41 protein-coding genes (2 of these 41 only partly in view) are annotated in these 57671 nt (G+C 44.0%); 24 read left to right on the top strand and 17 right to left on the bottom strand.

All coding sequences use genetic code 11. The annotated features are described in order from the left end of the window. The 3 genes from BN8899_RS10870 to BN8899_RS10860 all read right to left on the bottom strand — a co-directional run. Nucleotides 1-3220, bottom strand: partial view of a SusC/RagA family TonB-linked outer membrane protein gene (locus tag BN8899_RS10870; RefSeq protein ID WP_065219385.1) — the 5' portion only. The gene continues 278 nt to the left of window position 1, outside the view; 3220 of the gene's 3498 nt are visible here — the first part of the coding sequence; its start codon is at nucleotides 3218-3220; its stop codon lies beyond the left edge, outside the window. Between the two features lie 63 nt (nucleotides 3221-3283). Further along, nucleotides 3284-4444 carry a FecR family protein gene (locus BN8899_RS10865; RefSeq protein ID WP_187376859.1) on the bottom strand — a complete coding sequence of 387 codons (1161 nt, stop codon included), beginning with the start codon at nucleotides 4442-4444 and terminating at the stop codon, nucleotides 3284-3286. 11 nt (nucleotides 4445-4455) lie between these two features. Beyond that, complete coding sequence (locus tag BN8899_RS10860) at nucleotides 4456-5037, bottom strand: sigma-70 family RNA polymerase sigma factor (RefSeq protein WP_065219383.1); 582 nt, start codon at nucleotides 5035-5037, stop codon at nucleotides 4456-4458. A gap of 333 nt (nucleotides 5038-5370) precedes the next feature. On the opposite strand from BN8899_RS10860, the gene BN8899_RS10855 reads away from it, so the two are divergent. Further along, on the top strand, nucleotides 5371-6162 hold the full coding sequence (locus tag BN8899_RS10855) for a 4Fe-4S binding protein (RefSeq protein WP_065219382.1): 792 nt from the start codon (nucleotides 5371-5373) through the stop codon (nucleotides 6160-6162). A 111-nt stretch (nucleotides 6163-6273) separates the two neighbouring features. On the opposite strand, the gene BN8899_RS10850 is transcribed toward BN8899_RS10855, so the two are convergent. From BN8899_RS10850 to BN8899_RS10830, 5 genes are all read right to left on the bottom strand, one after another. Continuing rightward, complete coding sequence (locus BN8899_RS10850; protein WP_065219381.1) at nucleotides 6274-6891, bottom strand: cytidylate kinase-like family protein; 618 nt, start codon at nucleotides 6889-6891, stop codon at nucleotides 6274-6276. Between the two features lie 79 nt (nucleotides 6892-6970). Beyond that, the gene (locus BN8899_RS10845) at nucleotides 6971-8320 is read right to left on the bottom strand and encodes an MATE family efflux transporter (RefSeq protein ID WP_065219380.1); all 1350 of its coding nucleotides are present in this window, start codon (nucleotides 8318-8320) and stop codon (nucleotides 6971-6973) included. Further along, nucleotides 8313-10169 (bottom strand): (E)-4-hydroxy-3-methylbut-2-enyl-diphosphate synthase, encoded by a 1857-nt coding sequence (ispG, locus tag BN8899_RS10840; RefSeq protein WP_065219379.1) that lies wholly within the window; start codon nucleotides 10167-10169, stop codon nucleotides 8313-8315. The genes BN8899_RS10845 and ispG overlap by 8 nt, the downstream gene beginning before the upstream one ends. A gap of 57 nt (nucleotides 10170-10226) precedes the next feature. Then, on the bottom strand, nucleotides 10227-12143 hold the full coding sequence (locus BN8899_RS10835) for an AMP-dependent synthetase/ligase (protein ID WP_369800410.1): 1917 nt from the start codon (nucleotides 12141-12143) through the stop codon (nucleotides 10227-10229). 278 nt (nucleotides 12144-12421) lie between these two features. Further along, the gene (locus tag BN8899_RS10830) at nucleotides 12422-13810 is read right to left on the bottom strand and encodes an MFS transporter (protein WP_065219378.1); all 1389 of its coding nucleotides are present in this window, start codon (nucleotides 13808-13810) and stop codon (nucleotides 12422-12424) included. A 114-nt stretch (nucleotides 13811-13924) separates the two neighbouring features. Between BN8899_RS10830 and BN8899_RS10825 the strand changes: the two genes are divergently transcribed. Further along, nucleotides 13925-14461 carry a TlpA family protein disulfide reductase gene (locus BN8899_RS10825; RefSeq protein ID WP_065219377.1) on the top strand — a complete coding sequence of 179 codons (537 nt, stop codon included), beginning with the start codon at nucleotides 13925-13927 and terminating at the stop codon, nucleotides 14459-14461. Between the two features lie 72 nt (nucleotides 14462-14533). Here BN8899_RS10825 and BN8899_RS10820 read toward each other — a convergent pair whose 3' ends face one another. Beyond that, a complete protein-coding gene (locus tag BN8899_RS10820; RefSeq protein WP_065219376.1) occupies nucleotides 14534-16885 on the bottom strand; it encodes a S9 family peptidase in 2352 nt (783 codons plus the stop codon). A 245-nt stretch (nucleotides 16886-17130) separates the two neighbouring features. Between BN8899_RS10820 and BN8899_RS10815 the strand changes: the two genes are divergently transcribed. After that, entirely contained in the window at nucleotides 17131-17703 is a 573-nt protein-coding gene (locus tag BN8899_RS10815; protein ID WP_065219375.1) for a DNA alkylation repair protein, read from the top strand. A gap of 134 nt (nucleotides 17704-17837) precedes the next feature. Then, on the top strand, nucleotides 17838-19445 hold the full coding sequence (gene pckA, locus BN8899_RS10810) for a phosphoenolpyruvate carboxykinase (ATP) (RefSeq protein ID WP_065219374.1): 1608 nt from the start codon (nucleotides 17838-17840) through the stop codon (nucleotides 19443-19445). Between the two features lie 58 nt (nucleotides 19446-19503). On the opposite strand, the gene BN8899_RS10805 is transcribed toward pckA, so the two are convergent. The 4 genes from BN8899_RS10805 to lpxD all read right to left on the bottom strand — a co-directional run bounded on the left by BN8899_RS10805 (nucleotide 19504) and on the right by lpxD (nucleotide 23723). Further along, the gene (locus BN8899_RS10805; RefSeq protein WP_065219373.1) at nucleotides 19504-20334 is read right to left on the bottom strand and encodes a class I SAM-dependent methyltransferase; all 831 of its coding nucleotides are present in this window, start codon (nucleotides 20332-20334) and stop codon (nucleotides 19504-19506) included. Nucleotides 20335-20453: 119 nt separating this feature from the next. Then, nucleotides 20454-21233, bottom strand: a complete 780-nt coding sequence (gene lpxA, locus BN8899_RS10800) for an acyl-ACP--UDP-N-acetylglucosamine O-acyltransferase (RefSeq protein WP_018337507.1) — start codon at nucleotides 21231-21233, stop codon at nucleotides 20454-20456. A 53-nt stretch (nucleotides 21234-21286) separates the two neighbouring features. Continuing rightward, nucleotides 21287-22690, bottom strand: coding sequence for a bifunctional UDP-3-O-[3-hydroxymyristoyl] N-acetylglucosamine deacetylase/3-hydroxyacyl-ACP dehydratase (locus BN8899_RS10795; protein ID WP_065219372.1), 1404 nt, complete (start codon nucleotides 22688-22690; stop codon nucleotides 21287-21289). Nucleotide 22691: 1 nt separating this feature from the next. Then, on the bottom strand, nucleotides 22692-23723 hold the full coding sequence (lpxD, locus tag BN8899_RS10790; RefSeq protein WP_018337509.1) for a UDP-3-O-(3-hydroxymyristoyl)glucosamine N-acyltransferase: 1032 nt from the start codon (nucleotides 23721-23723) through the stop codon (nucleotides 22692-22694). Between the two features lie 520 nt (nucleotides 23724-24243). Here lpxD and rimP point away from each other — a divergent pair. The 13 genes from rimP (at nucleotide 24244) to BN8899_RS10725 (ending at nucleotide 41783) form a co-directional block, all read left to right on the top strand. Beyond that, nucleotides 24244-24708 carry a ribosome assembly cofactor RimP gene (gene rimP, locus BN8899_RS10785; protein ID WP_018337510.1) on the top strand — a complete coding sequence of 155 codons (465 nt, stop codon included), beginning with the start codon at nucleotides 24244-24246 and terminating at the stop codon, nucleotides 24706-24708. A gap of 14 nt (nucleotides 24709-24722) precedes the next feature. Then, the gene (nusA, locus tag BN8899_RS10780; RefSeq protein ID WP_018337511.1) at nucleotides 24723-25961 is read left to right on the top strand and encodes a transcription termination factor NusA; all 1239 of its coding nucleotides are present in this window, start codon (nucleotides 24723-24725) and stop codon (nucleotides 25959-25961) included. 42 nt (nucleotides 25962-26003) lie between these two features. Beyond that, nucleotides 26004-28895 (top strand): translation initiation factor IF-2, encoded by a 2892-nt coding sequence (infB, locus tag BN8899_RS10775; protein WP_018337512.1) that lies wholly within the window; start codon nucleotides 26004-26006, stop codon nucleotides 28893-28895. A gap of 101 nt (nucleotides 28896-28996) precedes the next feature. Further along, the gene (locus tag BN8899_RS10770) at nucleotides 28997-29458 is read left to right on the top strand and encodes a protein-disulfide reductase DsbD domain-containing protein (protein WP_026207463.1); all 462 of its coding nucleotides are present in this window, start codon (nucleotides 28997-28999) and stop codon (nucleotides 29456-29458) included. A 40-nt stretch (nucleotides 29459-29498) separates the two neighbouring features. After that, on the top strand, nucleotides 29499-30638 hold the full coding sequence (locus tag BN8899_RS10765) for a CapA family protein (RefSeq protein WP_065219371.1): 1140 nt from the start codon (nucleotides 29499-29501) through the stop codon (nucleotides 30636-30638). A 165-nt stretch (nucleotides 30639-30803) separates the two neighbouring features. Further along, nucleotides 30804-31430 (top strand): carboxypeptidase regulatory-like domain-containing protein, encoded by a 627-nt coding sequence (locus BN8899_RS10760; RefSeq protein ID WP_148375373.1) that lies wholly within the window; start codon nucleotides 30804-30806, stop codon nucleotides 31428-31430. A 46-nt stretch (nucleotides 31431-31476) separates the two neighbouring features. Next, a complete protein-coding gene (locus BN8899_RS10755; RefSeq protein WP_065219369.1) occupies nucleotides 31477-31815 on the top strand; it encodes a carboxypeptidase-like regulatory domain-containing protein in 339 nt (112 codons plus the stop codon). 19 nt (nucleotides 31816-31834) lie between these two features. Continuing rightward, nucleotides 31835-35092, top strand: coding sequence for a hypothetical protein (locus tag BN8899_RS10750; RefSeq protein ID WP_065219368.1), 3258 nt, complete (start codon nucleotides 31835-31837; stop codon nucleotides 35090-35092). A gap of 58 nt (nucleotides 35093-35150) precedes the next feature. Continuing rightward, on the top strand, nucleotides 35151-35528 hold the full coding sequence (locus BN8899_RS10745; protein WP_018337518.1) for a methylglyoxal synthase: 378 nt from the start codon (nucleotides 35151-35153) through the stop codon (nucleotides 35526-35528). Between the two features lie 86 nt (nucleotides 35529-35614). After that, nucleotides 35615-36043: a DUF6769 family protein gene (locus BN8899_RS10740; protein ID WP_065219367.1), complete on the top strand. Its 429-nt coding sequence runs from the start codon at nucleotides 35615-35617 to the stop codon at nucleotides 36041-36043. 98 nt (nucleotides 36044-36141) lie between these two features. Further along, nucleotides 36142-37371, top strand: a complete 1230-nt coding sequence (locus BN8899_RS10735; RefSeq protein ID WP_065219366.1) for an efflux RND transporter periplasmic adaptor subunit — start codon at nucleotides 36142-36144, stop codon at nucleotides 37369-37371. 102 nt (nucleotides 37372-37473) lie between these two features. Further along, the gene (locus BN8899_RS10730) at nucleotides 37474-40578 is read left to right on the top strand and encodes an efflux RND transporter permease subunit (protein WP_065219365.1); all 3105 of its coding nucleotides are present in this window, start codon (nucleotides 37474-37476) and stop codon (nucleotides 40576-40578) included. A 17-nt stretch (nucleotides 40579-40595) separates the two neighbouring features. Next, on the top strand, nucleotides 40596-41783 hold the full coding sequence (locus tag BN8899_RS10725) for a TolC family protein (RefSeq protein ID WP_065219364.1): 1188 nt from the start codon (nucleotides 40596-40598) through the stop codon (nucleotides 41781-41783). Between the two features lie 566 nt (nucleotides 41784-42349). Here the strand turns inward: BN8899_RS10725 and BN8899_RS10720 are convergent. From BN8899_RS10720 to BN8899_RS10710, 3 genes are all read right to left on the bottom strand, one after another. Further along, nucleotides 42350-42913, bottom strand: a complete 564-nt coding sequence (locus tag BN8899_RS10720; protein WP_065219363.1) for a hypothetical protein — start codon at nucleotides 42911-42913, stop codon at nucleotides 42350-42352. A gap of 21 nt (nucleotides 42914-42934) precedes the next feature. Continuing rightward, nucleotides 42935-44602 carry a hypothetical protein gene (locus BN8899_RS10715; RefSeq protein ID WP_065219362.1) on the bottom strand — a complete coding sequence of 556 codons (1668 nt, stop codon included), beginning with the start codon at nucleotides 44600-44602 and terminating at the stop codon, nucleotides 42935-42937. 284 nt (nucleotides 44603-44886) lie between these two features. Next, complete coding sequence (locus BN8899_RS10710) at nucleotides 44887-45201, bottom strand: hypothetical protein (RefSeq protein WP_065219361.1); 315 nt, start codon at nucleotides 45199-45201, stop codon at nucleotides 44887-44889. A gap of 442 nt (nucleotides 45202-45643) precedes the next feature. Between BN8899_RS10710 and BN8899_RS10705 the strand changes: the two genes are divergently transcribed. From BN8899_RS10705 to BN8899_RS10675, 7 genes are all read left to right on the top strand, one after another. After that, nucleotides 45644-46204, top strand: coding sequence for an RNA polymerase sigma-70 factor (locus BN8899_RS10705; RefSeq protein WP_065219360.1), 561 nt, complete (start codon nucleotides 45644-45646; stop codon nucleotides 46202-46204). Between the two features lie 161 nt (nucleotides 46205-46365). Next, nucleotides 46366-47508 (top strand): FecR family protein, encoded by a 1143-nt coding sequence (locus BN8899_RS10700; protein ID WP_187376857.1) that lies wholly within the window; start codon nucleotides 46366-46368, stop codon nucleotides 47506-47508. Between the two features lie 95 nt (nucleotides 47509-47603). After that, entirely contained in the window at nucleotides 47604-51194 is a 3591-nt protein-coding gene (locus BN8899_RS10695) for a SusC/RagA family TonB-linked outer membrane protein (protein ID WP_082986993.1), read from the top strand. Nucleotides 51195-51224: 30 nt separating this feature from the next. Further along, nucleotides 51225-52610 carry a RagB/SusD family nutrient uptake outer membrane protein gene (locus tag BN8899_RS10690; RefSeq protein ID WP_018337533.1) on the top strand — a complete coding sequence of 462 codons (1386 nt, stop codon included), beginning with the start codon at nucleotides 51225-51227 and terminating at the stop codon, nucleotides 52608-52610. Between the two features lie 24 nt (nucleotides 52611-52634). Next, complete coding sequence (locus BN8899_RS10685; RefSeq protein WP_026207466.1) at nucleotides 52635-52829, top strand: hypothetical protein; 195 nt, start codon at nucleotides 52635-52637, stop codon at nucleotides 52827-52829. Nucleotides 52830-52858: 29 nt separating this feature from the next. Next, on the top strand, nucleotides 52859-54112 hold the full coding sequence (locus BN8899_RS10680; protein ID WP_065219358.1) for a Calx-beta domain-containing protein: 1254 nt from the start codon (nucleotides 52859-52861) through the stop codon (nucleotides 54110-54112). 65 nt (nucleotides 54113-54177) lie between these two features. After that, the gene (locus BN8899_RS10675; RefSeq protein WP_065219357.1) at nucleotides 54178-56787 is read left to right on the top strand and encodes a zinc-dependent metalloprotease; all 2610 of its coding nucleotides are present in this window, start codon (nucleotides 54178-54180) and stop codon (nucleotides 56785-56787) included. A 346-nt stretch (nucleotides 56788-57133) separates the two neighbouring features. On the opposite strand, the gene BN8899_RS10670 is transcribed toward BN8899_RS10675, so the two are convergent. Further along, nucleotides 57134-57671, bottom strand: the 3' portion of a protein-coding gene (locus tag BN8899_RS10670; RefSeq protein WP_231932328.1) for an HAD family hydrolase. 29 nt of this gene lie beyond the right edge of the window; 538 of the gene's 567 nt are visible here — the last part of the coding sequence; the start codon falls outside the window, past its right edge; the stop codon is at nucleotides 57134-57136.

Below are 57671 nucleotides of genomic sequence, written 5' to 3'. Positions count from 1 at the left end.
TGTTGTACTCGGTGATGTTCACCACGGAAAGGCGGGGCCAGAAGGGGCGGTTCTCCACGTTCTTCTCCGTCCAGTGGCTCTCGTAAATCTCCTTCAGCATGGCACGGTCGTTCACGAAGGGCGAAATGGCACTCGGGTTGATGAAGAAGCCCCGCTTGCCGGAACCCTGGAAGGCAAAACTGAACTCCCAATTTTTGTAATTGATGAAGCCGCTGAACCCATACACCATCCGCGGCGTTTCCGGGAAACCGATATGTACTGCGTCGTTCACGTCGATCACGCCATTGCCGTCGACGTCGCGGTAGCGGATATCCCCCGGCATGATCCCGGTGTTCGCCTGCGGCGAGTTGTCGATTTCCGCCTGGTCGCGGAACAACCCCTCGGCGATGTATCCCACCCGCTGCGAAAGCTCGTAGCCCGTCTTCAACTGCCAATAGGGACGATCCTTTGCCTCCTCCAACTCTTTATAAATAGCCTTATTATAGGTAAACGTACCGTTCAGTATCACCCAAAAGTCCTTGTTGAAAGCATGTTGCACTTTTGCGGAAAGATCCATCCCGCGTGCCCGGACTTTCCCCATGTTATCCAAGGGATTCACCTCCACCCCAATTTGCGCGGGAATCGTGACCCGTTGCTCGATGATGTTGTGGCGCACCTCCTGGTAGAAGTCGGCATTGATTTCCAAAATATCCTTGAAGAAACGGGTTTCGATACCGAGGTTCACCTGCTCGGAGACCTCCCATTTCACGTCAGGGTCGCCATAATTCTTGACCTCTTTACGACTAAAAGTATTCTCGCTTCCCGGTTCGGGATCTTTATAGTTCGGACCTCCCACGATTTCCGGCATATAGACGAAACGGGGATCTTTGATGATACCATCGTTACCCACTTTACCCCACGAACCTCTCAATTTCAGGAAGGAAACCCACCGGCTAACCGCACCTTGCATAAAGTTCTCCTTGGAAGCGAGCCACGCACCGCTGACTGCCGGGAAAAAACCCATCCGGTTGTTCTTCGTGAAACGCTCGGAACCGTTGTACCCGAAACTTGCCTCCACGAAGTAACGGTCCATGAACCCGTAGCTGCCGCGCATGGAAAAACTCAGGTTGCGTTGTTCGAAACTGCTGAACAAATCACTCACCGGGGCGGAATTTGCCTGCAACGCCTGGAACACGGCAGTCAGCGAGGTCTGGTGCAAGGTGGCATCGTCCCCGCCCCAAGCAGCGGTGTGGATCAAACTACCTTCATACACCAGTTGCGTGGAAGAGGTCGATGCCGAGCCTCCTTGGATAGGCTTCTCCAACGTCCGGCGTCCATTCTGCAACAGCGTCAACTTATGCTCGCCCGTCTCGAAATCATACCCACCGTTTTCCGCGTCCATGGTATAATAGAACGGCGAGGTTTCAAAAGCATTCATCTCGTAGCCTGTCTTTGACAAGGAGGCACTCGCCCGCAATTCCAAGCCTTTCAAGAGTCGTGCCAGATTGTAGATACACTCGACCCGAGTAGTAGCGCTATATCGGCTCCGGTCCTGGTAAGCCCTCTGCATGACGGCATACGGGTTCAGGGCAACACTCTGACCTTGCGGAACGCTCCCGAACCGCAGGTGCGGCCAGCCGTGCTCGAAATCACCCGGGTAAGTTGGGGCAAAATTCACCGGCGAAGCGTTGTACGCGTAATAATAGGCCTCTTGTACATCCGCTACCGCCCCCTGACCAAAGAAAGGCCCGTGGTATTTATCGTAATTCACACTCGCATTGACCAACATACGGAGCCCCGTACTCAAATTCACGTTCAAATTGATACGTGATGAAAGCGTGGAGTTGTCAATGTTCACTTTGTATTGATTCAAGCGGTCGCTCTTCAACATTCCCTTATCGTTCACGTAGTTGACGGAGGCGTAATATTGCACAGTCTCGGAACCGCCCCGCACGTTCACTCCCACGCGCTGGTTCACGGAATGATCCTTGAACAAGATTTTAAACCAATCGTTGGCAGGATAGACCCAAGAGGGATAGTTCTTGCTGCCCGTGCGCTCGATGCGGGTGAGGGAATAGCGGGGAGAGGCTTCCGGGTTACGGGTCATCAATGCCTCGTTGTACATCCGCATATAGGTCTGGGGATCGACCACGTCGATCTTGTCCGTCGGCATGGAAGCCACCGCCTCGTAGCGCACGGAGGTATAGACACTTCCCGCCTCGCCCTTCTTCGTGGTCACGATAATCACCCCGTTCGCCCCGCGGGCACCGTACATCGCCGTGGCAGCGGCATCCTTCAACACGGAGAAACTCTCCATATCCTCCGGTGCCATACGCGCCAAATCCAAACGGGAAGATTCCACCCCGTCGATCAGCACCAACGGCTCTGAAGCCCCGTTGGAGGAACTGATGCCCCGGATATAGAACTTTGTATTCATCTCGTCCTCGGTCAACGCCCCGGGGGCTCCCCCCGTCTGCCAACCGACAATACCGGCTATTTTCCCGGTAAGGCTCGCCGTCAGGTCACTATTGGATGATTTTAAATCCATGGGACGGATGGTGGTAATGGAGCCCGTGACGCTCTCTTTCTTCTGCGTACCGAAAGCCACGACCTGCACCTCCTCCAGGTTTTCCGCCGTGGGCGTCAGACGGATGTTCACCCTTTCCTTTCCCTTGACCTCCACGGTCTTCGTTTCGTAACCGATGAAAGAAGCCCGCAACACGTCATCCGCCTTGGCGGCGATGGTGTAATGCCCATCCGCATCAGAAGCCACCCCTTGCGTCGTCCCCACGATCACGATGGTCGCCCCGGCAACGGGATTCCCTTTCTCGTCAACAATACGACCACTAACCTTGATCAGATTTACCTCCGGCTTTTTCCTCGGCGCAATCATCACATGTTTATCCACGATGTTGAAATCGAAACGAGTCTTTTCCAGACATTTGGTAAGAACCTGTTCCAAGGTTGCGTCTTTAAAAGATTCGGTAATCTTTGCAGTTTCGTTTTTCACGTTCTCACTGTTGTACGTGAAGGTGTAGTCGCTGTTTTTTCCTAAATAATCCAACACTTCCATCAGCGAAACGTCTTTAAAATTCACCGTGAACTTCGGGACGGCTTGCGCCATGGTTATTCCCACATTTCCAATGACAAGCAAAGACAATATCCCAAGAAATCGTCTTAAAAAACTGCCATTCCTAAAAATCCGCTCTCCGGGAGAGCGATGAATTGGTTTTTTTTCCATAGATTTGTGTTTTAAACTTGAAATTTAAGTATGAAATAGGCAAAGAGATGCGAGGCTCTTTGTCTATTTTCCTTTTATGATAATGATATCATTTATCTTTATATACCGGAAATCACCCGTTCCCTCCAGTACTCGTAACACGCTATCCACATCCGAATATCTCTTCACCATAGTCGTGTACAAAACATTTCCAACTTTCGGATCCTCGAAACGGAACGTGTAGCCGTACCACTCGCCCAGCACATCCACGATTTCCCGTAACGGTGTTTCTTTAAAGGCAAACTGGTTATTCATCCAACCCGTCGAATATCTCACATCAACCTCACGCACCCCGATGCTCCCGTACTTCGTCAAGAAAGCCTGTTCTCCCGGGCGAAGTTCCACGCTATCCCGTTTCCCGTTCTTCATCCGCACGTGTCCCTCGACTAATGTCGTCACGCATGATACATCATAAGCGTTCACGTTAAAACTCGTTCCCAACACGTTAATCACGGCAGAGGCTGTATTCACGATAAATGGATGAACGGCATCTTTTGCGACCTCGAAGAAAGCCTCCCCTTTCAGGTACACGACTCGTCTATCCCCGACAAATGTATTCGGGTACCTCAATTCACTCCCGGCATTCAACCACACGTGACTTCCATCATACAACGTTACTTTTATATTCCCTTGTTTAGAAGTCGTCAGCACGTTATATTCGATTTCCTTTACAGGATCAGGCAGAGTCACATTTGAATTTTCCTCCGTCAGGAGATCGACTTTATTACTATTTGTATTTACAGCCAACTGTTTCACGGAATCTTCCGGGTAAACAACTTTCCCCCCGGTTGTCACCAAAGTAGCCAAAGGCTCCATTTGTCCTTTAGGAATAAAAGAAAGCGGGGTTACCCTTGCCGGCTCTTTCTTTTCCACGTTCAAAAGAATCAGTACGACTCCCACTAATATTGCTGCAGCAATTCCTGAAATATACTTTATCGCCCGTACACGTTTCCTTCTCTTGATCCTGTCATTCACTCTTTTAAAAGGAATCTCCGTGTCCACGTTACTCATTTCCGCGATACCTTCATAAAGAACATCCGCCTCCTTCAATTTCATAAACAACTCCCGGTTCTTTGGCTCTAAACACCAAGCTTCCAAAAACTTTTCCTCATCGACCGAGATCTCTCCCTGCAAAGATTTGTAAATCAAATCACTTATCTCTATATCCTTTCTTATCCTTTTCATAAACATCTCTTTTAACAAAAACATAGGGCCAACAATACAATTAACATAAAAACGCATTGCCTGTAATCCGACAAATGAATTTTTAAATCCTTATATGCCTGTTTCTTGTGAGTTTTAACCGTGTTTATGCTCAATCCCAACTCTTCCGAAATCTCGTCATAACTATATCCTTCCAGCCGCAACAAAATAACCTCCCGCTTCACTCCCGACAACCGATTTACCTCTTCCAGAATCCGGGCTTTCAACTCCTGTTTAATTATTAAATGGTCAATATTGATCTCATCCACGAAAACATCTTTTAATTCCTGCATTTCTCGTTCTACCTTATGATCCCGTATATAATTTAATGTCTTATTTTTCAAACAATGGTACAAGTATGATTTAAACGTCAGTAAATCCGGAAAACAATATGCCTTTTCCCACATATACAAAAAGGCTTCTTGTGTAATATCTGCACTAATGACCTCGTCCTGGAGCAACTTTAATGTAAAAGTATATGCCCGAGGATAGAACATATTGAAAATTGCCTTGAAAATTTGAGCATCTTTCAAGTCTATTTCCGACGTTTCAATGTGAATTCTTTCTGTTGCCATTTTCCAATGATTAGCACATTTTACCCTAAAGCACCAAAAAGGGACAAAAGGGGTGAGGCAATTTCGATTTTTTTCAAAAAAAAATCAAGAAAAGATCAAGAAGAATTCAGATAAAAACAATACTGTTCTCCCTTAGTTTTTGAAGATACATGCGGAACAGCATATCATCCAGCTCCATTAATTTACGGCTTGCCGCCTGCACGGCACTACTTGATGCCAATGAATACAAAATAAATAATAATCGATATTATCGGACAACAATTTGATTTCTACCAATAATTATATATTTTTACAACATTCGCTCAAACCTAAAAAATAAAAACATAAACAATCATGCATTTCAACACCGTACAACCCGTGTATTTTTCTCCCACGCATACTTCAGGGAAAATCGTACACGCCATTGCCGAAGGGACGAATATTCCCGTGAATAAAGAGATTGATCTAACTTACCCGATTGCAAGCCAAGATATCACGATACACGATGCCCTCACGATTATAGGAGTCCCTACTTACGCGGGAAGAGTAGCCCCCACCGCTCTCGAGCGGTTGAAATACATACACGGGAACTCCACCCCGGTCGTGCTTGTCGTACTTTATGGGAACCGGGACTACGAAGATGCCCTCATCGAATTACGGGATCAGATGAAAGCACAAGGATTTATTCCCGTGGCGGGAGGGGCTTTTATCGGAGAACATTCTTACAGTACGACAGCGATGCCCACGGCGGCAGGCAGACCGGACGAATCGGACATACGGATAGCGGAAGATTTCGGCAAATCGATTATACAACAACTGGAAGGCTTTAACCAATCGAACGAAATTCCGGCATTACACGTGAAAGGCAATTTCCCATATAAAGAAAACAAACCCAAGACTCCCGCGACACCGACCACAATATATGAATTGTGCACCCAATGCCAATATTGCATAGAAATTTGTCCGACAGCGGCGATTGAACTAAAAGAAGAAATAGAGAGCGACCCTGAAACTTGCATCAAATGTTGTGCTTGCGTGAAAGAATGCCCGAACAGCGCGAGAGTTTTCCACACCCCTTTCACAGAATTTCTGTTCAAGAATTTTCATGACAGGAAAGAGCCGGAACTGTTTATGCTGACGCACTAACCCTCATCTCGTTCATAAGGTTTACAAGGTTGAACCTTCGGTTCTTAAAGTTTATAAAGTTTTGCACACGTAACGCGATGACTTTATAAACTTTACAAACCGACGAGAGCATTACCCCTCCCGCAATGCTTTTTTCACGAATTCCTCGATAAAATCAACCGTTCCTTGTACCCCCAACAAGGAAGAATCCACCGATAAATGATAAGATGCTGCCACGCCCCACTCTTTATCAGAATAGAAATTGTAATAATTAGGACGAGTCTTATCCATTTTCCGCACCAGCTCACGGGCTTCCTGTTCCGAAATATGCTGGCGGTTCATCACGGTTTTCACCCGAGTATCCATATCGGCGTGGATAAATACATTGATACATCTTTTGTTATCCCGCAGAATATAATCGGCACATCGCCCCACGATCACGCAAGAATGCTCATTCGCCACTTTCCGAATCACGTCTGATTGTATCTGGAAAAGTTTATCGTTCGAGAGGAAATCATTGTACTGGAACGGTCCGAACGTAAAACCGGCAGCAAAAGCCTGCAATAGGTTCCCCGAGTTCCGCTCGTCTGCCTTTTCAAAAAATTCCTGACAAAGCCCGCTCTCCTTAGATGCCAAAGCGATCAACTCCTTATCGTAAAAAGCAATATGCAATCGCTCGGCTAACGCGTGCCCTATCTCTTTGCCGCAACTACCGAACTCGCGTCCCACGGTAATAACAAAATTCTCCATAAGTCTATCTTTTAAGCTATTTCTTTTACAAAACTATCGTTTTTTTTCCAAATCCGTTGTCCCTAATGTACAAATTTATTTACACTTTCAGATGTTTCAATTGCCACCTCAACATTAAAGCTGCCACGATTGTCGCGATAGCATCCGCCACGGGCATACTCATCCAGACCCCGTCAGTACCGAAAAAACGCGGGAGAATCAAAAGCGAAGGGATCAAAAACAGCAATTGCCGCGTCAGTGACAAGAAGATAGCCTTCTTCGCCATCCCGATAGATTGGAAGAAGCTGGAAGTTACCATCTGAAACCCGACGACCGGGAAAAATATCAACACGATGCGCAATCCCTCCACCGCTATACGAATCAACTCCGCATCCGTCGTGAAAAGATAGACAATCGAACGGGGAAATAATTGCCCCGCCAGAAAACCGATCGTGGTAACCGCCACGCCACAAAAAACCGTGTATTTCAAAACTTGTATTAAACGACCGAACTGACGTGCCCCGAAATTATATCCGGCAATAGGTTGCATTCCTTGGTTGAATCCCATCACAATCATGATAAACAGGAAAACCACCCGATTCACGATGCCGTAAGCCCCGATCGCCAAATCGCCCCCGTGAGCTTTCAGGCTCTTGTTTATCAATATCACCACGAAACAAGCACACAGGTTCATCAGGAACGGGGACAAACCGATAGCCAACATACCTCCCACGATATGCCGCTTCAACCCAAATATGCCTCGCTGAAAATGCAAAAAACTCTTTTTACTAGAAAAATGGTACAGTTCCCACCCCAAAGAGATCGCTTGAGCTGCAATCGTTGCTAGCGCGGCTCCCCGGATGCCCCATTCGAATACAAATATAAACAATGCATCCAACACGCAATTCACGATCACCGCCATCAACGTGGCAATCATCGCTTTTTGGGGATATCCCGAGGCTCTCAACACCTCGTTCAACCCCATGTAAATATGAGTAATCAGGTTACCGGCAAGAATCACTTCCATGTATTCCCGGGCATAAGGCAAAGTATCAGGACTTGCGCCAAAAAACAACAATATCGGGTCTAGGCATATCAATGCCACGGTCATAAATATCAACCCGATAATAGCATTCAACAACACCACGTTACCCAGCACCTGAGTTGCGCTTTCTTTATCCTTTTGTCCTAATTTAATAGCCACCAGCGTCGAGGCTCCCACCCCGACCAACGAACCGAATGCCGCCGCCAGATTCATCAAAGGGAACGTGATAGCCAAACCCGCGATAGCCAATGGTCCCACGCCATGACCGATAAATATACTATCCACCATATTATACAACGAAGAAGCCGTCATAGCAATGATCGCGGGAATAGCATATTGCATCAGCAACTTCCCGATCTTCTCCGTTCCCAATACCAGTGGTGTATTATCCCGCACGTCAGTCATTCCAATCCCCGCTTTCTATAATCAATTGTTTCAACGCTTCTATCGCCTCTCCCTCCGGCACGCCTATCCGTACCATCTCTTTTCCCCGGAACAGGTTCACCTTTCCATTTCCCGCTCCCACGTAACCGTAATCGGCATCTCCCATCTCCCCGGGACCGTTGACCACACATCCCATCACGGCTATTTTCAGGCGACTCAAGTGACCGAATGCTTTTTTCACCCGTGCCACTGATTCCTGCAAATTGTATAATGTCCGCCCGCATCCCGGGCAACTGATAAATTCCGTCTTATAACGACGTACTCCCGCCGACTGCAAGATATCCCGGCTCAACTGTACGCCGTAGTATGCATCTGGTACTTTCGTGAAAGACAACCACAATCCATACCCTAACCTATCCAAGAACAAACCGCCCAAATTCGCCGCCACTGACAAACTGAGCGCGGATAAATCCTTTTCACCCGAAATCAAACGAACAACCACCCGATTCTCTATACCCAGACGTTCCAACCGACCCAAGCACTCACGATACAGGGAATAAGACGGGACATCAAGGGTAAGCACCACGACAGCCGATTTATCCTCCTCCAATTTTCTCGCCAAATCAGCATTCATAAATTCTCCGTCACGCAACTCCACGAAAATACAATCCCCTTCCACGGGCTTCGAGAGGCGCACAAATTCCCCTGCACTGATCAACGCCACCGCCTTACGGTTGTAAACATGAGCCACGTCAAGCATTTCAAAAGGTACAACCACGGTCACCGAATCCGGCAATTTCGTCAATTCCGGTCCCAAAGCCTCCGTGTAGATAATCTCCGGTGCTCGTTCTCCCGCCCGCAACATATCGCCAAACACGGGATCATTCACCGCCGCCACGTGGAAATCCAATTTCTCCATCACCGGCTCGTCGATACATTCCACCCGGGAAATATCCGCGACAATCACCGGATGAGAATAACGCCCCTCCAGCCGAACGGGCTGCACATTCGTGCCAACAGGACGACACGCCATAACCAAAGCCCTCGCCACGGGGATTTCCCGCTCCGGCTCCTCCGTCAAGGAAACTCGAATGGTATCCCCCAACCCCTCGTTCAAAAGAGTACCGATACCTACAGCCGAACGGATTCTCCCGTCTTCCCCCTCGCCCGCTTCCGTCACACCCAAATGCAACGGGTAATCTATCCCCTCCTTTTCCATCTGTCGCACCAGCAAACGTACCGCCTCCACCATCACGCGGCAATCGCTTGATTTTAAAGAAATCACCACATCATTAAACTTCTCGTCACGGCATACCCGCAGGTATTCCATCGTCGCCTCCACCATTCCGGCAGGCGTATTCCCGTAACGACTCATGATACGATCGGAGAGCGAACCGTGATTTGTTCCAATCCGGACTGCCGTACCGTGCTCCCTGCACACGTCGAGAAATTCCTTGAACTTTTCCCCCAACCGCAACAATTCTTCCGCGTACTCCTCGTCCGTGTACACCAACGTCTTGAATGTTGCCCGTTTATCCACGAAATTACCGGGATTGATACGTACTTTCTCCACGTGCTTCGCCGCCTCTATCGCTGCCTCCGGGTTGAAATGGATATCCGCCGAAAGCGGTGTTTCGTATCCCCTCCGGCGCAACTCCGCGTGTATATTTTGTAAATTCTTTGCTTCCTTTACCCCGGGAGCCGTAATTCTCACCAACTCCCCCCCCGCTTTAATAATCCGAATCGCCTGTTCCACGCATGCCTCCGTGTTCATCGTGTCCGTATTCAACATGGACTGCACGCACACGGGATATTCCGATCCGATAAAAATATCACCAACTTTTACTTGTTTTGTTTTCCGACGATCCATTTCTCAATTTTAGATTTAATGATTTTAGATTGACAAATTCGGTGATTAAATCGGCAATCACCGAATCGGCAATCTCATTAACTGTTTTAAATTCTGAAGGTTATGCTTATTTGTCATATCCTTTCCTTCCGGGGTGTAAAGATAAGTGATTTCTTCCTTAAAACGATCGTAAACTTTAGCTCTTACCACTTTCATAGTAGAATTTATCATCCCGTTCTGTTCCGTCAAAGGCTCGGGCAGTATGGCAACAACCGCGGGCAACCATCTCTCCGGAAACAAATTAGCATGTCGTCCGCCAGCCCGGTAAGCCATCAATTCATCCTGCAATTTTTTTATCATTAAACGATATGCATCTGGAGAACCCGGCTCTACATCCTGTTTCTCGATGTACTCACGCAGTGCCGTCCTGCTCGGGATAATCAACCCCGCCGTGTAAGGCGACTGGTTATTATATAATATGCAATAATCAATATACCTGGATTGCTCGGCTATCGTTTCCTCAATTCCCTCCGGGCTATATTTTTCCCCGTCATTCGCTATCAACAAAGATTTGAAACGTCCTAACACGTAGAGCCAACCCGACTTATCCAGATAGCCCAGATCACCCGTGTGCAACCAACCATCGACAATCGTCTCTGCCGTACTTTTCTCGTTTCGCCAATATCCTTCCATCACATTTCCCCCGCGAACCCATAACTCACCTTTCTGCCCGGGAGGCAATGGTTTCCCTCCCTCATCACAAATTAATAAATCCATGGGCTTCACCAGCACACCCGACGAACCGAACCGATACCGCTGGGGCGTGTTGGAACTAATCACCGGGGAAGCCTCCGACAACCCGTACCCTTGAAACATCGGGATTCCCAACGCGGCGTAGTATCGCTGTAACTCGATATCTAAAAGGGCACCTCCCCCCACAAAAAATTGCAGGTTTTCCCCGAACACTTGTTTCCTGATCTTCGAAAACAACATGGCATCCCATAACTTCACCAAAGGTTTCAGCAGACATCTACACCCTTTTCCCCGGTCGTCCCCGACCCCGTTGTATTTGTAAGCGAGTTTCAATCCCCACCGGTAAAAACGATCAGCGAAACGCCCTTTTGCCCGAATGCCCGCCTCTATATTTTTACGAAAATTCTTTGCCAACGCGGGGACACTCAACAAGATGTGAGGCTTCACCTCTTGCAGGTTCACGGGAATATTTCGCAAATACTCCATTCCCGACTGACCATAATCCACGGACGCCACCGACGCCCCGTTATACATGAAGGAGTAAAGCCCCACCGTATGAGCGAAACTATGATCCCACGGCAAGAATAACAACACTTTATAGTGATCCGGTATTTGGATTAACGAATCCGACTGCAACACATTTGTCACGTAATTCCGATGCGACAACATGATGCCCTTCGGCTCGGCAGTCGTCCCCGAGGTATAGGAAATATTCACCAAATCATGTTCTTCCACCGCGGCAATCCGTGCGTCCAGCTCTGCCCGATGCCCTGTCAACCATTCTTCGCCTTCCCGCAGCACCTTCTCGAAAGACAGGTAACGTCCCTCGTTTATTGTCGAATTGAAGACAATGATCTTTTCCACGTCGGGAATCTCCCCTTCTATCCCTTTCACCCGGTTCAAAAAATTAGACGAAACAAGCAGAAATCTCGCCCGTGAATGCTGAACACGAAAAACGAGTTCCCCGTCCGTCAACTTGATCGACAATGGCACATTCACCCCTCCCGCGTACAACATCCCCAACTCCGAATAAACCCATTTATTACATCCCTCGCTCAACAACGCCACCCGGTCGCCCCGTTCCAACCCCAACATACACAAAGCCCCGGCAAAGTCCATCACCTCCCGTTTCACTTCCGTGTACGTCGTCGCCCCGTATTCCCCGTTCCTTTTCTCCCACAAATAGGGTTTATCAGGAAACATCCTACAACTTCTCTCGAATAAATCTATAATTGTCTTCATATCTTTCATCATTCCCACAAAGCTAACAAAGAATTTCCATTCTTACGAACAAAATTCCCAAAAACACGAACGACTACGACACGCCTCAAAACACCCGCCCCTTATCTAATCCCAGCCCTCTCCAGCACTTCTCCCACTCTTCTCTATATCAAAACAAGATAATATACTATCTCCAAGTGATTATTAAACGCATTATTTCGTTTTATAATCGAACGACAATCGAATAACAACCGCTTAAAAGATAGAGAAGAGTGGGAGAAGAGCCGAAGAGGAACACATCATGCCACAGTCTTCCTAGCATCCATACACCGTACCACCCGACCGTAAATAATCAGGGCGACAGCCGATACTAAAGCAATAGCGGCAAAATAATACCATATATAATGGGCGTTTGCCGAAGCGGCAGCCCACGAAGCCTCGCTGTCAAACAAAGCCCGGTCGGGACAGTATTTGCTTAACAGGAAACCCGATAACCCGAAACCGAAGATCGACGACAAGAAAGAATGCAAATGACTAAAACCGAGATACATCCCCTCCTCTCCCTTCGGAGCCTGCAACGAGAAATACTCCAGGAAACGGGGAGAAATAAACACTTCTGCCAATCCCTGGAACACGATACCCACGATCATCATAAACGCCACCGGATGCAACCCGAGAATCTCTCCACTCCCTAACATATTCCCGGATGCCATGCACAAGGCGGAAACAGGCATGATAAACATACCGCAGGTCATCGAGAACAGGGCGGATTTCTTACGCATGAACGAAGTAATCAGATTCACCGTCAACACGACCACCAGCGGGTTCACGTTAGCGTACCAACCGATGGCACTCCCCTCTCCCGCCAAACGGGTCACGTACTTCGGCATCGTGGCATACAACTGATGTTGCACCATCCAAAATCCCGTGATAATCAAAATCAAAACAATCAACCGACCGTTGGAACATACTCTGACCAAACCCGTCCATATCTGACGGAAAGTCTTTCCCTCCCCGGCGTGTTTATCACTCTTGTAAAACAGATAAATCGCTACCAGGGCAAGCAACGTCATTCCTGCCGAGAAATAATTCAACACGATCATTCCCTCGTGCCCCATGGCATCCCGCAAGGGAGTCACCAGCACTTTCCCGGAAAACGCCCCGATATTCACCATCCCGTAGAATATGGCAAATCCTTTAGCCCGGTTCTTCTCGTCCGTTTCCTTCGCCACCGTACCGGATATCACGCTCTTGATAAACGATCCCCCGATAATAAGCAATATCATGACAGGAATAATTCCATAGCGATAACCGCTTTCCTGCAACCCCGTGAATTTCGTCACGTAACCATACTCTACCAACCCCGTAGATGCAAGGAAATTAGGAAATAATCCCAACCCCAAGTACCCCAATGTCAACAAGGCGAACGCCAGTAACATCGATTTCCGGAAGCCTATCTTGTCGGCAAGAGCCCCCGAAAATGTCGGCAATAAATACAAACAAGCGGAAAATATTCCCGCGATAGTGGCAGCCTGAATATCCGAAAACCCGAGTACATTACTCAAATACAACGTGATTACGACAAATACTCCATAATAGGCGGCACGCTCTAGCAATTCTACCGTGTTGGCAACCCAAAACGCTTTACTAAACTTTACTCTCTCTTTCTTTTTTGTTGTCACACTCATACAATTAATTATTACTAACATTTTCACACGCTTGCAAAAATAACATTTTCCGATTACATACAAAGAGAATTCCATGTAATTCACTATCTTCACGCTCAAATTAGGAATAAGGTTATGAAAACGACATCTATTATATTACTTGCGTTATTTTCTTTGTTCTTTTCTTCTTGCGTGAAAGATAAAGACCAAGACGACGAAATAGAAAACTACATCAAGGCTGGTGACCAACTGCCGGACTTTACCGTGAAAAATGCTGCCGGGGAAGAACTGAACAGCGAGCAACTAAAGGGACACGTGACGTTGCTCGTGTTTTTCATGACTACTTGCCCCGATTGTGAACGGGAGTTACCCAAGATCGAGGGCATATGGCAACAATTACATGAAAACACAGATTTCAAACTCGTCATGGTATCTCGGGCAGAAACAGCCTCCGACGTCAACAAATACTGGTCGAAAAACGAATTCAAGATGCCTTTCTATCTCGATCCGGCAAGAGAAGTTTTTTCACTTTTCGCCAATAGCACCATTCCCCGGGTCTACTTGGTAAACCGGGAAAATATTGTAACTTGGATGGCTATTGAAGAAATGGAATTAACCACTGAACAATTGATCGAAAAAATCGAAGAATTGATAGAAGCGGGAATATCTTGAAAAGAATTGCCGACCTTGCAATCAAAAAAATCACAAAATCGGCAATCACGGAATAAAATATCAAATTCCTTTTTACAATCGCATAAAGGCATCTATCTCCCGGAATTTATCGGAAGAAAAATCGCCCAACAAATATTTACCGAAATGGAACCACATCTTCCGTTGATAAAATTCTTGCGGCATACCTTGAAAACCATGACGTTGTCCGGGCAGTATCACCAAATCAAAATTCTTCCCGGCACGTAGAAGGGCATCCGCCATCCGAATCGTATTTGCCGGATGCACGTTATTATCCGAATCTCCCGTGACTAACATCAAATAACCCTTCAAATTCTTTGCCAATTCAATGTTCGTGGGGATACGGCTTGTAAATTTCACCTTTTCTTCGGTGATCGTGGAATCCTTCCCGGTGACGGAGTCTTTCACCGTCTTTTTCTCGAATGACTTCACCTCATTTATCCCGTGGTGAGTCTCTCCCCACCATTGGTTATATATATTGTTATCATGATTCCCCGCGGAGGAAACGGCTGCCGTATAGAAATCCGGGTAAGTACATATCGCCGCCGTGGACATAAAGCCTCCACCGGAATGCCCGAAAATACCGACCTTCGACTTATCTATAAAAGGATATCGCTCTGCCAATTGCTCGATCCCGCACTTATCGTCCGCCAAGGGATAATCGCGAAGATTACCGTGCCCGAACGTATGATACCACTTGTCCCGCAAAGGGCTGCCACCCCGGTGCCCGAAAGTCACCACGACAAAGCCAACTTGTGCCAGTGCCGTGTTATATGCCGCCTTGATACTAAATTTCAACGGGATCGCCTCCGTCTGGGGTCCCGGGTAAACATACGAGATAATCGGATAAGTCTTCGTGGAATCAAAATCTGCCGGCTTCCACATATAACCATAGAGATCGGTTACCCCGTCCGCGGCTTTCAATGTAAAAGGTTCCGGCATTCGCCAACCCGTGGCATAAAGAGCTGCCAGATCAGGCGAAGCCAGATCAAGAATCTTCTTCCCTTTATTATCCCGCAACACACTTTTAGGTTCCAGATCGACACGGGAATAATTATCCACGAAATAACGTCCCGACTCGGAAAAAACAGCCTCGTGCGTCGCCTGTTCCGGTGTCAACATTTCTACCTGACCGTTCCCGTCGATACGAGCCTTGTTTATCCGGGCAAAATAAGGGCATTCGCCTTTCACTTGCCCGTATCCCTCGAAATAAATCGTACGCCCGACAGTATCTATCTTAATCAGCTTCCCGGCAGTCCATGCCCCGGAAGAAATCGTGTTTTTCAAATTTCCCTCCCCGTCATAGTGATAGAAATGACCGTGCCCCGTGCGTTCCGACCACCAGATAATATCTTCCCCGTCATTCAACAGGGACAAGTTGAAAAATTCATTATTGAAATAAGGCTCATCAATCTCGCTAAACAACACTTTCACCTCGCCCGTTTCCGGGTTTACCCGACAGAAATCGATCTCGTCACACGTCCTCTTTTTTCTCAAAAAATAAAGACGTTCTACTTTCTTACCGGGAGTAAACAAACGAATTGTCTGATCTTTCCATTTCTCCACAGGTACTTTAATTTGCTTCTTATTCAACGTATCGAAAAGATAAAGCTCCTCTTGTTGCACGTTTTCGTCACCCGCCATCACGTATTCGTATTCGCTAAGCGTGGGACGGGAAGACAAATTATTCACGAGATACAAGGATTTAATCTTTCTCCGGTCTGTACGGCGAACGTAGAAACGTTCGGAATTCTCGAACCAAGTGACACGGGCATCCCTCCTTGCCGTTGAAGTATCCGTACCAGAAGAGGCATACGAATATTTTATCTCCCCGTCGGTTGTCAACTGAGTTTCCACCGAATCTTTCATGCGCAACATATACAAATTATGACTTTTGGCATACACGATATAAGAGCTGTCCGGGGAATAAGTTCCGAACAAGCCTGTCTTTTTCCGCGGAGCAGGCGGCGTTGACTTCTTCCTGGCAGAATCAATCTTAACCAACCGCCCAGTGTTGATATTATACTCGAAACGGAACGTGTCAACCATAAACTTCATAGTTCGCTCGTCATCCTTGAAAGTAATGCCCGAGATAGGAAGCTCCTGCTTATTCACGGGCTTATGAGTCACTTTGCTGATTTCCGCTGCCATAAAATCCCGATCAAACAACTCTCTTTGCGACTTTGCTTTGGGATCCACGAAAAAATAGCGCACTCCATCCGCTTTCCGGTAAGAATACCAAAACTTGTCACTCTTCTTCAAATAATTCGGCGCGACACTCGTCGAGCCGACCAAAGCTCTTGTGTCCATCTTCATAAACTTCTCCGCCTGCTTGTAATTCGCCTTTTGACAAACACCGGTCAAGACAAAAAAACAAAACAGCGAGCACGTGAAAAACTTAATCATCGTTCTTATTATTAAAACATTAATCTATTCGAGCACAATTTTGAAGCACGAAATTAGCGATAACCCGTGAAACAACCGTTTCACGTCCAAATCTTAATAAATATTTAACACATTTAGAAACTTTAATATAAGCGACTTCTACACAAACGTTTGAATATGTTATAAAATATCATTTTTATTTCCCCGAATCATTTATTTATCCCTACTTTTGTGAAGCAAATTTTTCACTAATGCATTGAGAAATAATGAAAGTATTCCCGATAAACAAAGAAACGGAACAAACCTTCAAGGAAATCAGCCGCCGAATCTTTCGCTTGCAAAACGGAAGAAGCCTCGACAGTATGGAGAACGTGGGGGCGGATACCCGGGGACAAATCGGGGCTAGTTACCTTTCTTTAAAAAATCTGGCAACCCGTTATTCCAAAGATCAAAAAGTGGCACAACTCTTGTGGGGTACAGGAAGACGGGAAGAACAAATTGTCGCTTGCTTTTTATTCCCCGTCGAGGATTTAATTACTGAAAAAATTACACAATTGTTAGAACATTGTCATAGCTTCGAGATCGCCGAATATTTCGGGACGCTAGTACTTTCCAAAAGAAAAGACTTGGAAAACCGGGTAAGCGAATACCTGCAATCCGCCTCTCCCTTTCTGCAAAGCGCAGCCCTCACCGCTATCGGGCGAAACCGGATAGACAATAAATTAAATCCCGTGTTTACCGATAGTTACATACGTGGGATCGACACAAACAAATTCATCGAGCCACACGTACAAACAGTGTACAACAGGATAAACACGTCATTACACGTTGACGGTTAATGCCGATGTGTTAATTATATATAAAGGCTCACGGGAAAGGGAAAGCTGATTGTTTATATCAAAATGTTTCCTAATTTTGTGGTCTGATTACGGAAAAAAGGAGTTAATTAATTTACAAACATAAATTTATTGCTATGTCAAAATTGGATTTAAGCATTTATGGAATCACAGGGGTGAAAGAAATCTTACACAACCCCTCATACGAAGAATTGTACAAGGCTGAAACAGACCCGAAACTGGAAGGGTACGAAAAAGGATATTTAACCGAACTCGGTGCCATAAACGTGATGACCGGTATCTACACCGGACGTTCTCCCAAAGATAAATTCTTTGTAAAGAACGAAGCCAGTGCCGACACAGTATGGTGGACTTCCGAGGAGTACAAGAACGACAACAAACCTTGCTCGGAAGAAGCCTGGGCTGATCTGAAAGCAAAAGCCGTGAAAGAACTATCCGGCAAGAAACTATATGTAGTGGATACATTCTGCGGTGCCAACGAAGGTACTCGTCTGAAAGTACGTTTCATCATGGAAGTGGCATGGCAAGCTCACTTCGTGAAGAATATGTTTATCCGTCCGACAGAAGAAGAATTAGCTAACTACGGGGAACCCGATTTCGTTTCTTTCAACGCTGCTAAAGCTAAAGTAGAAAACTTCAAGGAATTAGGGTTGAACTCTGAAACGGCTACCGTTTTCAACTTGAAGACCAAAGAACAAGTCATCCTGAATACTTGGTACGGTGGTGAAATGAAGAAGGGAATCTTCTCTATCATGAACTATTTGAACCCGTTACGTGGCATCGCTTCCATGCACTGCTCTGCCAACACGGATATGAATGGCAAGAACACCGCCATCTTCTTCGGTTTGTCCGGTACGGGTAAAACCACCTTGTCAACTGACCCGAAACGTCTGTTGATCGGTGACGACGAGCACGGATGGGATGACGAAGGCGTGTTCAACTACGAGGGCGGATGCTATGCTAAAGTAATCAACTTGAGCAAAGAAGCAGAACCGGATATTTACAACGCTATCAAACGTGACGCTTTGTTAGAGAACGTAACCGTTGACGCTAACGGCAAGATCGATTTCAATGATAAATCAGTTACTGAAAATACCCGTGTTTCTTACCCGATCTATCACATCAAGAATATCGTGAAACCGATTTCTAAAGGTCCGGCTGCCAAGCAGGTTATTTTCTTGTCAGCTGACGCATTCGGGGTATTACCTCCGGTATCTATCCTGACCCCGGAACAAACGAAATACTATTTCTTGTCCGGATTCACCGCTAAATTAGCTGGAACGGAACGTGGTATTACCGAACCGACCCCGACATTCTCCGCTTGTTTCGGTGCAGCATTCTTGTCATTGCACCCGACCAAATATGCAGAGGAACTCGTGAAGAAAATGGAAAAATCAGGAGCAAAAGCATACTTGGTAAACACCGGATGGAACGGTACCGGAAAACGTATCTCTATCAAAGATACTCGTGGTATTATCGATGCTATCCTTGACGGTTCTATCGACAAAGCCCCGACCAAGAACATCCCGTTCTTCAACTTCCAAGTGCCGACCGCATTACCGGGAGTTGATCCGAAAATCCTCGATCCTCGCGACACGTACAGCAACGCCAGCGAATGGGAAACAAAAGCAAAAGATTTGTCTGAACGCTTTATCAAGAACTTCAAGAAGTTCGAAGGCAACGCTGCCGGAAAAGCATTGGTTACCGCAGGTCCTAAATTATAATCTCAGGATTAGAACAACAAAAAAGCACTTCTTTCGAAGTGCTTTTTTATTATCATCTTTACTGCACTACAACACAAATCGTCTTACTATCCCCCGTGTAAGATTTACCGCTGATATCGTCATAATACCGGAATTCCGAGAACCCTGCATCCTGCAATTCCTTCGTCAAGGAATCTTTAGTAAATTCCTGATTCCAGATATTAAAACACTCACAATCATCCTCCGTGATAACGACATACTGTTCAAGGTAAATTTTAGCTTCATCATACTTGAAATTTCTTTGAATACACGCGTATGGCGAATCACTCCAAAACCCAGAACGCTCGTAACTCTCCATTTCGGACTCTTCAAAATCCACGTATTGTTCACTCGTGAAGCCATCCAAGACAAGCATCCCGCCCGGCTTTAACGCCCTTTTTGCCTTGCCCAACAACCGATGCCGATCTTCAGGCTTCAAAACTCCGAAATCACAGTAAATCAAAGTTATCACATCGAATTGCCGTTCGTACTCCATCTCAAGATAATTCATGTAATGGTAAGTGATCTGCCTATTTTCCCCAAAAGCCTGCTCCTTCGCATAGGCAATGGAACGCTCCGAGAAATCGACACCGGTAACCCGGAAACCCAAATCGTCAAAAACGGTGGCATACAACCCGGGGCCACATCCTAAATCGAGCAATTCTTTCCCTACCGGATTGGGGACAAGACTTGCTATCCAGATCGCGGAACGTTTGATAAATTCATGCTTTCGAGATGCCCCATCCGCATCAGGATTCAAATGCGCATCAAGCATATATTCAGATATATGCCCATCATCCCAAAACTTACTTGTACTTAACTGATACTCTTCAGGCTTATCCTTCAAAAACTCCAATATTCTTTTATACATAACCATCCCTTCTAAATTCAAATTAGCAAGCCAGTCCCGCCCAACAAACCAATTTAGACAAATAGAGCTTGACGATACCGCCAAGCTCTAAAATATATTAATTCTAAATGATGCACAGCTTAACCCATGTACCCCTTCATGATACCCCGTTTGCTACTACGCACGAACAAGATTATCTCATCGCGTTCTTTGGATGCTGCCATTTCAGCCTCGATCCGTTCAACCGCATCCGAAGTATTCAACCCGGATTGGAAAAGAATACGGTAAATATCCTGAATCTCGTTGATCTTCTCGTTCGAGAATTCACGACGACGCAACCCGATGGAGTTTACCCCAGCATAAGACAAGGGCATTCTTCCAGCTTTCACGTAAGGAGGTACGTCTTTCCCGATCAACGAACCACCTTGAATCATCACGTGGCGCCCGATATGCACGAACTGATGTACGGCGGTCATCCCCCCGATGATTGCGAAATCATCCACCACCACCTCACCTGCCAACTGGCAAGCATTGGTTATGATACAATTATTCCCGATCTCACAGTCGTGGGCAATGTGAACGTAAGCCATAATCAAACAATTGTTCCCTACCTTGGTAATTCCTTTCGCGGCAGTACCCCTATTTATGGTGGCGCATTCGCGGATGGTCGTGTTATCACCGATCACCACGATAGATTTCTCGCCTTTAAACTTCAAATCCTGGGGGACAGCAGAAATAACAGCTCCCGGGAAAATCTTACAATTCTTCCCAATGTGCGCACCTTCCAGGATCGTAACATTCGAGCCAATTCTTGTCCCCTCCTCTATAACAACGTTCTTGTCAATCGTTACAAACGGTTCAATTACCACGTTATCAGCAATTTGAGCCTCTGGATGAACATAAGCCAACGGTTGTTTCATTCGTTTTTTATTTAATGATATATATTATTTTCATTTTTGCGGATGCAAGTTTACTAATCCTTCTTGTTTTTTGCAACTTGCGCCATAAATTCCGCAACTTCACATACTAAAGTTTTACCAACGAAAGCATACCCTCTCATCGTCACGATCCCGCGGCGTATGGGAGCAATCCTCTCCAATTTGAATACCAACGTATCCCCCGGAACCACCTTATGACGGAATTTGATGCCATCAATTTTAACAAAATAAGTGGAATAATTCTCCGGATCTTCCACCTGATTCAACACGAGAATACCACCGCATTGCGCCATCGCTTCCACGATCAACACACCCGGCATAACAGGTTCTTCCGGGAAGTGTCCCACGAAGAAAGGCTCGTTCATCGTCACGTTCTTGCAACCGATCACGATATCGTTCGTCACCTCGTAGATTTTGTCTACTAACAAGAAAGGAGGACGGTGAGGCAACAGGGAACGTACTTTGTTCACGTCCATCAACGGTTCGGAATCCGTGTCCACGTCCGGACGGACATCCCCGCGTTCTGCCTGCGCGATAGCCTTGCACATCTTTTGTGCCAAAGTCGTGTTTGCCTTGTGTCCCGGTCTTTCTGCAATCACGCGTCCCTTGATGAAACGTCCGCATAATGCCAAATCACCGATAACATCCAACAATTTATGACGTGCCGGCTCGTTATCAAAATACAAGGTCAGGTTATTCAACACGCCTTGTTTCACCTCGATAGAATCATAATTGAATAATTTCGCCAAACGATCCACTTCTACCTGAGAAATCTCCCGGTCAACGATCACGATGGCATTATCCAAATCACCACCTTTTATCAGGTTGTGCTGCAACAACGTTTCCAACTCTCTCAAGAACACGAACGTGCGACAAGGAGCTATTTCCTTAGCAAAGTCCGTCGTTTTGCTTGAATAAGAAGCGTATTGCATCTGCAAGTAAGGAGAATCGTAAGCAACAACTAAATTCACGTTGTAATCCGTATCGGGCAACAAGGTTAACTTGGTTTGCCCATCCTCGCTGCAATACTCCATTTGCTCTTTCACAACGAAATATTTCCGTTCTGCCGCCTGCTCCTCGATACCCACTTTCTCAATGGCTTCCACGAAATACTTCGCACTCCCGTCCAGGATCGGGAATTCTTCCCCGTTCAACTCGATCAGGCAGTTGTCGATGCCACAACCGTAAAGGGCTGCCATCGCATGCTCCATCGTGAAGACGCAAACTCCGTCTTTTTCCAGACAGCTGGCACGATCCATCAATTTAATATATGCAGCCAAAGCGGGAATCTCAGGAGTTCCCTCTAAATCTACCCGATGTATTTTATATCCGAAATTCTCTTCCGCCGGCTTGAAAGTCGCCGTTACCGTTTTGCCGGTATGCAAACCTTTTCCGCTCAAAGAGAATTCACTCTTTAAAGTTCTTTGCTTCACTGACATTTTATTTTGACTTTAAATTTGCAACTTCTTTTTCCAAATCTCTTAACTGCGAGTACATATCCGGCAATTTGCGGAACATCACGTAGCATTTCTGGTATTTCGGGTAATCGAAAGCAGGCGACCCGCGCAACACGGATTTCTCCGCTATATTGGAAGTGATACCGCTCTGAGCGGCGATCTGGGTTCCAGCCCCAATCGTCAAGTGCCCCACGATACCCACCTGTCCGCCAAACACGCAATTCTCCCCGATTTTCGTTGTCCCAGCGATACCCGACTGTGCAGCGATCACCGTGTTGCCACCCACGACAACATTATGCGCAATCTGCACCAGATTATCCAATTTCACTCCCGCATGAATGATAGTAGAACCCATTGTCGCTCTATCCACACAAGTGTTTGCCCCAACTTCCACGTTATCCTCCAACACTACATTCCCGATCTGCGGGACTTTCTTGTAATGATCTCCTTCCGGAGCGAAACCGAATCCATCAGCCCCGAGAACCGCCCCGGCATGCAAGATACATGATTTTCCCACAACACATCCCGTGTAAATCTTCACCCCGGAATAAATAATCGTGTTGTCCCCGACAGTCACCCCGTCGCCGATATAAGCCTGGGGATATATTTTTACATTATTGCCTATTTTTGCCCCTTTTCCTATATAAACAAATGCCCCGATATAAGGCTTTTCTCCTATCGTGGCACTTTCATTAATGTAAGACGGTTGTTCTATTCCCACTGGTTTCGGACGCATATCCTCGTACATCTGCAGCAACGAAGCAATAGCATCATAAGCCGATTCCACGCGGATCAACGTGCACGCATACTCGTGGGTAGGCTCGAAAGTTTTGTTTACCAGCACGATGGACGCTTGCGTCGTGTAAATATAGTGTTCATATTTAGGATTAGCAAGAAAAGCCAGCGTACCAGGCTTTCCCTCTTCTATCTTGGACACATTATTTACAATAACTTCCGGATCTCCATCCACAACTCCACCAAGCAGAGCTGCTATATCCTTTGCTTTAAACTCCATAATTCACAAAATTTCGGCAAACTTACAAATTTTATTTGGAACTATAGAAAGAATGTGACAAATATGTTTCATTTTTTCGAGTCACTCATTTTGTAAACAGTTAATTTATTGGACTTTCACGATGTATTTATCAAAGGAGTTCTCTTTTAAAACATATAGATTACCCAAATGAATTCAATATGACTAAAGCAGCAATTCCAGTGCAATACCATATAAAACGCTATTAAAACCCTATTTCTAGTACAGCGTTCTAATAGCGTTTTATAAGGGCAATAATAAGTTTTTTATGCTATTGCACTGGAATTACTACTTTAGTGTATGTATTCTATCGGATAAAAAGTAGGAATTACACTTATAAACGGACAACTCTACCGTGTAAGGAGAAGAGCTGCTATATCCTGCATTTTTTTCACACGAACCATTTGGAATAAAAAGAATTAATTGTATCTTTGCAAGCGGTTATTAACAGACGAGGGGGCGGTAAGTCCCCTCGTCTGTTATCTTAGAATTTGAGAATAGAATGAAAAGTAAAAGGGAAATACAAGAAATTATTGAATCCATACTGGAAGAAGGCGACTTGTTTTTGGTTGACTTGATCGTGTCCTCGGAAAACACGATAGAGGTTTACATCGATTCGCTACAAGGGGTCAACGTGGGCACCTGCCGGCAGATATGCAAAAAACTGGAAGCGCAACTCGACCGGGAAACCGAAGACTTTGCCCTCACCGTTTCGAGTGCCGGCATTGGTTACCCGTTCAAAGTACCCAAGCAGTATGAAAAAAACCTAAACAAAGAAGTTGAGGTAAAGCTACAAACCGGCGGGAAAATACAGGGAATATTAAAATCCTTTTCAGACGCGGGAATCACGCTCGAGTGCGAAGAGAAAGTTGCAGTTGAGGGGAAAAAGAAGAAAAGTATCGTAAAAATGGATAAAGATATCCCTTTCACGGATATAAAGGAGGTAAAAGACATTGTTATTTTCTAAACACACAAGATAAAATGGAAAACATTAATTTGATTGATTCATTTGCAGAATTCAAAGAGCTAAAAAATATCGACAGAGCCACCTTGATGAGAGTTTTGGAAGACATCTTCAGAAATATGCTTATCAAACGATATGGCACAGACGAAAATTTTGACATCATTATCAATATAGACAAAGGGGACTTGGAGATCTGGAGAAACCGCACGGTTGTGGAAGATGCGGAATTCGAGAACCCGAACACACAAATATCATTGACCGACGCCAAGAAAATAGATTCCGATTACGAGGTGGGAGAAGAAGTCACCGACGAAGTGAAATTCAAAGACTTCGGGCGGCGTTCTGTTTTGGCATTAAGACAAAACCTGTCGGCTCGAATCCTGGAATTGGAAAAAGACCACATTTTCACGAAATACAAAGAGAAAGTGGGTCAGATCGTGACTGGGGAAGTTTACCAGGTATGGAAAAAAGAAATTCTGGTACTTGACGACGAAGGGAACGAATTGATATTACCCAAACAAGAACAAATCCCGAGTGATTTCTTCAAGAAAGGGGATACGATTCGCGCCGTGGTCATCCGGGTTGAAATGAGAAACGCCTCTCCTTACATCGTTCTTTCCAGGACATCACCCGTGTTCCTCGAAAGATTGTTCGAGAACGAGGTGCCGGAAATATTCGACGGTCTTATCACGATCAAAAACGTGGTACGGGTTCCGGGCGAACGTGCAAAAGTGGCTGTCGAATCTTATGACGACCGTATCGACCCCGTGGGAGCCTGCGTGGGTATGAAAGGATCGCGCATACACGGGATTGTCCGGGAATTGAGAAACGAGAATATCGACGTCATCAACTACACGAACAACGTACAACTTTATATCACCCGTTCGTTGAATCCCGCCAAGATCAACAAAATCGAACTGGATGAAGAAAACAAAAGAGCAAACGTGTTCCTGAACCCGGAGGAAGTATCCCTGGCGATCGGTAAAGGCGGCTTGAACATCAAACTGGCAAGCCAGCTCACCGGATACGAGATCGACGTGTACCGCGAAGTGGAACAAGCAGAGGAGGAAGACGTGAATCTGGAAGAATTCTCCGACGAAATCGAACCGTGGATCATTGAAGAACTGAAACGCGTAGGTTGCGATACCGCCAAGAGCGTACTGGAGTTAAGTGAATCAGAATTAGAGAGCAGGACTGATCTTGAGATAGAGACCATCAGGGAGGTTCTCAGAGTATTAAGAGCCGAATTTGAATAAGGACGCTCAAGGTTATGAATGCTTGTAAAATAAAATCTTAATATGGCAGTTAGACTAAGTAAAGTTGCTAGAGAATTTAACGTAGGCTTGTCCACGATAGTGGATTTCCTACAAGATAAAGGGATTAAGATTTCATCTGATCCGAACGCGAAGTTAACTGATGAACAATACTCTTTGATAGCCAAAGAGTTCTCCACCGATAGCGAGGCTAAAAAAGAGTCCAATCGCGTTGACTTAAAAAACTCGCGGACAAAGAAAGAGACCGTTTCCATCGATAACATGGGCGAAATCACGGAATCTCATCAACCGGAATTTATTTCCGTGAAAGACGAGATCAAACTGGAAAGCAAAATAAAAGTTGTCGATCATATCGACCTGAACAAACTCAATAAACCCAAACCGGAAGAAAAGGTAGAGGAAAAGAAAGAGTTGAAGGAAGAGAAAAAAGAAGAAAAACAGGAAGAGAAGAAAGAGGAAGCACCCGTGGAAGTTCAAGTAGAAGAAAAAACGATTGCTGCGCAAACGGAGATACGCCAAGAAGAGCAAATCCCCGTTGCCCAATCGACCCCGAAAGTTCTTGTAAAACAACCGAGAGAAGAGATAAAACAGGAAACTCCACGAGAAACGGAAGAAAAAACTTCCAACACGGAGAAACAAGAAATCAGCTATAAATCCCCGACCCCAACCATAAAAGACGTGAAAGTTGTAGGGTCTATCGATTTAGACGCTATCAATCAACGCACTCGTCCTCCGAAAAAGAGTAAACAAGAACGGGAAAAAGACAAGCGCGAGTTGAAGAAGAAATCTCTTATTCCACCGAAAAGTACGGACGAGATTTCTCTAAAGAGAAATGTTCCGATTAAAAAAGAGGAAGTGGAGGATTCTGACGACACGGAAATTCGCAAAAAGAGAAAGCGCATCCTGAAAAAGGACGAAAAAATCAGCATCGACACATCCAAAACGGCAAAACAGGAAGAGAACAAAAAGAAGCTCAAAAAAATCAAGAAAAAGAAAGCCAGCAAGGCTGAAATTTCGGAGGAAGACGTTCAAAAACAAATCAAAGATACGTTTGCCCGCCTCGGAAGCAAAGGAAAGACAAAGGCTTCCAAGCACCGGAGAGACAAACGGGACGCTGTGCACCAGAAAATGCAAGCCGAAATGGAGCAAGCCGAAATGGAAAAGAATGTTCTTAAACTCACGGAATTCGTTACGGTTAGCGAGTTAGCCACCATGATGGATATTTCCGTGGCAGAGATTATCTCGGCTTGTATGTCGCTCGGGCTATTCGTATCTATCAATCAACGCCTGGACGCCGAAACCATCAACATCGTGGCAGAAGAATTCGGATTCGAGGTTGAATTTGTCAGTGTGGACATTCAGGAAGCGATCGAGGAGGAAGAAGAAGAAACAGAAGATATGCTGGAGACACGTTCCCCGATCGTTACGGTCATGGGACACGTCGACCACGGTAAAACATCTTTGCTCGACTATATCCGTAAAGCAAACGTGATCGCCGGTGAAGCGGGAGGTATCACGCAGCATATCGGGGCTTACAGCGTGAAATTGACCGACGGAAGAATGGTAACTTTCCTGGATACCCCGGGTCACGAGGCGTTTACCGCCATGCGTGCCAGAGGTGCACAGGTAACCGATATCGCCATCATTATCATTGCGGCTGACGACAGCGTGATGCCACAAACCGTGGAGGCTATCAACCACGCTAGTGCGGCAGGCGTACCGATCGTATTCGCAATCAACAAGATCGACAAACCGGGAGCTAACCCCGACAAGATACGGGAGGAACTGGCAGCCATGAACTACCTCGTGGAAGAATGGGGCGGTAAATACCAATGCCAGGAAATCTCCGCTAAAAAAGGATTGCACGTGGAAGAGCTACTGGAAAAAGTATTGCTTGAAGCGGAAATTCTTGAATTGAAAGCCAACCCGCACAAGAAAGCGACGGGTTCTATCATAGAATCCTCACTGGATAAAGGACGCGGATACGTTGCCACCGTCCTGGTACAAAGCGGAACTCTCCATGTCGGAGATGTCGTGCTTGCCGGACAATATTTCGGGCACGTGAAAGCCATGTTCAACGAGCGGGGTGCCAAAATGGAAGAAGGCGGACCTTCATGCCCGGCATTGATCCTCGGGTTGAACGGGGCGCCCCAAGCCGGTGATAAATTCAACGTGATGGCGAACGAGAAAGACGCTCGCGCCCTTGCCAACAAACGCGAGCAACTGCAACGCGAGCAAGGATTGCGCACGCAGAAACATATCACGCTGGACGAAATCGGAAGACGTATCGCGATCGGAAACTTCCAGGAACTGAACATTATCGTGAAAGGCGACGTGGACGGTTCTATCGAGGCATTGTCCGATTCGTTAATCAAACTGTCTACCCCAGAAATCCAGGTAAACGTGATCCACAAGGCGGTAGGTCAGATCTCCGAGGGCGATGTCATGCTGGCAGCAGCATCCAACGCTATCATTGTCGGATTCCAGGTTCGTCCCTCTTTGGGAGCCCGGAAACTGGCAGAAAAAGAAGAGATCGACATCCGGCTCTACTCCATCATCTACACGGCAATCGAGGAAATCAAGGCCGCCATGGAAGGTATGCTCTCTCCCGAATTCAAGGAAGAAATCACCTCTACCGTGGAAGTGCTTGAAACCTTCAAGATTTCCAAGGTGGGAACCATTGCCGGTTGTATCGTGAGAGACGGAAAGATCACCCGTTCCTCGAAAGTACGCGTGATCCGTGACGGTATTGTGATCTTCACTGGAGAATTGGGTTCACTGAAACGCTTCAAGGACGATGTGAAGGAAGTCAGCAAAGGATTTGAATGTGGTTTGAACATCAATAATTTCAACGACATTCAACAAGGCGACTTCGTGGAAAGCTTCGAAGAAGTAGCAGTGAAGAAAACATTATAATATTTTTAACAGTAAGCTAAGACAATTTCTCTCGATAATTTTGTACTTTGCATCACTAAAATTTTAGAGAGGAATTATTTTAAAAATTAATTGATTTACTCATGAAAAGACTTTTAATTCTTACAGCAATATTAACCATCATGGTTGGAGCTGCAAACTCACAGGTTCTGAAACCGGTGAAATGGCAAATTTCTTACAAGAAAGTAAGCGAGGGTGTTTATGACATCATCTGCAAAGCCACTATCGAGAGCGGCTGGCACTTGTATGACACAGAACTACCGGAAAATGGTCCCCAACCTACTATTTTCACCCTCGACGAGGATGAAACAGACGGTATCGAACTGGTAGGAAAATTCAAAGCTACCACGGAACCGAAGGTTGAAAAAAGCGAGGCTTTCAACATGGAGTTGAAATACTTCGAGGGAACAGTAACCTTTGTTCAACGCGTGAAATTGAAAAAGGACACCGCTAAACTGGTTGCCAACGTTGAATATATGGCTTGTTCAGGCAGCCAATGTATTCCTCCCGCCGAAGAAGAAGTCAATTTTGAATTGAAAAAATAAACAGAAGCCGTCTTCGGACGGCTTTTTTTATATTCCCCATATGAAATCGAGGATCAGCCTTACCCTTATCCTGTTCTCATGGCTCATCCTTCTCTTTCCCGCTTGCAAGGAAGAAAAGAAACCAACCCGAGCAGACCACGCTATTGAAATACCGGAAATTTCCAGTTCTATCTCTTTATTCTTTTGCGGGGATATCATTCAGCACTTACCCCAGATATACGATGCACACACACCGAGCGAGAAAGATTACAAATACTTGAAATGTTTCCGGTATATCGCTCCTTATTGGCACAACTCGGATTTTGTCATCGCAAACTTGGAAACGACCTTATCGGATAAAGAATTCTCCGGTTACCCCCGATTCTGTTCCCCTTGGCAGATTGCCCGGGATTTACAACGCCTGGGAGTAACGACATTTGTCACGGCAAACAATCATTGCTGCGATCAGCTCGCACAAGGAATCACAAAGACCATTTATTATCTCGATTCCCTCGGCATCGCCCACACGGGCATTTTCATGGATACGCTCAGCTACAAAAAAAGGAACCCGCTATATCTCCGGAAAGATGGTTTCAAAATAGCCTTATTGAATTATACCTATGGCACCAATGGGCTTCCCATTCCGAAAGGCTTCGTTGTTTCCCTCATCGACACCACAGTCATCAAACGGGACATCCGGCAAGCCCAACAAGACTCGGCAACGAACATCATTGCTTTCATGCACTGGGGATATGAATACCACACCTCCCCCAACAAAGAACAGAAAGCACTCGCCGCCTGGCTACACGCTCAAGGAGCGGACATCGTGATCGGCTCCCACCCCCACGTGGTGCAACCTATCGAGTACGTACTATCAGGGAAAGACACGATCGGGATTACGGCATATTCGCTGGGCAACTTCATCTCCAACCAAACCTATCAAGGAACAGACGGGGGAATATGTATCCGCCTGACGTTAACACGCCCGAAAGCCGACAACACCCGTTACTTCATGGAAACCATCAAATTTTACACGTACCGCCCGTTCGAAGAAGGACGCACCCGATACTACGTTGTTCCGGAAGCCCTCGCCGACAGCGTGATAAAAGACTACCACCGCACCAAAAGCAAACGCTTTTTCAGAAGAACGGATTCCATTCTACATACCCCCCTTTCAATTTATCTGAAAGCTGGCAAATAATCAAACACACTCTATCATAAACAATTACATTATTAAAGATTTCGCATACATACATCTCTTACATTAATTATATATATACAACATATAATTATTGCTATTTTTTCATGATTAGACACTCCCGAAAATCAACATTATGTGTTCTACAAAAAACTAATGATTGAAATTATGAAAATGAAAAAAATCTTACTTATTATCGAGTGTGCAATTTGCACAATGGTATATGGATGTGCCAATGATAAGGTTACATACGAAGGGTATGTACGAGACGCAGAAACCGGGGAGCCTCTGAATGAAGCGACTATTACGTTCTTGACAAAAGAAGAAAAAGATGCTGTAACAGTGCAAACTAATTTAGATGGATATTATAAGATCGTTTTCCCATATTTGGATTCCATCGTTAACATTGGATATTCACGCAATCCTTATCAAAGTATATTAAAAGAAACGAAAATTACAAGAAAAGAATACGAAAACACGAAGGGAAATATAAAAAGTCCAGATGTCATGTTAAATATCAGATACTCTCCTAACCTAGTGCATTACAGAGGGAGGGTAATTGATAGTTCAAATCAAAAACCTATTCCTGGCGTGCAGGTAGGGATAAGTGGCGCAATCGTTTGCACAACAACTAAAGCAGGTAAGTATATTTTGGAATTTTACATAGGAAAAACAAAGCAAAAAATATCTTTCCAAAAAGAAGGTTATGCTACGATTGAACATGATACAATTTTACAACCATTAGGAGAAATCATGATGGTTCCGGATATCGTGATGCAAAAAATAAAGAAATGACATTTTCTATACATAATTTATTATTAACAATTTAAAACCAAACATTATGAAGTTTTTTATTTATTTGTCGATTATGACTTGTTTGCTAACAGGAGCGGAAGCAGTAAAAGAACTGGGATACGTTGAAGGTAAGGTTGAAAATGGCAATGGCTCTGGTGTTTCTGATGTGAATATTTATCTTGATGAAAGTGGTGCTAAGCTTGGAACTACTAGCTGGCGGGGATATTTTACACTCGAATTTATGTTAGATAAAGGAGAACTAAGATATTACCAAGTAACATTCAGGAAAGATGGATATAAAGAACTGAAAACCACTGTAAATGCTGAGGCTGGGACCACTAAAATATATGAAAATCCTTTCCTTATGCCGGAATTAGAAGATTAAATTTCATAAAAAAATTCGGATGAGTACTATTTTCACTTTTGCTAAATATGAATTCAAAATCGGGAGAAGGAATTGGTTATTTCGCTTTTTCTTGTTCTTGATCATTTTTGTAACAGGTTATTACCACTTGTATTTACAAACATATTCTACCACCTATGGAATGGTCACTCTTCCGAGTTCTTTTCCGTTAATAAATTCATTCCTGTTTAATTTTTTACAGGCAATTCTCTTTCCATTTATCGTATTGGATTTGTTTTCCCGAGAAAAAGGGATAGATTCCCTGGAAGTAGTACGGACTCGCCCCTACAACAATTTTAGCTATTTCTTGGGAAAGTTATTCGGATTTGTTTTATTATATTTTGTTTTAAGCTTGGCTTCAACCGGAGTTGCTCTTTTTATTCACGTATTCATGAGCGACTCTCCTTTTTTTGGCTGGCTTTACTTTTTCTACCCGTTGACCTTTTCTTTGCCGACATTCATATTTGTATTGGGGTTATCTGTTTGGTTTGTTGAGGTATTACGAAATCGTATGCTTGCAATAATAATTCTACTTTGCATATTATACCTAATTATCACTTATTGCCAGTCACTATTACCCCTCGATTTATTTGCCCGAGAATTACCCAATGGCTATTCAAATATCACAGGGCTCATGGAGGATTTAAAAAGATATTTAGCACAACGTTTCTCGTTCTTTTTCGTGGGCATTGGCTTATTATTAAGTTCTTTTGGCTTTCAACGGCGATTGGATTCTTACCGCCGCAAGAGAGCCTATTTCCATTCAGCAGGTTTACTTTTAATATTGGTTGGTTACACATTAGGATATTCCAACGTGTATCGCTTAAAAGAAGAGCAATTCATCCGAGAGGAATACAGAAATGTTTATAACAAATATACCTCTTCCCACAAGACAGCAATTTCCTATCATTCAATCATTTGTCGTCTACATAAGGGAAAAATGTTTATGCAAAGTAATCTTACGGTGGAAAACCTTGAGCAAGAATCCTTAAAACAAGTGATATTATACCTAAATCCCTCTTTAACACTAACCCAAGTGACAAATGACAATAAACCAATACCTTTTAAACGCGAGAAACAAGCCATTATTATAGATTTCCCGTTAATGCCAGGGGCAAAGACCTCTCTTGTAATGGAATATGAAGGAAACGTGGATGACAGGATCTGTTACCTGGATATACCTGATAAAGATTACTATCATCCGAGTTACAGCCGGCAAGCTTATGTTCCTGAACGACGATTTAGCTTTATATCCGACAATTTTACATTACTACTTCCGGAGTGTTTATGGTATCCTGTAACCCAACCACCTATAAATATAACCTCTCCATACGAAACAGCAATGAATTTGTGTCAATATAACCTTCGAGTTTTACACACCACCACAAATACCATTGTTTCTCAAGGAACTAAAACATTCAGTGGAGATACCGTGTGTTTTACCACCACCAAAAAACTTCCAGGACTTACACTTTGTTGCGGTCCGTTTGAACAAACATCAGCCCAAGTGAATGGTAATTGGAAAATAACAAGCATGCCCGTTAAAGGACATACAATATGGCCGTATTCAACGGAATTTATGGCAACGCAGATTTTCTCACACGTGGAGGATTATGAAGGCATTTATCCTGCCGAGAATCTATTTTTTATAGAAGTACCAGCATCCGTAGTTTCTTATTTCCGTTTTTGGAAAAATTCAAGTGAATTAGTCCAACCGGAAATGGTCTTAGTACAAGAGGGAACAGTGGGATGGAAAGGGCAAGAAGAATACCAAGATCCAGAGACGACAAAATGGTATCATATCGACGGTTTATTAGATCCTTACTTTAAACGAGCACCTTCATATAAACGAACAAACGATGTGATGTATTTGATAACATTTTCTTCTAGAGAAATGGAGTACCGTGAAAAACATAAATATTGTTTACGATCTTTATTTAGAACCGGACATGTGACTCCATTAGAGTTCCCTATTTTGAATGTCATCATGAGAAATTTGAAAAAAAACACCGAATGCCTAGATCAGGATATAATACAAGCGCAACTATATCTTAATGAAAATCATTCACTTAAAAACGCTTTACATGAAAAGGGGATGGACAGGAACGTCTTGGATGCCGTGGTTTATCTGAAAGGACAAGAGCTAGCAAATTATTTGCACTTACATTCTTCAGAGGAACAATTCGAGTTGTTTTACCAAGAATTTATGTATTCACCAGGATATAATTGGGAACAGTTTAAACTAAAAATTCAACAATATTTCAATATCGACATAACAGATTTTCTTCACAAGTGGTACAATTCCACATCCTTACCTTATTTTGAGATTAAAGATGTGCGCCAATTGAGAGGGGAAGGAACTGATGAATACTTTACTCGCCTGAAAATAAAGAACGTGGGACACTCCGACGGAGTTGTTTCTTTAAACGCAACCATACATGGTAACCGAAAACAGAATTATTATTACTTACTGGAACGGGGAGCATGTAAAGAAATTTCTATAAAAGAAAGAATGCATGAATTATGTGTAAATACAGGAATTTCTTCAAATATTCCAGCTTCTTTTTCTTATAAATGGCAGAATGCTGTTACAGATTATTCTCATGACACGATTTCAGGAATTTATAATATTGATGAACGTGAGTTTGCTCCCGCTCCGGGAGAAATTATTGTGGATAATTCGGACCCCGGATTCCGACTCATCTTTCCACCGGAAAAAATACTTGTAAATTGGTTTAAACATAAAGATCGGAATGAAGATAATCATGCTGGACCTTGGTCTAATTTAATTGTAAATTCATGCTATGGGCATGGGAAACGTGATGCCTGGTATAAATATGCTGGTGAAGGAGATTGTAAAGCTATATGGGCAACTCATATAGAGGAGGCCGGATATTATGAAATATTTGTGAATAATGTTAGATATGAAGCTCATAATAGCAAAGGAACAAGTGTTTACTCTTCTTTTGGATATGGTCATACAGTTTGTTACACTATATGCGATGACTCAGGAAACAATGAAATCATCTTTTTTCCTTGGAAAAACTCAACAGGTTGGGCTTCTTTAGGAAAATTTTATTTTAAACAAGGTCCCGCTCGAATAATCTTGGATGATCGAGGTGCTAAAAACGATAAAGAAGAGAGTGATTTTAAACTGAACTTGAGACGAATGGTAAATTGGAAAAATAATATGAACATAACAATAAACACAACACAAATCATTATTGCTGATGCTGTAAAATGGGTAAAAGTAGAATAATTCATTTCATTTTTACCCAACTTAATTATATATTTGCCGTAACATAAAAAATCACACTATGAAACTAGCAGTAATCGCACACGACGGAAAGAAAGCAGAAATGGTAGCCTTCTTGAATAGGCATTATGATTTTATGCATTCGGCAAACATCGAAATCATTGCCACCGGAACCACGGGGAAACACGCACAGGATGCGGGGCTTAAAGTAGAACGCCTGCTATCGGGACCTATCGGAGGTGATGCACAAATAGCAGCACAAGTAGCGGAGCATAAAGTACAAATGGTATTCTTCTTCCGTGACCCGCTGGACAAGCACCCCCATGAACCGGACGTACAGATGCTCATGCGAGTTTGTGACGTGCACAACGTGCCTTTGGCAACGAATCCCGCTTCGGCTGAATTGATGCTTCGCGGATACGAAGTACTGAACAAGTGATCGTTAATTATTTATTAAAGTTTCCGCAAACATTTGCATATCTGCATTCTATGAATTAATTTTGCAGATAGAAAACAATATACGCCATGAATAAACGTAAGTTAGCAGCCATACCACTTCTTGTAGCCAGCATCATTATGCTGGTATCATCGGTAGTGCCGCACCATCATCATGGCGTATTCGTTTGTTTTACCGCAACACACTGCATGGAACAAGAGGCAGGAAAAACTTGTCAACATAACCATAAATCCAATTCGTGTGAAAAAGAATGCGAGGTAAAACAACTCTTTGAAACAGATATTATAAAAGAACATCATCATGAATGTTCATGTTGCCCGGAATGGACTCCGGATCAACTACTCCTCCCGTTATTTATCATCGCGGGAGAAAATAACATAGCACTACTTCCGGGAGATTCACGAATACTCTCGCCCACTCCCTACCGGGAGCACCTCCACCCGATCACGTGGAGCGTGGTTTCTGCCGGACGGGCTCCCCCTACCGTAATAGCTTAAAGAAATCATTCGAGATTTCACTTTTTGCATTCATTTCTCACACGAATGCATGGTAAATATTCATTTGATGTTACACTCATAACAAATAACTTATTCACATGAGAACAATTATTTATGCTATTACAATATTAGCCATCTCTTTTATTGGCTGCAAAAGTAATTCATCCAAAGACAAACATGAACACTCTGAAACAGAGATCCATGCAGAACACAATCACGAACACGATCATAAACACGAAACCGCAGAAGAACACGCCTCACATAGCCACGGGGCAAAAGAAGCGGAAAAAGCAAAACACAGCGACGAAATTATCTTTTCCAAAGAACAAGCTGCCAAGACAAATTTCAAAGTAGAAGAAGTTCAACCCGGAAACTTCAACCAAGTGGTGAAGACTACCGGACAGATCATGGCAGCTCCCGGCGACGAGGCAGTCGTTGTTGCCACTAGCAATGGCATCGTATCCTTCACCTCCAACAAATTGAGTGAAGGCACCGCCGTGAAAAAAGGGCAATCACTGTTCCAAATCTCATCCAAGAACATGGCAGAAGGTGATTACTACACGAAAGTAAAAGCCACTTACGAGATAGCAAAAGCCAGCTACGACAGGGCAGAAGAACTCGTGAAAGACAAAATCATCTCACAAAAAGAATTTGAAGCTGCCCGCCTGGAATACGAGAAGGCCAGAACCGCATACGAAGCCATATCAGGCTCTAAAACGGAAAAAGGTGTAAGTGTAGGCGCCCCGATCAACGGGCACGTGAAAAACATCCTAGTGAAGGAAGGAGAATACATTACTGCCGGTCAAGCGCTGGCAACGGTTTCACAAAACCAACGCCTGGTGCTCCGTGCCGAAGTATCCCAAAGATATTACAGCGCGTTGAAGAGCATCAATAGCGCCAACTTCAAAACGCCGTATGACAATCAAGTGTACGAGTTGGCAGACCTGAACGGACGATTGCTTTCCTTCGGGAAAACATCAGACAACAATTCATTCTTTGTACCTGTGTCTTTCGAATTCGACAACAAAGGAGAAGTCATCCCAGGTTCATTCGTGGAAGTATATCTTATTTCATCCCCGATAGAAAATACCTTGGCTATCCCCGTTTCGGCACTAACAAACGAAATGGGAATATTCTATGTCTACGTGCAAATTGACGATGAAGGTTATCGCAAACAAGAAGTTGCCCTCGGAGCCAACAACGGCAAAGACGTACAAGTACTGAAAGGCTTGCATCCCGGCGACCGCGTGGTAACACAAGGTGCTTACCAAGTGAAAATGGCTTCCGCCTCCGGCGCAATACCTCACGGACATAGCCATGAACACTGATCAATTGAAAAACTAATGATTAAGTGATTTCGAATTCTGTGATTAATCACGAAATCGACAATCACGGAATCTCAGAATTTTAAAATCTAAAATTAACTTCGGATGTTAAATAAGATCATACAATATTCATTACACAACCGGTTGGTGGTAATGATCGCGTCGATCGCCTTGCTTTTATGGGGGTCTTACACGGCGCATAAAATGGAAGTGGATGTATTCCCGGATTTGAATGCCCCGACCGTGGTCGTTATGACCGAAGCACAGGGGATGGCTCCCGAGGAAGTGGAACGCATGGTGACGTTCCCCATTGAAACAGCAGTAAACGGTGCTACCGACGTGCGTAGTGTGAGATCGTCTTCCACGACGGGATTTTCTGTCGTATGGGTTCAATTCGAGTGGGGTACCAATATATACACGGCTCGGCAAATCGTTTCAGAAAAATTGTCCACCCTAGGAGATGCTCTTCCCGGTAACGTGGGAAGCCCCACGCTCGGTCCGCAATCCTCCATTTTGGGAGAGATGATGATTTTCGGTTTAACCGCTGATACCACCTCATTGCAGGACTTACGTACGATTGCCGACTGGACAATCCGTCCCCGCCTACTCTCCACTGGAGGTGTGGCACAAGTGACGGTTATCGGCGGGGATATCAAAGAGTATCAGATACTCCTAGATCCCGCCCGTATGAAGCATTACGGGATTACCCTAGACGAGGTACTCGCCGTGGTAGACAACATGAACCAGAACGCCACGGGAGGAATCCTTTACGAATATGGCAACGAATACATCGTGCAAGGTCTTCTTGCCACGAATAACGCAGAAGAACTTGGCAAAGGCGTGGTAAAAACGGTAAATAACACCCCCGTTTTATTATCCGACATTGCCACCGTTCAAATCGGGCAGAAAGAACCCAAACTGGGATTGGCTTCCGAGAAAGGAGAAACCGCAGTTCTGATTACCATCACGAAACAACCGAATACCAACACGCTGGAACTGACAGACAAACTGGATAACGCCATTGCCGAATTGCAAAAGACGTTACCCTCGGACGTAAAGGTTTCTTCCGACATTTTCCGTCAATCCCGTTTTATCGAAAGTTCTATTTCAAACATTCAGAAGGCTTTGCTAGAAGGAGCGATCTTCGTGATCATCATCCTTTTCTTCTTCTTGATGAACGTACGCACGACCCTTATATCGCTGATCGCCTTGCCGCTATCTTTACTCGTGGCAATCCTAACACTACACGCGCTGGGACTGACCATCAATACCATGAGTTTGGGAGGGCTCGCTATTGCCATCGGCTCGCTGGTCGACGATGCCATCGTCGACGTCGAAAACGTGTATAAACGACTACGGGAGAATCGACTAAAACCGGAGGGCGAGCGCCTTTCCCCGCTAAAGGTCGTGTTCGAGGCATCAAAAGAAGTACGTATGCCGATCCTGAATTCCACGCTTATCATTGTGGCTTGTTTCTTGCCCTTATTCTTCCTTTCCGGCATGGAAGGACGTATGTTGATACCGCTAGGAATTGCTTTCATCGTGGCTCTTTTCGCTTCAACAATTGTCGCCTTAACCCTTACACCGGTATTATGTAGCTACATATTGACAACCTCGAAAGCATTGAAGAAAAGCGAAAAAGAACCCATCGTGGCACGCACGTTGAAAAAATGGTACAAAAAAGCTCTGGAATGGACACTTCATCACAAAAAGATCGTGATTGGCACGAGTGCCGCTTTACTAATCTTCACGATTATTATCATGATCGGTCTGGGACGTAGCTTCCTGCCCCCATTCAATGAAGGTTCTCTCACGATCAACACCAGCACGATGCCGGGAATCTCGTTAGAAGAATCCGACAAAATGGGACGCATGGCAGAAGAAATCTTACTAGGCATACCGGAAATACAAACTGTTGCCCGGAAGACCGGACGTGCCGAACTGGATGAACACGCCCTCGGGGTAAACGTGTCGGAAATAGAAGCTCCATTCGAATTAGACAAACGTTCCCGCGAGGAATTTCTTGCCGACGTGCGTCAGCAATTAGGTAAACTACAAGGAATGAATATCGAAATCGGACAACCGATCTCCCACCGTATTGATGCCATGCTGTCCGGCACGAAAGCGAATATCGCTATCAAATTATTCGGTAACGACTTGAACAAGTTGTACACTATCGGCGGACAGATTAAAGATGCCATCCAGGGCATAGACGGCATCGCCGACCTGACTCTGGAACAACAGATCGAACGTCCGCAATTGCAGATCATGCCCAAACGGGATATGCTTGCCAAGTACGGTATCACACTACCCGAATTCTCTGAATTTATCAACGTAGCACTATCCGGGAAAGTGGTTTCCCAAGTCTACGAGGGCGGACGGGTATTCGACCTCACCGTGAAAGTACATGATGACAACCGAGCAAACATGGAAGAAATAGGCAACCTGATGATAGACGCCAACGGGCAAAAAATACCGCTGCATTACGTGGCTGAAATCGTTCCCTCCGTGGGACCGAACACCATCAGCCGGGAGAACGTGCAACGGAAAATCGTGGTATCCGCCAACGTGGCAGGACGTGACTTGAACGGTGTCGTGAAGGATATCCAAAAGACGGTAAACGAACAAATCACTTTACCGGAAGGCTATCACGTGGAATACGGCGGTCAGTTCGAAAGTGAACAAGCTGCTTCTCGGACGTTGTTCATTACTTCCTTGATTTCCATCTTATTGATCTTCCTGTTGCTATTCAACGAATTCCATAGTATGCCGCTATCCGGAATCATCATGTTGAACTTGCCCTTGGCGATCATCGGTGGAATCATCAGTATATGGATGACCTCAGGTATTATCAGTATTCCCGCCATCATCGGTTTCATATCGCTATTCGGTATCGCAACGCGAAACGGTATTTTGCTCGTGTCGCACTACAATCACCTGCGGAGCGAGGGAATGTCACTGCATGAAAGTGTGATTCACGGTTCGCTCGACCGGTTGAACCCCATCTTGATGACGGCATTAACTTCAGCTCTAGCATTGATCCCGCTAGCCGTCGGAGGCGATCTTCCGGGTAACGAGATTCAAAGCCCGATGGCTCAGGTTATCCTGGGAGGATTGTTAAGCTCCACCCTACTGAACGGTTTCGTGGTTCCGATCATGTACATATTGCTCAACCACAAACAGAAAGAAGTTGAAAATTTGGAAGCATAACCCTTGAAATAAACAAAATGAAGACGTACAAATTATATATATTAAGTATCATGTTGCTAGGTGCTCTCTCCACGAGAGCCCAAAGCAGCATCGACGAGGTATTGAAAAGCGTCGAGAACAACAACAAATCGTTGCAAGCCAACGTGAAGTTGGCTGACGCCCAAAAACTGGAATCCCAAACGGGCAAATTCTTGGCGAACCCAACTTTCGAGTGGGAACAAATGTGGGGTAACCGCAATAACCCCGGTTCGGAATATTCATTCACGGCAAAACAATCGTTGGACTTCCCCAGCGCATACACGAACAAGAACAAGATTGCCGCATTGAAGTCCGGCACGTTTGACCTGCAATTCGCGGCTTACCGCCAACAACTCCTGCTGACGGCAAAACAAACCTGCATCGAGATCATTTACCTGCGTAAACAAAAAGTCCTGCTGGACGAGCGCCTTGGTAATGCCGAATCCATGTTTGCCCTCTACCAAAAGCGATTGGCGTCGGGCGATGCCAACCAACTGGAATTAAATAAAATTCAACTGGAATTACTCAACGCCCAAAACCAAAGCCGTCTGAATCAAGCTGCTTTGAATGCCGCATTGGAACAACTGCAAAACTTGAACGGCGGTAACCCGATCACGTTCGAGAACACAGAATACCCGATGGGAGAAAACCTGATTAACTTCGAGCAATTGCAAACCGATTTTATCGCCGCCGACCCAAACTTGAAAGGCTTGGCAGGAGAACAAGAGATCGCCAAACGGGAAATAAAACTCAACCGTTCGCTCTCCCTCCCGAAATTCGACATCGGTTACAAACGTAGCGCTTCATCGGGAAACGTAGCCTCCAATGGCTTCGTCGTGGGAGTATCCATCCCCCTCTTCGAGAACAAGAACACGGTGAAAAAAGCCAAAGCCCAAGCAGAATTTGCCTCGGCTTCCCTCGAAGACAACCGTCTAAATCTCCGCACAAGCCTGCAACAACTCTACCACCAAGCAGAAGCCTTGCAGGTATCTCGCCAAGATTACGCCAAAGTACTGAAACAACAACGCAATGTAGAATTGCTCAACAAAGCCCTCAACGCCGGGCAACTCTCCGTGATCGACTATTTTGTCGAGCTCACCACTTTCTATGACAGCCAACAAAGCTATCTGGACGTGGAGAAAGAGTACCACAACATTTTGGCTCAATTGTATCAATACAAGCTATAGAACACAGGAATTTCTATAGAAAACACTCAAAACTACCCCGAATGAGTATCGCTCTTCGGGGCTTTTTATTTTCTCTTCTTTCATTTTATTTCATCCGAATATTCGTTTTCCTATTCTCGCTCCCTCACCACAATACACTTCTTTTGTTTTCAATAATATGTGTTAATTTCATTTTTCTGAAAACATCACAATCCACTTTTCTCATAAATTTGCGATTTGTCGTATGCGCTTTTTATAGGTTCACTTTGAAATTATTATACAGAATATGATTAAAATATAACAAACACTCAATATCATACCAGGGAAGGCTGTCGCCCAATTTTACCCAGCGATTGTTCTTGTTCAAATCAGAAAGAGAGAACCGAAAGTCATCCAAACTTAATTGCTTGATAGGGGATGTATATTTTATAAAACCAGTTTTTAACACTCAAAAACTAGGATATTTTTTTTTCTGAATATCAAAAATTACAGTTATTCAACAGACCTTAATTATGTCTAAATAACGATCAAGCCATATAAAAGATGACCATACATCATCGAGTTTAATTTAAAACGTATTGTCCAATTTATTTACGCTCCTTAATGGTATGACGAAGCTTAATAATATTGCCTTTTTCATCACGAATTGTATCAAGAACATTTTCTAAAGGTAGTGACGATTGATATGGAACTTTTATTTTTCTTTTTTCTTGTCTGGATAATGTTTCGTAGTCAAGATATCTACCATTACCGAAGACAATTAAAAATATTGATAAATCTTCCCACAAGTAAACCTTGGCTGAATAGCTACTATAGAACAGTTCCTTGTTGTCGTCGTATGGATATTCTATTGTGTAATAAATCCTTCCGTTATATTTTAAAACTTCTGATACGGCGAGGTCGACACTATGTTTACCAACTTTTTGTTCTTTTATAATTGGTTTTTTATATTCCTTATAATATTCTGCACCATGTTTTAATATTGCTTTTCGGGCTATTTTAATAATTCGCTTATTTAATTTCATTTTTTTTAAACTGTCAATATACACGCAAATAGTACTGTCAATGAGAGTTGTTGCATTCGATTGACTAAAAATTTCATCGTTTATTCCTAAAACAAGAATAGTAAGTAGCAGATAGATAAATTTCATGATTTTGTATTTTATATATAATTACCATTTATATGTGTCTCTTCTGATTGGACCAAAAGAATATATTTTTTTAGAATTACCTGGTATATCTATGGGGTCTCCTGCTAATACATCTTGCGTATAATCATATACTAATCCGGGAAGTTTTACGTTTAAATCACGCGAAGAGGGACCTGCAGGTCTTCTTGATCCGGGTACAGCCCAAGTCAATGGATAATGTGAATGAAGGGTTCCGACTGCATAGGAACTATGTTCTCTAGGATCAATTAGTATTTCATCATAATTATATTTAACAATTGCTTCAACAGCTCTGTCAAGTGTGACCGTATCACCTAAAATATCAGGTCCACAATAATAATCGCCCGTCCTCGTGTCTAAATAAATTAAACATCCGTATTCACGTATAACTCGTGTAGACTGATTGGATGTGGCAAAAGCGACAACTTTGTTCCACAAATCTACAGCACGTGATGTCACAACGGGAAGATTTTGAAATTTACTTATATCTGGATAATACTCTTCAACGGTCAACGCATTACATGTTACGATTTCTCCAGTTTCTCCTTCTAATGTTATTGTTGCTTGTATATCCCAGAAACCCGGTGCAATTGCCAATCTTTTGAGAACAGCATTTCCCCCTATAATAGTGACAGGATCATCAAGAGTTTTCCATGTGCCGGATTTAGTACGATCTTTAATATCAAATGTCACACTTGCTATGCGAGGAATTCTCTTTTCCGAATCTGTACATTTAACCGTAGCAAGTATATTGTATTTTTTCATTAACTCTGTTTTACTAGGACCTTGAATAGTTGCATATAGTTTACCATCTTCTGGTTCTGGAATAATACCTCCGCCCCCTCCCTGCCATATACTATCATAAGGATTTGTAGGGGAAGGTGATGATTCGCCACCAAGAATGCATTTTGTCCAAACACGTGAATAGAAAAAATCAGTAAAATGACTTTCTAAATTTTTGATTTCATAACAGATTTTTATATTTTCAATTTGGGTATTTTCATATGCATGAATCACACTTTGTAAACTGGACGTTTCTGCAAAAGTGTAATCTCCAACCCGGGCGTTTGTGATACTGGCAAAGTTACGATACACATATGCACAACTATTACATAAATTCAATATGTAAGCTAATAAAGCTGTTCTGTATTTGAATACATCTAATTTAAATTGTAATGAAAGATCGGCTGTTCTTTCATAACTGGCGCATTCTCTCCATGCTTTTTGCCAGTTTTCATAAGTGTCACATACATAGTAACCATCTGGATGAAAATAACATTGTCCCCAATCGTGAGCCCTACTTAATGTTTTGCTATTAACTTTGTGTAATGTATAATTGAACAAGTTTTCACAATGATACTTTTTAGATAATGTTTTTGTAATGGAGAAAATAGAGTCAGAAAAATGACGTTTTTGTTCAACCAAGAAAGTTGTGTCAAATAAAATGTTTTGACGTAGATTATCGTAAGATTCACATAGTAACAAGAAATCCTCGTCTTTAAGCAATTTATCGTAAGTTGCTTGATCAAAATGTAAAAAATCCGTGACTATTTGAAGAGATTTTTTATCTTCTTGAATATTCGTCTTTTCTTTTTTTATATAGATTTTTTCCTCACTACATCCCATGATAATTAAGAGACATAAAAATACAAGTATTGAAATTTTATTCATAGTTTTGTCATATTTATTTTGTAAGACAAATAATTATGTGATCAAATGAACTTTACTTATAGCAATGTGTTAGTGCGCAGTCTTATTTGAATTAATATCCATACTAATGGATAGCATTGTTTTTAGGGTGTGGCGGGTTATCCATAATTTGTTATTTATAATATATAATGTTACGTAGAGATCACAAGTTATGAAGATGCGTGTAAAAAACAATGCGTTTATTTTAATTTCTATGTAAAATATATTGAATTTAAATAGGGTCTGCTAAATAATTTCTTTTTCTCCTATGCCACCACCTTTAGCTTCCCTTTCAACCATCCCCGATATTTTCCAGAACTCTCTCTTGTTTCAGGTATAAGAAACAGGGCATAAAGAAGTTCTTTGAGGAACTTCATTACATTTTTGGCAAAGTAGCACACACCTGGCCATGATTCAGCCGCATCAAGCAATTTTGCTTTGATATTATTTGTGCGACAAACCCGCTTTCCGATTCCAAATACTGCTTCTATTTCGTTTCGCTCGCTTACTGCTTGAATCTCTTTGGCTGGTGTATCTCTGTTTTTTTGCTCCTTAAATGGACAGTCCAAAGGCTTGTCCATGGCCCGGATCCCTTATTCTTTCAATAACGTTCGATTGCCCCTGCTCATATAAATCTTGCCTGCAAAGACTTTAACTGGATAAAAAACAAAGCGAGATTATACTTATTCCACACAAATTTAACACTACATTATATCGACTTCAATTTCACCAATATCCCGCTCTAATCTTCTATATTTAAAAGAATTAGCGATTCAAAAAACGAACGTTTATTTAGTGCAAAAATAATCAAAATCCGTCAATGAAAAAATGTTATTATTGATTATTCTATTTTCATGAAAATCAGGATGTTAATAAATCAACCTGTTGAATGTGAGAATATTTTGTTTGTAATAAAACCTGCTATCATTAAACGTTGAATTAATAAACTTCAAATAGGCTTTTTACGCCCGAGGTGACCTAATACACGTTTACAAAACCTAGTCATATTTATAAGGATGCCTTATGCGGAGGGGAGCTAAACATATACATTTCACGAACGGGGAAAGTATTATATTCGATGAATATTTCCGAAGCAACTTTCAAAAATTCGTGGCTTTTACCTCTCGTTTTCTAATTGATACACAACAAGGAGAAGACGTAGTTCAAGATACATTCGTCCAAATCTGGGAGGCAACGGACCTTACTTTTGAATCGGAACCGGCTCTCGCTGCCTATATGTACCGAATCATACGCAACCGCATATTAAATGACCTGAAACACTTGAAAATTCAAGAAAAATATAACGAACGAATGCGCCGGGAGATGGAAAGCGAGAGCTTTCTCGTAAAATCCGTGTGGGATGAAGAAAGCCGCCACTTACTTTACAAGGCAATAGACACCCTCTCCCCACAGTGCAAAGAAGTCATACGTTACCACCTGGAAGGGAAAAAGAATCAAGAAATCGCAGAACTCATGGATATTAGTATCGTGACCGTAAAATCCCACAAGATGGTTGCTTATAAACAATTAAGGGAATCTTTGTCTAAAATCATATTTTGCCTATTCCTTACTTCTATACATTAACTCCAAAATTGTATCCTTCTAAAAAAGGATCTCATCGTGCTACACAATAAAAAATGATCGGCACTAAAAAAATATTTCAAAAAAAACTCATACTCTTTTAAAATTTAGTTGTTCTACAAATGAACGAGGATCTAAAACTGATCTTCCAACAAAAAATACTTATGGAAAAATTGGAAAAATATATCAGAATGTGCCGCCTGGCAATCAAACAACGACTCACTCCAATAGCCCCACAGGACGAGGAGAAGCTGGAAGCCTGGTTGCAGGAAAGCGATGAGAATCGAGAACTTTACAACTCGATCGATCATATCGACCCGGCAAAACTGAATGCATATTACCCGAACACGGACATCGAATATCAACTATCCCGATTTTATAAAAAACGCAAACGTACCGCCCGTTCTATCGCTTGGCGTTGGAGTGTAGCAGCAGTGGTCGTTCTCGCTTGTGGAATATCGTTTTATCTGATGGATAAAACAGAACCTATCATCTCCTCTCCCGTGAAATCAATTTCCGGAGGAGTAAGCCTCGTGTTATCAGACGGACGACAAATAGATCTTTCAACAACGACTCGCCCCGACACGATGGAAATGGGGGCAGCCATTGCCAATGTACAGCAAAACACGCTGGTCTATTCCCCGTCTGACACAGCAAAGGAAGTTAAACACAACACATTAATCGTTCCCAAGGGAACCTCGTTTCACTTGATATTAAGCGACGGTACACGAGTATGGTTGAATGCCGATAGTAAAATCACGTATCCGGTTACTTTCACGGGGAACACGAGAGAAGTTCACCTCGAAGGAGAGGCTTTCTTTGACGTGAAGAGGAATGAACAATCCCCATTCACGGTGAACGCCGATCAATTGAACGTACGAGTGTTAGGTACAAAATTTAACGTGAACACCTTCGCGGATAATGGCTACGTATCCACCGCCCTAGTGGAAGGTTCGGTTGAGGTTTCCGGGAAGACGGGAACGTTTCGGCGGTTAATCCCCGGACAGGTGGCAATGATAGACACGATCGGAAAGATTCAGGTTGTCGACATGGAACTGAAGCCTTACACGGCATGGATTGATGATATGTTTTGTTTCAGAAATACTCCTCTATCGGAAATCCTAAAGCAAGTAGAACGCTATTACAACGTGAAAGTCGTGTATAACGCGGATTACCGGGAAGAATATTACACGGGAGATATTTACCGTAACAAACCGTTACAGACGCTGTTGGATGTGCTGGAAATGACTATCCCCGTGAAATTTGAATTGCTTGATCAAGTTATATATATAAAAAGAAGGAAGTAGGTCGGTTGAAGACTAAATTCCACAAGAAAAAATGTCTTAACAAAAAAGAAGAACAAGAAAAGTACAAACATTACTAAACCTTTATTAACAAAGAGATGAACAAATTGGTAAGTCTGTTTTTTCTGGTGTCAGTGACACTGGGATTAACCTCTCTACCCTCTACGGTAACGGCTCAAACGCAAAAAATCACACTGAATGTGAGGCACGTGAAGCTAGTCACAGTATTGGAAGAGATACAAAAGCAGTCCGGTATTAATTTTATCTATAACGAGAAAATCGTTAATGACGTGAATGATATTACGCTGGACGTGAAAGAAGCTCCCATCGATACGGTCATGAAACGCATCTTGCAAGGGACAAATCTACAATATGAAATCCACGAGAAGATTATCGTGATTACCGAGAAAACAGCTCAAAAACAAACCTCCCGGAAGATCAGCGGAGTCGTTCGAGACGAGAAAGGGGAACCTTTACCGGGAGTAACTGTTATAATCAAGGGAACCACGGTGGGGACTGCCACAGATATTGGCGGACGGTTCTCGATAAATGTCCCTAACGGCGTGAAACAACTACAATTCACGTTTATCGGTATGACCCCAGTAGATGCAGACATCCCACAAGACGGGAAAGAGATGCAGGTGGAACTAAAATCTCAATCCGACCAATTGGACGAAGTGGTGGTAACCGGTTTCCAAACTACTACAAGGCGAAAAGCCACGGGATCGGTAGCTGTCGTTCCCATGGAAGTATTCGCCAACAAAGCGCAACCGACAGTAGACCAATTGCTACAAGGACAAGTAGCCGGAGTCAGCGTACAAGCATTATCCGGACGTCCGGGAGAGTCTGCCAAGATACGGATCCGGGGAACAAGTTCCTTGACTGGAGATGCCGAACCCTTGTGGGTTATCGACGGAGTGCCCATGCAACGCAATATGCCCAAGATCAATTCGGGACAAATCAAATCCGGAGATTTTAATGACATCTTCACGAACGGCATCGGGATGATAAACCCAAATGATATCGCAAGTATCACTATCCTGAAAGATGCTTCCGCGACAGCTATTTACGGTTCCCGGGCAGCAGGCGGTGTTATCGTGGTGACAACTAAAAAAGGACAAATCGGAAAAATGACCGTGAATTATTCGGCTAACGTATCCATCGGACTCAAACCTCAGCGAAGCGTTAAACTCATGAACTCCACCCAAAAATTAGCCTGGGAACAAGAGTTGTGGAACGAGTTCAGTGAACCCGGTTTCTCCCAAGTGGACACGTATTACCCTGTGGTAGGTATCGTGGGAATGATGCGAGCCGGGAAATTAATGGAAAAGGACGGACAATTAGCCTTTTTGGAAAAGGGTGCAACACCATTGACCACAGAGCAACAAGACGAGTATATAAAGAAATTATCCGGTCACACGACAGATTGGTTCGACATATTATTCCGGAATTCCGTGTCAACAAACCATCATCTCTCGCTGTCCGGGGGTAGTGAAACGAGCACCTACTACGTGTCCCTGGCATACACGAAAGACAATGGATTGGTGAAAGTCAATGATTATGACAGGTATAACCTGAATTCCAATTTAATTTTAACCCCTAGCGAACGAATGAAAATAGAGTTTGGCTTTGATTTGTCAAAACGACATTCCAACGATTACCCTAGAAAATTAGATCCATTCACGTACGCTTATTACGCTAACCCGTATGAAACTCCTTATAACGAAGACGGCAGTTATCGTCCGGATTTCACTTATTACTCCCTAGGGTCAGCAAACGGTTATCCTGCCAAAGACAAACTTTTGCCACCGAACGGATTCAATATATTACGTGAAATGAACGAAAACTCAACCAAAGCAGACAACGTTTCCACGGGTTTGCGGGTTGGTTTTGACTATGACATTTTAAGGCAACTGAAATTCTCCGGTTTAGCATCCTTCACGTTCACAAACAACAAAACAGATGATATTTACGGGGAAAACACCATGACGGCATTCAATGACCGTTTGGATTTTGACAAATCGACCACAAGAACATACGGTTCGATCTCACAAACCTCTGCCAACAACGAAAGTTACAGTGTTCGGGGATTCTTGACTTACACGAACGTATTCAATGATATCCATCGCCTCACAGCATTGGGTGGTGCCGAATTGCGGGCAGAAAAGACAAAGAGCATTTTCGAAAAACGCTATGGATACGACCCCGTAACCGGTAACTCAGCCATGCCTTACCCGGATAATATTACTCCCCAATCCATGGCAGCAATCATGGACGATTTGTCCGGGCAAGAGATCACGGAAAATCGTTTTGCCTCGTTCTTCGCCTCTTTGGACTATTCTTTGATGGAGAAGTATATTTTCAGTGCCTCTTTCAGGACGGATGGTTCCAATCATTTCGGTAGCGACGAACAATTCAACCCTACTTGGTCTATCGGGGCATCTTGGCATATCAGTCAAGAGAGCTTCATGGATCCTTTCAAGAGTTTCTTGGATTACCTGACTTTACGTGCAGCCATGGGATACACGGGAAATGTCAATCCTTATACCAGCCCTTACTTGGTCATGACCTACACGGGAAAATACAGGACGACAGACAACAACGACAAATATCGCATCGGTAACGTGTACGTGGCTCCTAATCCGAGATTGCGATGGGAGAAAACCCGGGATATGAAGGTCGCATTGGAATTCAGTATATTCAATGAACGGATTTCCGGATTGGTGGAAGGATACTACCGTTTGACAAAGGATGCCGTGACCACTTCCCGACTCCTTTCCAGTGTGGGCTTTTCATCACAAAAGTATAACTCATCCGAAATTGAAAATAAAGGTTTCGAGGCAACGATAAAATTTGGTATTTTAAACAGTAAAGACTGGAAATTATCTCTTTCCGCGAACTTCGCATGGAACCAGAACAAGCTGAAACGGTACAAGGATTTATCAGGCAAAATTTCAGGTGGTTATGACAATTACGAAGGCTACCCGCTGGATGCTATTTTCACGGGAAAACCGACAGGAATTGATCCTTATGACGGCGTATACAAATTTGAACTCCGCCCGGATGCAGAGATCAACAAGGCAACAGACTTGAATGACCCGGATAATTACCTATTCTACCGGGGAACCGCAACAGCCCCATACACGGGTGGTTTCAATTTGCGTTTCTCGTATAAAGCTCTAACACTGAACGTTGGCGGAGCCTATGCGCTGGATGCCAAAATATACAATAATATGAAATCACCAGCCACGGCAGAAAGTGCACGACAAGGAACCGGCAATAATTCATATCAAACTTATTACAGTGATTTATACCGTAATCACTTGAACGTGGAAAAAGATATTACAAACCGTTGGACTCCGGAACATACGACAGGAGTGAAATATCCCCGGATTACCGATTATTACGGTCCTGCCCTGAATTTAAATTATTACAACCCGTTCTACACGGAAATAACCCGGGGAGTAATGATTGAAAATACCTCTTACTTGAGAATTTCCAATATCAGCCTGGCGTATCAAGTTCCGCAAGACATTGTTCGTAAATTACGTTTGTCCTCACTGGATGTGATGTTCACGCTGAATAATTTCTTCACGATCACGAATTACAGCGGAATGGATCCGGAAACCCCGGGAGCAACTTATCCCAAGACCCGCTCGCTCACGTTCGGGCTGAACTTAGGATTTTAAAAGAGATTTGAATTAATAAATTAAAGAAACATGAAAAATATATTCTACATACTGGTGCTGATCGTCGCAGTTTGTACTTCTTGCAAGGAGTACCTGGATGTGAAACCAAAAGGGCAGACAATACCCGAAACAGCTGAAGAATTTTCTGCCATGTTGCAATATCATCTCGACAGAATCGATAATGAAGATATGGGAGATTACGAGATCATGGGAGATTCGGAAAACGTATTGTATTACGAGTTTTTTTCCGACAACCTGGATGCCAGTTTAACATTTTATCCCGACGGAGCTCGCTCTCCGGTTTACATTGGAAGTAAAATAAATACGTTCCAGGATAAATACGAGGATTTGTACAAGGTCATCGGAGATTGTAATATTATCATTGACAACTTGGAAGAAAAAAATACCGAATTGGGGAAAAAAGTGTTGGCGACGGCTTACGCTTTACGAGGAGTCTGTTATTACAATCTCTTACGCCTATTCTGTGAGCCCTATGACAAGTCAAAGGAACAGGAAATGCTGGGATTATCTGTCGTGGAGCGGTTTGACGTGGAGGCAAGACCCGTCAGAAACAACATGAAAGAGAGCGTTGATTTCATCGAAAAAACCTTGAAAGACGCTATCACTTTCCACCAAACGGATCAAACCTTCCGTTTCACGGAAGATGTTGCAAAGGCTTACCTGGCAAGACTTTATTTTTGGACACAACAGTGGGATAAAGCCATTGCCGTTTCGGAAGAGATTTTGGAAAAATATCCTTTACAAGAAGGAACTGCTTACTTGGATATGATGCAAGCCCGATATGACCAAAAAGGAAATACGATCTTAAAATCATACGTGTATGGACCGCGGGGTGACTGGAGTTACGGTTTATCGTTGTCCGAATCGAAAGTACGCCCAGTAAGCGAGGAACTCGTGAATCTTTTTGTAGAAAAAGGGAATGACGTAAGATACGAGTTATCATTTGACAAGAAGAGATTGAATACCAAACGGATATGTTCCTGTGTGCGCAGTGATGAGATGTGTTTGATAATAGCAGAAAGTTACGCCCACAAGGCAGATGCAGCAAATGCTCTGAAATATTTGAATTTATTACGTTCAAAACGGATTACCGGTCATGTTCCTTACACGGAAAGTACATTACCCGCCGTAGATGCAGATGCTTTAATCAAAGTCGATGCCACCGGGAAACCCCTGACACCCTTGATCTCTGCCATACTAAACGAACGCCGAAAAGAGTTCTACATGGAAGCCGATCGCTGGTTTGAATTAAAACGCAATGGAAGACCTGAATTCTGGGTAGCGGCAAACGGCTCGAAATACGAAACTCTCAAATATTTCTACACGGCTCCTCTCCCGAAAGAAGATATTGATTTTGGAACAGGAGTTATTCAGAATGAAGGATACACGGAATAATTTAACGGTTTAAATGACAGTATTATGAAAAAGATAGGATATTTACTTGTAAGCAGCTTTTTAATCGCTCTATGCGGGTGCGGAGATGTAGATGAAGTCCCCCCGAGAACCAACAATTTGACAACAAATTATCTCGTTCCAAAGCCTAAACTATTGACCGCAGAGGAACGAGAAGCAATAAACGAGCGGATTGCCCGGTATAACGAAGCAATCCAATAAAGAATGTATTAAACGATAAAACAAGAGTTATGAAACATAAGTTATTTTTACTCGTGTTGTTGGCAATAGCTTGTTTGAGCTTAAGTTGTAGTGATGACAATAACGATGGGGCAACTCTATCGTTCGGGCGAGCCTATTACGTATTGCAAGCCCAAGCAGCCCTTGAGGTTGATCTACGAGCCAGCAGCCCCGTGGAGAATGCACTTACAGTCAAAATCAATGTAAGTGGCTCTGCGGTAGAAGGGGAAGATTACAATATTTCCGCTAAAGAATTCGTGTTCCAACCGGGAGAAGATATCGCGAAAATCACGATTACTCCCTTGAACAACTACACGGAAGAACGAGAAATTAAATTATCGATGGAACCGGTTGTCGGTTACTCCTTATGGAATAACAAAAGTACGATCATTCCCATAGAACCTAAGGAAATCTTAATATGTTCTTTCACGAAAAGCTGGGTTGAACTGGAAGCGCTTTACATGGCAGGTATCGAAATAAAAGGGGCAGCCAGCGGAAAGTTTAGTTCCATTGTTGATTTACACCTACCCTTTGAAATCGTGGAAGAAGGAACAACAGCAGTTGAAGGAGAACACTATTCGATAAAAGGTGATGTACGCGAATTCGTGATCCCTGCCGGCAAAAATAAAGCCGAAATTCAACTGGATTTTCTAAAACGGGAAGCCGGGAAGGATAAAATCATGTTCCGACTGAAACTACCGGATGATACCTATCAATACGGAAATTACGCCGAGTTACAAGTACAAATTGTAGGTCCGCTGTCATTTGACAAGTTAGCCGGCAAATGGGAATACAAAACTTTCGCCAGTGAAATGGCAATCAGGGATCTTCTAGGCACGGAGCCGGACTTTGAATCAGACCTCTACGAATTACCTACCGCAAATTCTTCTGCCGGAACTATTGAATTTATCCAAGGAGCAGAAGAAGGCAAGGGACAGATGATATCCAATTTAACCGGTGATTTGGCAAACTATTTACAAAATTGCGAAATAGAATTTATTGATCCCGAGTATCGTTATTTATATGATCTGAACACGGATGCGTGGATATCAAATGCTAATTTCAACCCGATAAATGCTTATTTCTCGGCTTCTTCATCTGACGAAAGAGAAGGAAAAGTCGGCTTAAGGTTATTAGATGGAGGGGAAACATTAGAAGTTCGCATCGAGGATTGTGATCCGCAAGATTTCTTACAATTCACGTATATGCTTTTCGGAAATTTGGAGATGACACCTCTCGTGTTCCATTTCACCCGAGTGGAATAAAAGACATTTCAATTACAAACAACAAGGGGAGGGACTTCCCTCCCTTTAACTTTAAATATCATTGCATGAGAAAGTATTGTATGTTACTTGTAAGCCTGTTAATAATTTATCCTCTTACAGGAATAAATGCGGCAGAAAGAAAAAAGAAAGAGAAAGAACAAAAAGCAGTAGTAAAAACCAGTAAATACGACAAACTGGTGAAGAAAGCCGGATGCGTAACGGCAAAAGGAGATTTTATCACCTTGCACAAGGTAGGCGGCAAACTCTATATCGAGTTGCCCGTGGAATACTTGGGACGGGATATGCTACTGGCTTCCACGCTGACAAGTGCCAGCGACAACCTGCTCTGCGAAGTAGGCTATAAGCCGGAAGACCCGTTACACGTGAAGTTTACGCAAACGGACAGTGTGGTCTATTTAAGAAAGGTAAATACCAAGGCAACTTACAACGAGCGGGAAGCAGGAATGAAAAAAGCCCTCGAACGAAGCCTCACCGACCCGATGTTGAAAAAGTTCAGCATCGAAACGTACAACAATGACAGCACGGCTATCGTGTTCGACGTGACCGCATTCTTTGCCCGCCATAATGATATGTTGCCTTCTCTACCCAAGAGCTACGGCGGATTTATCTCTATCAAGTCCAGCCCGAACAGCGAAGGCGAACTTCTTGGAGAGATCAAGGCTTTCGAGGATAACGCAACGATAAAGACGGATTTGGCTTACAAGGTAACCATGACAGTATTCGGGATTTTCACGATACGTGCAGATGAGCCGACAAGCGTGCAGGTTACCCGTACCCTATTGCTCCTGCCGGAAAAGAAGATGCGTCCCCGGATCGCGGACACTCGTATCGGTATATTCCTGACCGACAAACAGCATTTTTCAACGGAACAAGACGAAGTAAGACGCTATTCCATGATCAATCGCTGGCGCCTGGAACCGAAAGACCCGGAAGCATTTGCCCGGGGAGAACTGGTGGAACCCGTGAAACCAATCGTGTTTTACGTGGACGACGCTTTCCCCGAGCCGTGGAAACAACCGATAAAAGAAGGCACGGAACGGTGGAACAAGGCTTTCGAGAAAATCGGGTTCAAGAACGTGGTGCGGGCATTGGATTTCCCGAAAGACGACCCCAATTTTGACCCCGACAACCTGAAATACTCCTGTATCCGATATATTCCCTCGACCACGGCTAACGCCATGGGTCCCTCGTGGGTAGACCCGACAACCGGAGAAATCGTGAACGCTTCCGTGTTGGTATACAACAACGTGATTCAGTTGATCAACCAATGGCGTTTCATACAAACGGCTCAAGTTGACCCGTCGGTAAGAAACAAAAAGATGCCGGATGACATCGTGAAAGAATCCATCGCTTACGTGGTGGCTCACGAAGTGGGGCATTGCCTCGGGTTCATGCACAACATGGCGGCATCCGCAGCCTATCCGGTTGATTCGTTACGTTCCGCCTCATTCACGCGAAAATATGGTACAACACCTTCCATCATGGACTACGCGCGTTACAATTACGTGGCACAACCCGGTGACAATGGGGTGAAACTCACTCCTCCGGATTTAGGTATTTACGACGAATTCCTGGTTCGCTGGGCTTATCAACCGATCCCACAAGCCCGCACAGCATGGGAAGAAATTCCCGTACTCGAATCATGGCTTGACGAAAAAGCGGGTGATCCTCGTTATCGATATGGACGCCAACAATTATTGGAACGTTACGACCCGAGTGCCATAGAGGAGGATTTAGGTGACGACCCGATGAAAGCGGGCGACTACGGCATCCGCAACCTGAAATATATTTTAGCCCACTTGGACGAATGGATCACGGACGATCCGGACGGTTCGCACAAGCAACAACTGGTGGAACAATTGATGGAACAATATTACCGCTATATCACGAACGTGATGTACAACGTGGGAGGTATTTATCTGACGGACGTAAAAGAAGGCACACCGGGCGACCGTTATCGTTCCGTTCCGAAAGAGGTGCAAAAGGCTTCCCTGCAATGGGCCCTCAAACAATTTCGAGATTGCGACTGGCTGTACAATAAACCGTTAAGCAAGAAATTAACACTTCGCATCAACGAGGCAGATGCAGTGAGGGCGGTACTCGCTCAAAGCTTGTTGTCTTCCTATCAACGGGTAATTCTTTCCGCCCACGTGTCGGATGATCCTTACACGTTGAAAGCCTATTTCGACGATTTGTACAACGGGATATGGGAAAACACCATCCGGGGCAAAGCATTGACGAATGGAGATAAATTACTACAAACGAATGCTATCGTAATGCTCAACGATGTCGTGGGAAATAGTATGAAAAAGAAAGGCAAGTTCTTCCTGACTTCATTGGATGAATGGAAGAATTACGGGTTGGACGAATCAGGCATGGTACGGAAATTCTACAAGACGTTGAAATCCATGGAACGGCAACACGGAACAGACTTCATCGCTGAACAGTTCCTCCTGTACGGCATCGGATATGGCTATAACTGGCAAGACGAGGTAGACGTGGAGGCAATTGATAACTCCAAGCAATATTTGTTCACCATGGCAAACAAGGTGAAAACTCTGCTTGAAAGCAAAATTCCCGCTTCCACGGGAGAAACACGGGAGCATTACCGGATGCTGCTATTCTCTTTGAACCGAGCACTGGAAGGGAAATAAATAAAAAAGGCTTTATCGACGAAATTTTCAAGATAAAGCCTTTTTCTATTTCTAAACATGATTACACGACATACAGAGAACCCACTGTAAACCCAAAGAAGATTAACCCAAATCATACTCCTCTCCCGTTGTATCTCCGTTTATGCCGTAGACATCCTATAATCTTTTATATAGAAACACTAAAGCGAAAACGCACCTAACACGACAGTGACGGACTATTACCCCGGTTCTTCCCTAGTTCCTCTTTGGTTCTTCAGTTAAAGCATGACAAATCCATCAACTTAATTCACCAAGTAACATTTCCATACGTTCCAGCACGATTCCTTTCTCCCGCAAACGTTCGGCACTATTGTGCCCCCCCGGCATACAGCCGAATAGCAAAGCCCAAAGCCTCAGCAACCTCCGCATCATGCAAAGTATCTCCCACCATTAAAGTTTCCCGGGGATCAATCGGGTACACTTGCAACATTCTTTCTCCACGTGCCACCTTCCCATCGGCGTATATATTATCCGAACCGCACACGCCCTCGAAATAGTCACGAATCCCGAATCGTTCCAACATTTCTTCCAACAAATCTTCTTGCAATGCCGACAATACATATTGCCGCACACCAAACTCTTTCAATCCTGACAAAACAGATTTCACTCCTGAAGTCAACACCACATCTTTTGATAATTCTGCATAAGTATCCACGAAGTCCAGAGAGATAGCCTCCCAATCATCCCGATTAAAATCATAACCGATTCCCTCGTAATATTCCTTTACCGGAAAACCGAATACAGCCTTATATTTCTCCACGGTCAATTCATCCAACCGTTTTTTCCTCAACATCCGGTTTATGGTATCCACGCTGATCTGCACGTCATCCAGTAACGTCCCGTTC

Source organism: Butyricimonas sp. Marseille-P2440, assembly GCF_900091675.1.
GTDB lineage: Bacteria > Bacteroidota > Bacteroidia > Bacteroidales > Marinifilaceae > Butyricimonas > Butyricimonas synergistica.
This window is presented reverse-complemented; position numbering and strand designations above follow the sequence as displayed.

Coding starts and splice junctions, on each gene's coding strand:
- BN8899_RS10865 (WP_187376859.1), bottom strand. CDS start 4,444: ATGAAAAGGATAAGAAAGGATATAGAGATAAGTGATTTGATTTACAAA.
- BN8899_RS10860 (WP_065219383.1), bottom strand. CDS start 5,037: ATGGCAACAGAAAGAATTCACATTGAAACGTCGGAAATAGACTTGAAA.
- BN8899_RS10855 (WP_065219382.1), top strand. CDS start 5,371: ATGCATTTCAACACCGTACAACCCGTGTATTTTTCTCCCACGCATACT.
- BN8899_RS10850 (WP_065219381.1), bottom strand. CDS start 6,891: ATGGAGAATTTTGTTATTACCGTGGGACGCGAGTTCGGTAGTTGCGGC.
- BN8899_RS10845 (WP_065219380.1), bottom strand. CDS start 8,320: ATGACTGACGTGCGGGATAATACACCACTGGTATTGGGAACGGAGAAG.
- ispG (WP_065219379.1), bottom strand. CDS start 10,169: ATGGATCGTCGGAAAACAAAACAAGTAAAAGTTGGTGATATTTTTATC.
- BN8899_RS10835 (WP_369800410.1), bottom strand. CDS start 12,143: ATGAAGACAATTATAGATTTATTCGAGAGAAGTTGTAGGATGTTTCCT.
- BN8899_RS10830 (WP_065219378.1), bottom strand. CDS start 13,810: ATGAGTGTGACAACAAAAAAGAAAGAGAGAGTAAAGTTTAGTAAAGCG.
- BN8899_RS10825 (WP_065219377.1), top strand. CDS start 13,925: ATGAAAACGACATCTATTATATTACTTGCGTTATTTTCTTTGTTCTTT.
- BN8899_RS10820 (WP_065219376.1), bottom strand. CDS start 16,885: ATGATTAAGTTTTTCACGTGCTCGCTGTTTTGTTTTTTTGTCTTGACC.
- BN8899_RS10815 (WP_065219375.1), top strand. CDS start 17,131: ATGAAAGTATTCCCGATAAACAAAGAAACGGAACAAACCTTCAAGGAA.
- pckA (WP_065219374.1), top strand. CDS start 17,838: ATGTCAAAATTGGATTTAAGCATTTATGGAATCACAGGGGTGAAAGAA.
- BN8899_RS10805 (WP_065219373.1), bottom strand. CDS start 20,334: ATGTATAAAAGAATATTGGAGTTTTTGAAGGATAAGCCTGAAGAGTAT.
- lpxA (WP_018337507.1), bottom strand. CDS start 21,233: ATGAAACAACCGTTGGCTTATGTTCATCCAGAGGCTCAAATTGCTGAT.
- BN8899_RS10795 (WP_065219372.1), bottom strand. CDS start 22,690: ATGTCAGTGAAGCAAAGAACTTTAAAGAGTGAATTCTCTTTGAGCGGA.
- lpxD (WP_018337509.1), bottom strand. CDS start 23,723: ATGGAGTTTAAAGCAAAGGATATAGCAGCTCTGCTTGGTGGAGTTGTG.
- rimP (WP_018337510.1), top strand. CDS start 24,244: ATGAAAAGTAAAAGGGAAATACAAGAAATTATTGAATCCATACTGGAA.
- nusA (WP_018337511.1), top strand. CDS start 24,723: ATGGAAAACATTAATTTGATTGATTCATTTGCAGAATTCAAAGAGCTA.
- infB (WP_018337512.1), top strand. CDS start 26,004: ATGGCAGTTAGACTAAGTAAAGTTGCTAGAGAATTTAACGTAGGCTTG.
- BN8899_RS10770 (WP_026207463.1), top strand. CDS start 28,997: ATGAAAAGACTTTTAATTCTTACAGCAATATTAACCATCATGGTTGGA.
- BN8899_RS10765 (WP_065219371.1), top strand. CDS start 29,499: ATGAAATCGAGGATCAGCCTTACCCTTATCCTGTTCTCATGGCTCATC.
- BN8899_RS10760 (WP_148375373.1), top strand. CDS start 30,804: ATGAAAATGAAAAAAATCTTACTTATTATCGAGTGTGCAATTTGCACA.
- BN8899_RS10755 (WP_065219369.1), top strand. CDS start 31,477: ATGAAGTTTTTTATTTATTTGTCGATTATGACTTGTTTGCTAACAGGA.
- BN8899_RS10750 (WP_065219368.1), top strand. CDS start 31,835: ATGAGTACTATTTTCACTTTTGCTAAATATGAATTCAAAATCGGGAGA.
- BN8899_RS10745 (WP_018337518.1), top strand. CDS start 35,151: ATGAAACTAGCAGTAATCGCACACGACGGAAAGAAAGCAGAAATGGTA.
- BN8899_RS10740 (WP_065219367.1), top strand. CDS start 35,615: ATGAATAAACGTAAGTTAGCAGCCATACCACTTCTTGTAGCCAGCATC.
- BN8899_RS10735 (WP_065219366.1), top strand. CDS start 36,142: ATGAGAACAATTATTTATGCTATTACAATATTAGCCATCTCTTTTATT.
- BN8899_RS10730 (WP_065219365.1), top strand. CDS start 37,474: ATGTTAAATAAGATCATACAATATTCATTACACAACCGGTTGGTGGTA.
- BN8899_RS10725 (WP_065219364.1), top strand. CDS start 40,596: ATGAAGACGTACAAATTATATATATTAAGTATCATGTTGCTAGGTGCT.
- BN8899_RS10720 (WP_065219363.1), bottom strand. CDS start 42,913: ATGAAATTTATCTATCTGCTACTTACTATTCTTGTTTTAGGAATAAAC.
- BN8899_RS10715 (WP_065219362.1), bottom strand. CDS start 44,602: ATGAATAAAATTTCAATACTTGTATTTTTATGTCTCTTAATTATCATG.
- BN8899_RS10710 (WP_065219361.1), bottom strand. CDS start 45,201: ATGGACAAGCCTTTGGACTGTCCATTTAAGGAGCAAAAAAACAGAGAT.
- BN8899_RS10705 (WP_065219360.1), top strand. CDS start 45,644: ATGCGGAGGGGAGCTAAACATATACATTTCACGAACGGGGAAAGTATT.
- BN8899_RS10700 (WP_187376857.1), top strand. CDS start 46,366: ATGGAAAAATTGGAAAAATATATCAGAATGTGCCGCCTGGCAATCAAA.
- BN8899_RS10695 (WP_082986993.1), top strand. CDS start 47,604: ATGAACAAATTGGTAAGTCTGTTTTTTCTGGTGTCAGTGACACTGGGA.
- BN8899_RS10690 (WP_018337533.1), top strand. CDS start 51,225: ATGAAAAATATATTCTACATACTGGTGCTGATCGTCGCAGTTTGTACT.
- BN8899_RS10685 (WP_026207466.1), top strand. CDS start 52,635: ATGAAAAAGATAGGATATTTACTTGTAAGCAGCTTTTTAATCGCTCTA.
- BN8899_RS10680 (WP_065219358.1), top strand. CDS start 52,859: ATGAAACATAAGTTATTTTTACTCGTGTTGTTGGCAATAGCTTGTTTG.
- BN8899_RS10675 (WP_065219357.1), top strand. CDS start 54,178: ATGAGAAAGTATTGTATGTTACTTGTAAGCCTGTTAATAATTTATCCT.